Consider the following 53725-nt stretch of genomic DNA (forward strand, 5'->3'; position numbering starts at 1 on the left):
GAAGAAGGCGAAGAACACGATCAACAGGAAGTACGCCGTCATGTAGTACGGGTGCGTGCCCTTGGTCAGGTTGTCCTGGATCCAGATGGCCCAGCCCGCCTTGGAGTTGGAGAACTGGACGATCAGGGCCGGGATGTAGAGCAGCGAAGAAGCGAAGATGACGGGGATCACACCCGCCTGGTTCACCTTCAGCGGGATGTAGGTGGAGGTGCCGCCGTACGAACGGCGTCCGATCATGCGCTTCGCGTACTGCACCGGGATACGGCGCTGGGCCTGCTCGACGAAGACGACGAGGGCCACCATGACGAAGCCGACCAGGATGACGGTGAAGAACTCGATCCAGCCGTCCGCCAGCTTGCCGCTGGTCTTGATGGCCCACATGGCCGACGGGAAGGTCGCGGCGATCGAGATGAACATCAGGATCGACATGCCGTTGCCGATGCCGCGGTCGGTGATGAGCTCACCGAGCCACATGACGGCGGCGGTGCCGGCGGTCATCGTGATGACCATCGTGATCGTCGTGAACAGCGAGTCGTTCGGAACGATCTGGTCGGCGACCGGGCAGCCGCTGAACAGGGCGCCGCTGCGGGCGGTGGCCACCAGGCCGGTGCCCTGGAGGATGGCGAGCGCGACCGTCAGGTAACGCGTGTACTGCGTGATCTTGGCCTGGCCGGACTGCCCCTCCTTCTTGAGCGCCTCGAGTCGGGGGATGACCACGGTCAGCAGCTGGAGAATGATGCTGGCCGTGATGTACGGCATGATGCCGAGCGCGAAGATCGTGATCTGCAGCAGCGCACCACCGCTGAACATGTTCACCAGGCCGAAGAGGCTGTTGTTGCCCTTGCTGGCCTGATCAACACAGGTCTGGACGTTCTCGTAGCTCACGCCCGGTACCGGGATGTGGGCCCCGAGCCGGTAGAGCACGATGATGCCGAGAGTGAAGAGCAGCTTCTTGCGCAGGTCGGGCGTCTTGAACGCCCGGGCGAAGCCGGTGAGCACGGTGCCTCCTGCGACCCCCGCGCAGAGCGTAGAGGTGACGGTCTTGAGGATCGACGGATACGTAAAAGCCAAGGAGCCCCGAACGCGTGCGCCCAGGGGTTACCACAGCAACGGACGCCACCTTACCGGCGTACATGCCCCCCTAGGAACGACCAACCGGGGATGCCCCATTTGAGAGGGCATCCCCGGTCGGATGTTCAGGCCACCTAGGTGTCCGAGTTGTCTCAGACGAGCTCGGTGACGGTACCGCCGGCGGCGGTGATCTTCTCCTTGGCGGAGCCGGAGACGGCGTCAACCGAAACCTGCAGCGCCACGGAGATCTCGCCCTGTCCGAGGACCTTGACGAGGTGGTTGTTGCGCACGGCACCCTTGGCGACCAGGTCGGCCACCGTGACCTCTCCACCCTCGGGGTAGAGCGTCGCGAGCTTGTCCAGGTTCACGACCTGGTACTCCGTGCGGAACGGGTTCTTGAAGCCCTTGAGCTTCGGGAGGCGCATGTGGAGGGGCATCTGCCCACCCTCGAAGCGCTCCGGAACCTGGTAGCGGGCCTTGGTGCCCTTGGTGCCACGACCGGCGGTCTTACCCTTGGACGCCTCACCACGACCCACACGGGTCTTGGCGGTCTTGGCGCCCGGGGCAGGCCGGAGGTCATGGGCCTTCAGCGGCTTGTTCTCCGCCATGTCAGTCGACCTCCTCAACCGTCACGAGGTGGCGGACGGTGTGCACCATGCCGCGGAACTCGGGGCGGTCCTCCTTGACAACCGAGTCGTTCAGGCGCTTGAGCCCGAGCGAACGCAGGGTGTCGCGGTGGTTCTGCTTGCTGCCGATGTACGACTTCGTCTGCGTGATCTTGAGGCGAGCCATTACGCACCCGCTCCCGCACGCGCACGAAGCAGAGCCGCGGGGGCGACGTCCTCGAGGGGCAGACCGCGGCGGGCCGCGATCTCCTCGGGACGCTGCAGGCCCTGGAGGGCCGCCACGGTCGCGTGCACGATGTTGATCGGGTTCGAGGACCCGAGCGACTTCGACAGGATGTCGTGGACGCCGGCGCACTCCAGCACGGCGCGCACCGGACCACCGGCGATCACACCGGTACCCGGGGAAGCCGGCTTGAGCAGGACGACGCCCGCGGCCTTCTCACCCTGGATCGGGTGAGGGATGGTGCCCTGGATGCGCGGGACCTTGAAGAAGTTCTTCTTGGCCTCTTCCACGCCCTTGGCGATGGCCGCGGGAACTTCCTTGGCCTTGCCGTAACCGACACCGACGGTGCCGTCACCATCGCCCACCACGACCAGCGCGGTGAAGCTGAAGCGACGACCACCCTTCACAACCTTGGCGACTCGGTTGATCGCGACGACGCGCTCGACGTACGCGGTCTTCTCGGCGGCGGCAGCGCCGCCGTCACGGCCCTTCCGGTCCCGCCGCTCGCCGCCACCGGCACCGCTTCCGCGGCGCTGGGGTCCAGCCATTGGATTTACCTCTCTCTGTTACGTCCGCTGTGCGTAGGAACCGGGGCTAGAACTTCAGCCCGGCTTCACGGGCGGCGTCAGCCAGAGCGGCAATCCGCCCGGCGTACTGGTTACCACCGCGGTCAAACACGACGGCCTCGACGCCTGCGGCCTTGGCACGCTCGGCGACCAGGGCGCCGACCTGCTTGGCCTGGCTGCTCTTGTCGCCCTCGCCACCACGGATGGAGACGTCCAGGGTCGACGCCGACGCGAGCGTGTGGCCCGCGATGTCGTCGATGACCTGAGCCACCATGTGGCGGTTGGAGCGGGTCACGACCAGGCGCGGACGCTCCGGCGAACCGGAGATGTGCTTGCGGACGCGGATGTGGCGCCGCTTGCGAGCCGCGCGCTTGTACGCGTCGCCCTTGGCGATCTTCACGCCGTATGCCATGGCTACTTACCAGCCTTTCCGACCTTGCGGCGGATGACCTCGCCGGCGTACTTGACGCCCTTGGCCTTGTACGGGTCAGGCTTCCGCAGCTTGCGGATCTTGGCCGCGGTCTCGCCGACCTTCTGCTTGTCGATGCCCTCGACGGTGAACTTCGTGGGGGTCTCCACCTTGAAGGTGATGCCCTCCGGGGCCTCGATCAGGATCGGGTGGCTGTAGCCCAGGGCGAACTCCAGGTTGGAGCCCTTCGCCTGGACGCGGTAACCGACACCGCTGATCTCGAGCGCCTTGATGTACCCCTGGGTCACACCGGTGATCATGTTCGCCACCAGCGTGCGGGACAGGCCGTGCAGGGCCTTGTTCTGACGCTCGTCGTTCGGGCGGACGACGTTCAGGACGCCGTCCTCACCCTTGGTGACCTCGATGGGCGCCGCGACGGTGTGCGTGAGGGTGCCCTTGGGGCCCTTCACGTTGACCGTCCGGCCATCGATGGTGACGTCCACACCGGCGGGAACCTGGATGGGGAGCTTGCCGATTCGCGACATGAGCTATTCCTCCGTTCCCGACTACCAGACGTAGGCGAGGACTTCCCCACCTACGCCCTTCTTCTGAGCCTGCTGGCCGGTCAGGAGACCGTGGGACGTGGAGATGATCGCCACGCCCAGGCCGCCGAGGACCTTCGGCAGGTTGGTGGACTTTGCGTAGACACGCAGACCCGGCTTCGAGATGCGCTTGATGCCGGCGATCGAGCGCTCGCGGTTCGGGCCGAACTTCAGCTGGAGGACGAGGTTCTTGCCGACCTCGGCGTCCTCGACCTTCCAGCCGGTGATGAAGCCCTCCTGCTGGAGGATCTCCGCGATGTGCGACTTGATCTTGCTGTGCGGCATCACGACGTCGTCGTGATACGCCGAGTTCGCGTTGCGCAGACGCGTGAGCATGTCTGCGATGGGATCAGTCATGGTCATGAGTTGGCCTTCGGCCTCTCTCGCCGGGGTTTCCTGTATGCGCCATCCCTCTCCCCGCTCAGAGGCGGGACGGGTGCGGTGCGGGGACCTACGGCGTAGTAAGTCGGTCATGGGCGGCAGGCGCCCAACCCTGCAAGCCTACGGCATGCGGGGCCGGACTCCTGCCGACCAGATGCTTACCGAGAGTCTCCGGTGATTCCCAACGCCCAGAGGGCGAAGGAGAATTACCAGGAGCTCTTGGTCACGCCCGGCAGCTCGCCGCGGTGAGCCATCTCACGAAGGCACACGCGGCACAGGCCGAACTTGCGGTAGACGGAGTGGGGCCGGCCGCAGCGCTGGCAACGGGTGTAACCCCGGACGCCGAACTTCGGCTTGCGGGCGGCCTTAGCGATCAGAGCCTTCTTCGCCACGGTCAGTTCTCCTTGAACGGGAAGCCGAGGTGACGAAGGAGGGCACGACCCTCGTCGTCATTGGTCGCCGTGGTGACCACGGTGATGTCCATGCCCCGGACCCGGTCGATCTTGTCCTGGTCGATCTCGTGGAACATGACCTGCTCCGTGAGACCGAAGGTGTAGTTGCCACGGCCGTCGAACTGCTTGGGCGACAGGCCGCGGAAGTCACGGATACGCGGCAGCGCGAGCGACAGCGTACGGTCCAGGAACTCCCACATGCGGTCACCGCGGAGGGTGACGTGGCAGCCGATCGGCTGCCCCTCGCGCAGCTTGAACTGCGCGATCGACTTGCGGGCCTTGGTGACGGCCGGCTTCTGACCGGTGATCGTGGTGAGGTCCTTGACGGCACCGTCGATCAGCTTGGAGTCGCGGGCGGCGTCGCCCACACCCATGTTGACCACGATCTTGACCAGACCGGGGATCTGCATGACGTTCTCGTAGGAGAACTCCTCACGCAGCTTGCCGGCGATTTCCTCGCGGTAGCGCGTCTTCAGACGCGGCGCGGTGGTGGTAGTCATCAGATGTCCTCACCGGTGCGCTTGGCAACACGGATCTTGTTGCCCTCGTCGTCAAAGCGGTAGCCGACGCGAGTAACGACCTTCTTGCCGTCCTTCTCAACAACCAGCTGCACGTTGCTGACGTGGATCGGGGCCTCGGTCGTCACAATGCCACCGGTCTGCGAACCGCGAGCGGTCTGGCCGGCCTTGGTGTGCTTCTTGACCCGGTTGACACCCTCGACGAGGACGCGGTCCTGAGCGGGGTAGGCCACGATGACCTTGCCCTGCTTGCCCTTGTCCTTGCCGGTGATGACCTGTACCAGGTCGCCCTTCTTGATCTTCATGCTTACAGCACCTCCGGCGCGAGCGAGATGATCTTCATGAACTTCTTCTCGCGCAGCTCACGGCCCACCGGGCCGAAGATACGGGTGCCGCGGGGGTCGCCGTCGTTCTTCAGAATGACGGCGGCGTTCTCGTCGAAGCGGATGTACGAGCCATCCTGGCGACGACGCTCCTTGACGGTGCGAACGATGACCGCCTTGACGACGTCACCCTTCTTCACGTTGCCACCGGGGATCGCGTCCTTGACGGTGGCGACGATGACGTCACCGATGCCCGCGTAGCGGCGACCCGAGCCACCGAGAACACGGATGGTGAGAATTTCCTTCGCACCCGTGTTGTCGGCGACGCGCAGTCGCGACTCCTGCTGGATCACGTCTATCTCCTGATCGTCTGCCGGTTCCCGGCAGGGGCCCCGCTAACGGGTGCCCCTGCCGAGCCTGGCGGAACTGACCTGAGGGGAAGTCCCCTCAGGAATTACTTGGCCTTCTCGAGGATCTCGACGATGCGCCACCGCTTGGTGGCGGACAGCGGCCGGGTCTCCATCAGGAGGACGCGGTCGCCGACACCGGCGGAGTTCTGCTCGTCGTGGGCCTTGAGCTTGTTCGTACGGCGGATGACCTTGCCGTACAGCGCGTGCTTCACGCGGTCCTCGACGGCGACGACGACGGTCTTGTCCATCTTGTCGCTGACGACGAGGCCCTCGCGGGTCTTGCGGAAGCCGCGCTCGGTCTTGGTCTCAGTCACAGTGTTCTCGCTCATCAGACGCTCTCCACCGTTTCGATGCCCAGCTCGCGCTCGCGCATCAGGGTGTAGATCCGGGCGATGTCCTTACGGACGGACTTGAGCCGACCGTGGTTCTCGAGCTGGCCCGTCGCCGCCTGGAAGCGGAGGTTGAACAGCTCTTCCTTGGCCTCGCGGAGCTTGTTCAGGAGCTCCTCGTTGCCCAGCTCGCGCAGCTCGGACGCCTTGGTACCGGCCGACATCACGCTTCACCTGCCTCGCGCTTGACGATCCGGCACTTCATCGGCAGCTTGTGGGCCGCACGAGTCAGCGCCTCACGGGCGATCTTCTCGTTGGGGTACGACAGCTCGAACATGACGCGTCCGGGCTTGACGTTGGCGATCCACCACTCCGGGGAACCCTTACCGGAACCCATGCGGGTCTCGGCAGGCTTCTTGGTGAGGGGACGGTCCGGGTAGATGTTGATCCAGACCTTGCCGCCGCGCTTGATGTGACGGGTCATCGCGATACGAGCGGACTCGATCTGACGGTTCGTCACGTACGCCGGGGTCAGCGCCTGGATGCCGTACTCGCCGAACGCAACCTGCGTGCCACCCTTGGACATGCCGCTGCGCTTGGGGTGGTGCTGCTTGCGGTGCTTGACCCTACGGGGGATCAGCATTTCGGTCAGGCCTCCGTTCCGGTGCTCTCAGCAGCCGGAGCAGCGGCGGTCGCCTCGGCCTTGGGGGCCTCGGCGGCCGGAGCCGACTGCTGCGGCTTGCGGCCGCGGCCGCCACGCTCGCCACCGCGGCCACCGCGGCCGGCCGGGCGGTCAGCGCCGCCACGGGCCGGGCGGTTGCCCGCACGGGCAGCAGCGTTCTCGGCGCGGACCTCGGCGATGTTCTTGACGTCGCCCTTGTAGATCCAGACCTTCACGCCGATGCGGCCGAAGGTCGTCTTGGCCTCGAAGAAGCCGTAGTCGACGTTCGCGCGGAGCGTGTGCAGGGGCACACGGCCCTCGCGGTAGAACTCCGAGCGGGACATCTCGGCGCCGCCGAGGCGGCCGCCGCACTGGACCTTGATGCCCTTGGCGCCGGCCTTCATCGTGCTCTGCATGCTCTTGCGCATGGCACGACGGAAGGAGACGCGGGAGGAGAGCTGCTCGGCGACGGCCTGGGCCACCAGCTGAGCGTCCACCTCGGGGTTCTTGACCTCGAGGATGTTCAGCTGGACCTGCTTGCCGGTCAGCTTCTCCAGCTCGCCGCGGATGCGGTCGGCCTCGGCGCCGCGGCGGCCGATGACGATGCCCGGGCGAGCGGTGTGGATGTCGACGCGGACGCGGTCGCGGGTGCGCTCGATCTCAACCTTCGAGATGCCGGCGCGCTCCATGCCCTTCGTCATCATGCGACGAATGGCGACGTCTTCCTTGACGTAGTCCTTGTACAGCTTGTCGGCGTACCAGCGGGACTTGAAGTCCGTGGTGATGCCGAGCCGGAACCCGTGCGGGTTTACCTTCTGGCCCATTACCGGGTTCCTTCCTTGCTGCTGACGACCACGGTGATGTGGCTGGTCCGCTTACGGATCCGGTAGGCACGGCCCTGGGCGCGCGGACGGAACCGCTTCAGGGTCGGGCCCTCATCCACGTACGCCTCGCTGATGACCAGCGAAGAGGCGTCGGTGTGGTCGTAGTTGTGTGCGGCGTTGGCAATGGCGCTGTCCAGCACCTTGCCGACCGGCACGCTCGCGGCCTGCGGGGCGAAACGCAGGACCGCCTGAGCCTCCGTGGCGTCCATGCCACGGATGAGGTCCACCACGCGGCGGGCCTTCATGGGCGTGACGCGGATGTACCGCGCCTGGGCCCTGGCTTCCATGGTTGTCCCTTCGGTGTAAGTCATAGTCAGTCACCCCGCGTTAGCGGCGCTTCGACTTCCGGTCGTCCTTGACGTGGCCGCGGAAGGTGCGAGTCGGCGAGAACTCGCCGAGCTTGTGGCCGACCATCGACTCGGTGACGAACACCGGGACGTGGATCTTGCCGTTGTGCACCGCGATGGTGTGACCCAGCATGGCCGGGACGATCATCGAGCGACGGGACCAGGTCTTGATGACGTTCTTGGTGCCTGCCTCGTTCTGTGCGTCCACCTTCTTGGCGAGGTGGCCGTCGACGAAGGGCCCCTTCTTGAGACTGCGCGGCATCTAAACCCGCTCCTAGCGCTTCTTGTTCGTCTTGCGGCGGCGGACGATGTACTTGTTCGACGCCTTCTTGGGCGAACGAGTACGACCTTCCTTCTTACCCCACGGCGAAACCGGGTGACGGCCACCGGAGGTCTTGCCCTCACCACCACCGTGCGGGTGGTCGACCGGGTTCATGACGACACCACGGACGGTCGGGCGGACGCCCTTCCACCGCATGCGGCCGGCCTTGCCCCAGTTGATGTTCGACTGCTCGGCGTTGCCGACCTCGCCGATGGTGGCGCGGCAGCGGGCGTCGACCAGGCGGATCTCACCCGACGGCATACGAAGGTGGGCCATGGTGCCCTCCTTCGCCAGCAGCTGCACGGAGGCACCCGCGGAGCGGGCGAACTTCGCGCCGCCGCCGGGCCGCAGCTCGATGGCGTGGATGGTCGTACCGACCGGGATGTTGCGCAGCGCCAGGTTGTTGCCGGGCTTGATGTCGGCGGCCGGGCCGTTCTCGACACGGTCGCCCTGCGCCAGGCCACGCGGCGCGATGATGTAGCGCTTCTCGCCGTCCGCGTAGTGCAGGAGCGCGATGCGCGCGGTGCGGTTGGGGTCGTACTCGATGTGCGCGACCTTGGCCGGCACGCCGTCCTTGTCGTGACGACGGAAGTCGATCACGCGGTAGGCGCGCTTGTGGCCACCGCCCTGGTGGCGAACGGTCACACGACCGGTGTTGTTACGGCCGCCCTTGTTGTGCAGGGGGCGGACCAGCGACTTCTCCGGCGTGGACCGCGTGATCTCGACAAAGTCGGCGACGCTGGAGCCACGACGGCCCGGGGTCGTCGGCTTGTACTTGCGGATACCCATTTCTCAGTCCTCGTCCGATTCCGGACGACTCGGCCTCACTAGGAGGTCGGGCCGCCGAAGATGTCGATACGGTCGCCCTCAGCGAGGGTCACGATGGCGCGCTTGGTGTCGGCGCGCTTGCCGAAACCGGTGCGGGTGCGCTTGCGCTTGCCCTGGCGGTTGATCGTGTTGACCCCGGTGACCTTGACCGAGAAGACCGCCTCGACGGCCTGCTTGATCTGGGTCTTGTTGGAGCCCGGCGCGACGATGAACGTGTACTTGTTCTCGTCGAGCAGCGCGTAGCTCTTCTCCGAGACAACCGGCTTGACGAGAACGTCGCGCGGGTCGGAGTAGGTCTTGCTGGTAACGGTCGCCTCGCTCATCAGGCGTCGCTCCCTTCGGTCTCAGCGGTCTGGGGGCCAGACACGAAGGACTCGAAGGCGGCCTGGGTGAAGACCACGTCGTCAGAGACGATCACGTCGTACGTGTTCAGCTGGCCCGGCTCCAGGATGTGCACCTGGGGCAGGTTGCGTGCGGAGAGCCACGCGGCCTCGTCGTTGCGGTCGACGACCAGGAGCAGGTTCTTGCGCTCCGAGATCTTGCCGAGCAGCGTCTTGGCGGCCTTCGTAGAGATCCCACCCTCGACCACGCCGGTGACGACGTGGATGCGGGAGTGACGCGCCCGGTCGGAGAGGGCACCACGGAGGGCGGCGGCCTTCATCTTCTTCGGGGTGCGCTGCGAGTAGTCACGCGGCTGCGGGCCGTGGACGACGCCACCGCCGACGAACTGCGGCGCACGGGTCGAGCCCTGGCGCGCGCGGCCGGTGCCCTTCTGGCGGTAAGGCTTGCGCCCACCACCGCGGACCTCGCCACGGGACTTGGTCTTGTGCGTGCCCTGACGGGCAGCTGCCAGCTGTGCGACGACGACCTGGTGGATCAGCGGAACGCTGGTCTTCGCGTCGAAGATCTCCGCGGGGAGCTCGACGGTACCGGCCTTGTCGCCTGCCGGCGAAAGGATGTCAATGGTGCTCATTACCTCAAGCCCCCTTGGCCGCGGTACGGACCAGGACGAGGCCGCCGTTCGGACCGGGGACCGCGCCCTTGATGAGGAGCAGACCCTTCTCCGCGTCAACCGCGTGGATGGTCAGGTTCTGGGTGGTGACGCGCTCGTTACCCATGCGACCGGCCATGCGCATGCCCTTGAAGACACGCCCAGGGGTGGCGCAGCCACCGATCGAACCGGGGGAACGGTGCTTGCGCTGCACGCCGTGACCGGCGCCGAGGCCCCGGAAGTTGTGACGCTTCATGACACCGGCGAAGCCCTTGCCCTTGCTCTTGCCCGTGACGTCAACCTTGACGCCGGACTCGAACACCTGGGCGGTGATCTCCTGGCCGAGCGTGTACTCGCTCGCGTCAGGGGTGCGGATCTCCACCAGGTGGCGGCGCGGGGTGACGTCGGCCTTGGCGAAGTGGCCCTTGAGGGGCTTGTTCACCTTGCGCGGGTCGATCTCGCCGAAGGCGATCTGCACCGACTCGTAGCCGTCGCTGTCGTTCGTACGGACCTGCGTCACGACGCACGGACCGGCCTTGACGACGGTCACCGGGACGACCCGGTTGTTCTCGTCCCAGACCTGGGTCATGCCGAGCTTCTCGCCCAGGACGCCCTTGATGTTCTTGCTCATCTCGGCCGTCCCCTCAGAGCTTGATCTCGATGTCGACGCCCGCCGGCAGGTCGAGGCGCATCAGCGAGTCAACCGTCTTCGGCGTGGGGTCGAGGATGTCGATGAGGCGCTTGTGCGTGCGCATCTCGAAGTGCTCGCGAGAGTCCTTGTACTTGTGCGGCGACTTGATGACGCAGTACACGTTCTTCTCAGTGGGCAGCGGCACCGGGCCCGCGACCGACGCACCAGTGCGGGTCACCGTCTCGACGATCTTCTTCGCCGAGGAGTCGATGACCTCGTGGTCGTAGGCCTTGAGCCGGATGCGGATCTTCTGTCCCGCCATGGCTACTAGTAGTCCTGTCTCTCGTTTAACGCTCTGGAACCCGGGGTTCGGTAACTCCGTCTCCGACCCACGCGGTCGGGCGTGTCGCATCCCCTCTACGCAGAAGTCCCGAAGGATTTCCCAACCAAGGGGGTGCGGGCCGAAGACCACGCTGCCGGGGGACGAAACCCCACCGGGTGCCTGGCCGGTGCCCCACTTACGCTTCCCGGAAGATTCCCGTACGTCCGGCCCGCATGGGGCCGACGAGTACTGTGGGACTCGCTTCCGGTCCTCCCGGCGGGAGGCGCGCAGCATTGACACTCAACCGAGCAACCTGGCTAGTGTGCCATACGGGCTGTGAGCCTGGCCAATCGGGCCCGGGATCTTACCCCTACCGAGTGGCTGGTCAAACGCGGGCGCGCCCCGGACGGCCCCCGGACCCCGTCCTTCCCCCCATTATTCGGTCGTACGCGCGTGCTCCCGCCCCTACAGTTTCGGGCCGGATACGGCAACGGCACGGGGGCGGAAGATCATGCGGACGCACTATCCACGGACGCCTCATCTGCCCTGGTCGCCCGGGGCCACCTCCGACGACGTGCGGATGACGGATCTCGCGGCGCTGGCCGGGACCGAGGTCGTCGTCACCGAGAAGCTGGACGGCGAGAACACCACGCTGTACGCGGACGGGCTGCACGCCCGTTCGCTGGACTCGGCGCACCACCCGTCCCGGACCTGGGTGAAGGCCCTCCAGGCCCGCGTCGGTCCCCGCATCCCGCAGGGGTGGCGGATCTGCGGCGAGAACGTGTTCGCCCGGCACTCCCTCGCGTACGGCTCGCTGGAGAGCCACTTCTACGGGTTCTCCGTGTGGAACGGCGACCGCTGCCTGGGCTGGGACCGGACCGTGGAGTTCCTGCGCTCCCTGGGCATCCCGGTGCCGCCGGTGCTGTGGCGCGGGGTGTTCGACGAGAAGGCGCTGCGCGCGCTGAAGCCGGACACGGGGCGGCAGGAGGGGTACGTCGTGCGCCCGGCGGCGGGCTTCCCGGCGGCGTTGTTCGGGCGCGTCGTCGGGAAGTGGGTGCGGCCGGGGCACGTGGTGACCGGTACGCACTGGATGCACGCGGAGGTCGTGGAGAACGGGCTCGGGCCCGCGGCGGCGCTGTGGTCCGTACGGTCCGGAGCGCCGGTCGACCCGGCGGCGCTGGCGGCGGCGGTGGGTGCCGGTCCGGAAGGCGGGCCCGGCGCCGCGGCCATCGGGGAGCAGGCGGGCTCCCCGGTCCACGCCCTCGCCGCCGCCGACGCCCTGGACGCCCTCGGCCGCACCGGCGACGACCGGCTCGCCGGCGTCCTCGCCGCCCTGCTGCACGGCACCCGCCGCACGGCCCTCGCCCCGCTGCTGGCCCCCGCGCTCGGCATGCCGCTCGCCCGCCGCGTCGCGGATCTGGTCGGGCTGGCCCCCGGGCTGCACCGCCCCTACCCCGACGAGGAGCGGCGCGCCGGGCTGGCGCGGATGGCGCTCGCCGCCGACCTGTCCGTCCTGCACGCGGTGTCCGGGGTGCTGGCGGACACCGACGGGGCGCGGGAGCAGGTCGAGTGGTCGGCCCTGCACGCGGAGGAGGTGCGGGAGCCGGACGGGCTGGCCGGGGCGTTCGCCGCTCTTGAGCCGGAGGCCGCCGCGCGCTGCCTGGCACAGGCCCGCGAGGCGCACGCGGCGGGGCGCGTCGCCACCGCCGACGAGGCGGTCGCCGCGACCTGGCGGTGGCGGTCCGGGGACTTCCCGCGCCTGGTGCAGCTGGCCGGGCCCTCGGGCAGCGGCAAGAGCACCTTCGGCCGGGGCCTGCCGGGAGTCGCCACGTACATCTCGCTGGACGACCTGCGCCTGGCCCGGGGCTCGCGGGCCGACCAGAGCGCCAACGGGGACGTGCTGCGGGAGGGTCTGGACCGGCTGGACGCGGCCCTCGTCCCCGGCGCGACGGTGGTCTGGGACGCCACCTCGCTCAACCCGCACCAGCGCTCCCTGGTCCACGCGGTAGCCCGGCGCCGGGACGCCCTGGTCACGCACGCCGTGGCCTGGATCGGCGAGGCGGAGCTGGCCGCGCGCAACGGGCGCCGGGAGCACCCCGTACCACCGGGGGTGCTGGCCTCGCAGCTGCACCGGTTCGTCCCCCCGTATCCCGGCCAGGCGCACCGCACCTGGTACATCGGCACCAGCGGAACCGTGGAGGACCGGGCCTGATGCGTACGAGCGAGGAGATCTACCACCGCGTCCGCTGGGACGCCCGCTTCGACCCGGCGCGCTTCGTGCTGGGCGTGGCGCAGCGCGGCCGGGAGCCGAAGCGGGTGCCGCTGGACCGGTTCACGCCGGGCGGCGACATCCCGTGGCACCGGGTGCTGTTCTTCGAGGCGGACGGCGAGCTGGTCTGGGACCGGGCGACGGGCACGGACCGCGTCGACGCGACGGACGCCGGGCGGATACGGGAGGCGCGCCGCCTGCCTTCCCCGTACTTCACCGCCCGGACCCCGCACGCGTACTCCCCCGCGACGGGCACCTGGGAACCGGCGCCGACCGGCGCGAAGGGCCCGGCGGGCCCGCTGACGGTCCTCACCTGGAACACCCTGTGGGACCGTTACGACAGCGACCGCATCGACACCGCGCGCCGCCGCCCTCTGCTGGCCGAGGCGCTGCGTGCGGCGGACGCGGACGTGATCGCGCTCCAGGAGGTGGAGCCCGCGCTGCTGACGCTGCTCCTGGGCTACGAGTGGGTGAGCGCTCACTACACCCTCGCGACCGACCCGGCCGGGCACGACGTCCCCGACACCGGCCTGCTGCTGCTCAGCCGCCTGCCGGTGAGCGAGGCGGCGGTGCACGTACTGGGCCCGCACAAGGCGGTCGCGGCGGCGGTGGTGGAGACGGCGGACGGCCCGGTCACGGTGGCGGTCACGCACCTCAGCAGCGACCACTCCCCCGACGGCGCGGCCCGCCGGGACGCCGAACTGACGGACCTCTCAACGGGGTTGGCGGCGGTGGAGGGCGAGCTCGTCCTCGTCGGCGACTTCAACGACGGCGGCGACCACCCGCAGACCCGCCTGGCGATGACGGACGCGTGGACGGAGGTGCACGGCCCGGCCGACGACACCCCGACCTTCGACCCGTCGGCCAATCCGCTGGCCGCGATCTCGTCCCTGTCGGGGCGGGTGTCGCGTCTGGACCGGGTGCTGCTGCGCACGGACCGGCTGCGGGCGGGTACGGCTGGACTGACGGGGGAAGCGCCGGGGCCGGGTGGGCTGTACGCATCGGATCACTACGGGGTACGGGTGGCGCTCGGCGCGGCCTCCCTGCACGCCGAAGGGGTGGCCGAACGCGTCGCGGCCGCCCTCCCCGACGCGCACGTCCACCTCATCGGCTCGCGGCGCATGGGCTGCGCGCGCCCCGGCGCGGATCTGGACCTGGTGGCGGCGCTCCCGGCCGTCGCGGGCGTACGGGACCGGATCGCCGCCGCCTTCCCGGAGGCGCTGGGCCTGAGCGAGGTGAGCGGGGCCCGTGTCCCCGGGCTGCGGTGGTACGTGGACGGCCTGCGGGTGGACCTGGTCACCGTGGCGACGGGGACCGTACCCCCGGCCGAGGCGGTGGCGCGCCGCGTGGAGCTGGGCGAGGCGGCGGCGGTCGCGCTGAGCGCGGTGACCGACGCGGAGGCGTTCCCGCGCCAGGAGGCGTTCACCGCGCTGGCCCGGCAGGTCAAGGAGTGGGCGGCGGCCAGGGGCCTGGACTCCGCGCCGTGCGGCGGCCTCCCGGGCATCGCCTGGGCGACCCTCGCGGCCCGCACGGCACAGGAGGGCGGCGGCCTCCGGGACTTCTTCGCGACCTGGGCGGCCTGGGACTGGCGCGATCCGGTGGGCGACGGCCCGGGGACGGACGCACCGGTGACGGTGTACACCCCGACGGCCCCGGTCCGTTCCTGCACGAGCCAAGTGGGCCCCGCTGGGCGGGACTTGCTGACGGCGGAGCTGTTCCGCGCCTGGGAAGTCCTGGACGCGGAACCGGAAGCGCTCTGCGCCCCGCCCGCACTCACCGAGCACGCGGCCTGGGCCCTCGCGACGGCGGCGCCGTCCGAGGAGGGCCGCCTGCGACGCCGCCTCCTGGCCCTGGCAGCCGCCCTCGCGGAAGCGGGCGCCCCGGACTGCCGCGTGTGGCCGCGCCCGGTCACGGCGACCGGCACCACGGGCTACGCGATCGGCCTGGGCGCGACACCGCCGGACGGGGCCCGGCTGGCGGAGATCGGGGCGGAAGTGCTGCGCGGGATCAGGGGGGCGTCGCTGCGCCCCGGCCGGCGCCCACACGACGCCTGAGAGCACGCTCTACGGGGCCTCGTGCCGCGTCAGCCAGCTCGCGATCTCGTCCACCACCACGGGGTCCACATGGCCGGGCCGCGCGTAGTCGGCCGGGGTGGACGGGCCGCTCCCGGCGAAGAAGAGGTGGTCGAGGCGGTCGTGGACGCGGATCGACACCCCCGGGCGGCCCGCCAGGGCGCGCCGCCAGCCCGCGAGGTCGTCGGCGACGCTCACCTGGTAGTCCCGGCCGCCCTGGAGGATCAGCATCGGGCACTCCAGCCCGGCCGCCGTGGCCGCCGGGTCGTAGCCGCGCAGGTCGAGCCAGTAGGAGGCGGAGAACCCCAGTGGCAGCGACTCCGGGGGCGTGTCGGGCGTGAGTCCCGGGTCCGCCACGGCGGCGGCCTGCCGGACCAGGGCCGACACCATCGCGTCGGCGGCCGGACCCGGCTCCAGCTCCGCCAGATGGCGCGCCACCCGGACCGCCGCCTCGTGCATCGGCTGCGTGTCCGCGGCGAGCATCACCAGACCGGCGATCGAGGGGTCGGCCGCGGCGATCCGGGGCGCCGCCTTGCCGCCCATGCTGTGCCCCAGCAGGTGGATGCGGTCCGGGGCCACCTCGGGCCGCTCCCGCAGCAGCCGGACGGCGGCGAGCGCGTGGGGCACGTACTCGTCGGCCATCGTGAAGTCCGGCCGCAGACGGTCCGGGTGCGCGAAGGTCACCTTGTCGAAGCGCAGCACGGCCACCTGCCGGGAGGCGAGGCCCCACGCGAGGTCCTTCAGCGGCTTGTTCGCGCCGACGCTCCCGTCCCGGTCGAACGCGCCGCCACCGCTGAGCAGCACCACGGCGGGCCACGGCCCCTCGCCCACGGGCAGGGTGAGCGTTCCGGGAACCGCGAGCGTTCCGGTGCCCACGACGACTTCGCACTCGGTGAACCGGTCCTCGTCCACGTAATCCGGCACCTCCCAGGCGGCGTCGCCCTGCGTGTCGAACCGCAGCCCCTGCAACAGCCCGTCGTCACCGGCCGACGTGACCACGGTGAACCCGCCTTCGGCGCAGAGCACCGGTATGCGCACGCGTGCCGAGCCTGCCTCGGCCACCGGCTCCTCCACGACCGCACGCCCGCCGCGTCCGGCGACCTCGGTCGCCCATGCGAGCCGCAGCTGCTCGGCGGAGACCGCTGCGCGCAACGGAGGCGCGAACAGCTCCACCGACTCCTCGAACCGCTCGGACCGCAGCAGTGCGGCGAACCGCCGCGCCGATTCCGGCACCCCACCCTCAACCATTCTCATGAATGAGAAAGGTAGCAGCTGTGAGAAAGTAGAGCGTGGACTCCCTGGACCTGCTCGCCCATCCCATCCGGCTGCGGATCGTTCTCGCGATGGGTGGCGCAAGGACGCTGACCACCTCTCAGCTCTGCGCCCGCATCCCGGAAGCCTCCAAGGCCACCGTCTACCGGCACATCGACCTGCTGACGGCCGGGGGCATCCTCGAAGTGGCCGAGGAGCGCAGGGTGCGCGGCGCGGTGGAACGGCATTACCGGCTGCGCCAGGACCGGGCCGCGATCACTCCGGAGACGGTGTCCGCGCTCACTCCGGAGGACCACCGGCGCGCCTTCACCACGGCGATGACGGCTTTGCTGGCCGAGTTCACCGCGTACCTCGACCGTGACGGGGCCGATCCCGTGGCCGACCAAGTGGGCTACCGCCAGCACTCGCTGTGGCTGAGCCCGGCGGAGCTGGAGGAGCTGATCGCCGGCCTGCGCGCGGCCATCGCCCCGAAGCTCGCCAACGAACCGGGGGCGGAGCGGACTCAGTACCTGCTCAGCCCGATCCACTTCCCGATGGAAGCGCCTCCCTCGGAAACCGGGGCGCAGCGAACCTCAGAAGACGCGCACCCCATGTAACGCCCGTCCCGTCCGCTGCCAAGTACGGGTGACAGGCAGGCCGGAAGACTGGGAGGCACCCCCTTGACGAGCGACCCCTGCGACAAGGACGGGCCGGCGGCGGCAGCACGCGACCCGGACCTCTTCGAGGTGTTCTACCGGCGCCACTTCGACGCGATCACCCGCTTCGTCGCCCGGCGCGTCACCGATCCCCACACGGTCGCCGATCTGACGGCGGAGGTCTTCCTCGCCGCGATCGACTCCGCGGACTCCTACCGTCCGGGCCGGGGCAGCGAGACGGCGTGGCTGTTCGGCATAGCCCGCAACCTGGTCGGCGCCGAGGCCCGCCGCACCGCCCGCCAGTCCGCCCTGGGCGCCAGGATCGCGGGCCGCAGGCTGCTGTAGGCGGACGACATCGCGCGTCTGGAGGAGCAGTTGGACGCCGAGGCGGCCGGTCGCCGGGCGCTGACCGCGCTCGCCGTCCTCCCGCAGGGCGAACGCGCGCTGCTGGAGCTCATCACCGTCGACCAGCTCACGCTCCCCGAGGCCGCGTCGGCGCTCGGCCTCCGCCAGGTGACCGCCCGGGTGCGGCTGCACCGGGCGCGCAAGACGCTGCGCGGGGCGGTGCACGGCATCACGGAGCAACCGCCCCCGGAACCGGCCCTCGTCACGGACACACGCATCGCGGGAACAGGGGAGCGCGCATGAACGCGACATTCGAGGACCGGCTGCTCGAAGAGCTGAAGCGGGAGATCGCGGCGCGCGGACCGAAGCCCGCCCCGGTGCGCCCGCGCCGCGTGATCACAGCGCCGAGGCTCGCGCTCGCGGCCGGACTGGCCACGGCGGCGACGGTGGCAGCGGTGCTGCTGCCCGGGGCGCCCGCGACGCCCAAGGCGTACGCCGTGGACCGGAACGGAGACGGCAGCGTCACCGTCACCCTCTACGACCTCACCCCGGACCCCGAGGAACAGGACGCCCTCGTGGCGCGGGTGCGCGAGCTGGGAGTTCGGGTGAGCATCGACAGCCCGCCCGACGGAACCGCCTGCGCCCGGCCCAGGGGGGAGGTCATTCAGCCCCCGGCGGGCGTCGCGGACCCCGGGATGAAGATCGACATCGGGACTCCGACGGATGGCATGCCCGGAGTCACGCCCTCGCCCCCGCCGGACACGGAGGACAAGGCTCCTGCTCCCGATGCCGGCTGGCGGGCCACCCTCCACCCCGGCGACACCCTGGTGATCGAGCACGACCACGGCATCGCATGGTTCGCGGCGATCAAGGGCGCCGCCACCCCGTGCGACCCCCGGCCCGTCACCGAGGCCGTCCCGCCCCCGCCACCGGCGTCGCCCGGGCGGCCTTGAGCCGACGCGGAGTCTGACAATGACAGCGCGAGTGCCGCTGCCGCGGCTCGTGCACGAACCCCGGTGATCGGCACCCCGAAGGCAGTGTGCGATGCCCGTGCAGGTGCTCAACGACGACGATGTACGTGCCCGGCTCGACGCCCCGACGGCCGTGCGGGCCGTGCGCTCCTGGCGGCACATGAGGACGGGCTCCACGCGCCGCCCCGGGTGCACGCCGGTCTCGGGGCGTTGACCCGGTGTTCACGGCAGGCCATCTGCGTACGGAGAAGCTGTTCGGCTTCCGGACGTACGACACGCTCGTAGGGGCGGAGCAACTGGTGGCGACCAGGACGTCGTGGTCGTCGCGACGAACAACGCGGTGCCCGTGCTTGGACGCCGACTGGGTCTCGCCGGGCACCCATGTGACCACCCTCGGCCCCAAGACCGCGTCACGCCGCGAGGTGCCCCAGGCACTCGCGGACCGGGCCGACGTGCTCTTCACGGAATCCCTGGCCCAGGCCGCCGCCTACGGCGAACCGCACCTCTTCCCCACCGACCGGACGACCGCCTTGGGCGCCATTCTCTCCGGCACCGCACCGGGCCGGACGGGCCCCGGCCGGATCACCGTCTTCTGCTCGGTCTGGCTGGCGGGCACGGAGGTCGCGGTGGCAGCCGCGCTGTGCGACGCGCGACGCGGGTCAGCGCCAGGCGTACGAAGCGAAGCCGCTCAGGCGGGGCCGGGCGACGAGACGGTGTCAGCGGTCACGGCTAGAGTTCCCGGCCGTGGGGTTCTCGGGGTCTTTCATCGTGGCGCGCGCCGACCGGCCGTTGACACGGTCGGCGGCGATGCGTGCGGCGGACTGTGTGCCGTTGTGGTGGGCACGCGACGGCGAGTGGCAGGTCCTGCAAGTGAGTCCCTTTGCGGACCCGGACGCTTCGATCGTCGACGAGACGCACGCTGCCGTCCTGGTCTGTCATGTCGTTGACAGCGACTTTGTGACCGTCCAGGCAGCGAGTCCCGACGGCCTGTCATGGCGCTGCGCGTTGTCGCCGGAGATGGCGCGGGATTACGGCCTCCCGGGTGAGTGGATCGGCGACGCGGTCGACACGGGAAAGCGAGCCTGCGCGTGGGCCCGAAGCGCCGGACTCAAGCCGGACCCGGTGGCGCTCAGGACCGCCCTGATGGCTGAGTGCGATCCGCTGGCGGAGGACCTGGTCTTCGCGCTCGTTCGTGCCTTGGGGTTCCGGTTCCGTGACGGAACGCCCCTGGACCCGCCGAAGGCGTGACCAGGGGCGGGCGTGGTCAGCAGTCGCCTGCGTACGAGACGAACCCCGCCCATGCGGTCTCGCCGAAGGCGAGCGGCGGCACGGAGAGGTCCTTGGAGTCGCGGACGTGCACGGCGCCGGACGCCGTCGCGACCTCCACACAGTCGTGCCCGTCGCTGCTGTCGCTGTAGCTGCTCTTGAACCACTTCAACCGGGGCGCTTCCTCGGCATCGGTCTTGCGGATCATGTCTCTCCCAGCACTTGCTCGATGAAGGCCCTCGACTCCCCAGGCGAGAGAGCCCGAGCCTGGATGATGCCATGCCGCAGGTCCAGGATGCGGAGGTGCTTCGGATCGGACACAGGCCGACCACCGAACTCGTTGTCCGTGCGCCCCACAGCCGAGCCGTCTGCGAACTTCAACACCTGGATCCGCCCCCCTGTTCCCGGATGGTCGCCGCGACACGTCGGCATCACCTGGATCTCGACGTTCGGCAACTTCGCTACTTCCAGTAGGTGTTCGAGCTGCTCCCGCATCACGGCCGCACCCCCGATGGGACGGCGCAGCGTCACCTCTTCCTGGACGAAGCTGAACTCCGGAGCGGGGTCGCGCTGAAAGATCGACTGGCGAGCCATGCGCGCATCCACCAGTCGCCGAAGCTCCTCTTGTGAGTACGCGGGCCGACGCGTAGCGAGCAGCGCCTCCGTGTACGCCTTGGTCTGCAGGAGGCCGTGGATGTTGTGGTTGCCGTACGAGGACAATTCCACCGCCCGCGCCTCCAGCTTCGCCAAGTCCCGGACCTTCTTCGGATACCGCACCTCCGCGAGGTCCTTCTTCATCGCGGCGATCTTGCCGCCCGCCCCGCAGACCTCGTCCGCCATGTCCAGCAGCTCAGGCCGAGGAATGCGGCGGCCACCCTCCACCTTGTAGATCAGGTTCTCCCCGTACCCCAGCCGCGTACCGAACTCCGCCGCCGTCAGCCCCGCCGCCTCCCGCCACGCACGGAGCTGGCGCCCCACGGCGGCCACCACTGCGACGCCCGACTCGTCGTCCGGGTCGACGTCCCAGCCCGGCTCGTCGGCGCCCGCGTCGGGCTGCCAGTCCGTACCGATCTCGTCCACACTCATCCGTGCCCCGCTTCCGCGCGTGCCGTTCTTCCTCAACCGTGTACGTCCCCCGGGCGTCACCCCGTACAGCGGGGACAACGCTGGACAAGCTCGGGACAATGACCGTACGTAAGCACCGAGTCACTGTTCACGGTAGGGGCGCGCGGCCACCCTGAGTGACGTGAATCGAGAAATCACCCGAACCGAACCTTCCGCTCCCGCCCGGCAGTTCGCCGTACTGCTCTCCCCCACGCGCCGGGGCGCACGGCTCGCCCGGCTGCTGACCACGGCGCATTTGGGCGACTGGGGGCTCCCCACCGAGGCGGCCGCGCACATCGTGGCCGAGCTGGCCGCGAACGCGGCCACGCACGGGCGGGTGCAGGGCCGGGACTTCCGGCTGAGCCTCACCGTCGGCCCGGAGCACCGGCTGCGCATCGAGCTGACGGACACGCGGAGTGACCGCCTCCCCGTCCCCGAAATCCCCGGCCCATACGCCGAGAGCGGGCGCGGCCTGCTCATCGTGGCGGCGCTGGCGGACCGCTGGGGCGTCGAGGAGGGACCGGTGCCGCGCAAAACGGTCTGGGCCGAACTCGACCTCGCGCCGTGACACCCCCGACCGCGCCCCGGCCCACCGGGTCGCGGTCCACCGCGTCGCGGTCCTTCGCGACCCGGTCCTTCGCGACGTAAGAAAGGCTTTTAAAGAACCTGGGAAAGAACCGGACCAAACCCCACCCCACCCGTCTTGACCTGCATCACTCGCGCGAGTGAACTCGGGCAACTGGGCTGGATTCGGGACGGGTTGGCTGGCATATGCTCGCCGCGACAACACCACAGAACGTGACGGCCCCCGGCGAGACGGGAATCTCCACCAGGGGCCTGACCAACACGGAAGAAGCACACTTCCTGATGGCTACCCCGCAGGTTATCGCGGCCCCACGCGCCCCGTCCGGCGTCCCCGCCGCAGGCGTCCAGCACGTCAACGTCCGCCACACCAACGGCTTCACGGTGATCGGCAACCACCTCGCCCAGCACCCGCAGCTCTCGCTCCTCGCGATCGGGCTCGCCGCGCACATCCAGTCGCTGCCCGCCGGGGCCCGGGTCGGCATCAAGTTCCTCTCCGCGCGCTTCCCGGAGAGCGAGGCCCGAATCGCCGCCGCGCTGAGGGAGTTGGAGGCGGCCGGATACCTGCACCGCAGCCGCGTACGCCTCCCGGACGGCCAGGTGATCACCCGTACGACGTCGTACAACCAGCCGCACGCGCCCGCTGGGGCCGCGCCCACGCAAGCCGCGCACGCCCCCGCCGCCCCGCCCCGGCAGCCCGCGCCGCCGATCCCGGTCGAGACGCGGCACCGCGCCGCCGCGGACCTCCTCGCCGGACTCCGCCGCCACGCACCCCAACTCGCGCTGACCGAACGGGAGATCAGCGAACTCGCCCCCGCCGTCACCGCCTGGTTCGACCGCGACGTGCACCCCGCCACGGTGCGCCACGCGCTGACGAGCGACCTCCCGACCCCCGTCCGGCACCCGGCCGGGCTCGTCCGCAACCGCCTGACCGCCCACCTCCCGCCACCACTGCCCGACGCACCGGCACCGGCACCGGCCGTCCCCCTCCAGGACTGCGACCTCTGCGACCGCGTCTTCCGCGCCCCGGAACCGGGCCACTGCCGCGACTGCCGCGAGGCTGAACCGCACAGAGCAGCCTGACCAGGCGAAACCACCCGGGCGGCCGGGACGTCCTCCCCTGCATGGACACCGAACGGACGACCCCCCGGCGCGAAGCCCTCACCGGCACCGCAGGACTCCTCACGGCCGCACTCGGCGCCCTCGCGGGCCTCGCGGTCTGGCTGCCGTACGGCCGGAGCAGCCTCTCCGGAGCCTTCGAGAGCGAGCGCAACACGGACGTCCTGTTCCTGGGCCTCCCCCTGCTCCTGCTCGGCGGCATCCTCACGGGCCTGGCCGCCTTCACCGCCGTACGCGGCCGGTGGCGCACCGCGCTCGGCCTGGCGGCGGCCGTCGCGGGACTCGCGGCCCTCGGCTACGGCCTCGACGTCCTGGCGGAGCCGCAAGCGGCGAGGGACTGCGGCTCGCCCTGCTGAGCGACGGCGACGGGCGGCTACGCCGGATGCGCCTCCCGCCAGGCCCGCATGGACCGGTCCCACTCGTCCCCCGTCAACGCCGTGAGCGAGGCCGGGAACAGGCCGTCCTCCTCCTTCGCGATGTGGTGGTGCAGCTCGGCCACCGCCTCGCGCAGCCGGGCGACGTCCTCGTCGCGGCTCAGATCGATCCCGCGCAGGAACGCGCCCAGCTCGCGGTGTTCGCGTACGAGCGCGTCGATGTAGTCCGCGTACTCCGGGTCGGCGCGCATCACCGCGAAGAGGCCCTGCTCCTCGCCCCGCCAGTGCGCCACGAGCTCGCGCTCCATCCCGGCGACCAGCTCGCCGACGACACCGTGGTCCCCGTCGTCCAGGGCACGCAGGGCCGCACCCGCCGTATCCGTGACGGACTCGTGCTCCGCGATGAACTCCTTGATCAACGGAATCTCACGGCAGCCGCAGTAATGGCACATATCCGGCACTTTGCCAGAGGTGCCGGGCCGCCCGCGCTCTGACAGACTCCGGCCATGCATGTACGTACCACTCAAGCCTGGGACCTGCGTCCCGCCACCGCCTCCGACCTGGAGGACATAGTCGAGCTCCGGGCCGTCGTGATGCGCCCCGACCTGGTCCGCCTCGGCCGCTACGACGAGCACCGGGTGCGGCAGCGAATGCGCGACTCGTACGTCCCCGAGCACACCTCGATCGTCGTGGCGGACGGCCGGTTCGCGGGCAGCGTCACGCTGAAGCCGGTCGGGGACGGCTACTTCCTGGAGAGCTTCTACCTGGACGAGGCCGTCCAGGGCCGGGGCATCGGCTCCGGCGTGCTGCGGCGCCTGCTGGAACGTACGGACGCGGAGGGTGCGACCGTACGGCTGATCGTCCTCCAGGGCAGCGCGGCCCGGCGGCTGTACGAGCGGCACGGGTTCGTCATGGAGCACGAGGACCCGATCGACGTCACCCTGGTCCGGCACCCCCCGGCCGCCCCGTGACCCCGTACACACCGAAGGGCCCCGCCCCACCGCGTGAACGGTGGGACGGGGCCCTTCTTGGTGCTCTGTGCGGAGCTACCAGGTCAAGCCAACAAGCAATTACTTGTTGATCTTGGTGACCTGGCCGGCGCCCACGGTCCGGCCACCCTCACGGATGGCGAACTTCAGGCCCTCCTCCATGGCGACCGGCTGGATCAGCTGGACCGACATGACGGTGTTGTCGCCCGGCATGACCATCTCGGTGCCCTCGGGGAGGGTCACGACGCCGGTCACGTCCGTGGTACGGAAGTAGAACTGCGGGCGGTAGTTGTTGAAGAAGGGGGTGTGACGGCCACCCTCGTCCTTCGACAGGATGTAGGCCTGGGCCTCGAACTCGGTGTGCGGCGTGACCGAACCGGGCTTGATGATGACCTGGCCGCGCTCGACGTCCTCGCGCTTGATGCCACGGAGGAGCAGACCGACGTTCTCACCGGCCTGGCCCTCGTCGAGCAGCTTGCGGAACATCTCGATGCCGGTGACCGTGGTGGTGGTCTTCTCCTGCTTGATGCCCACGATGTCAACGGTCTCGTTGACCTTGAGGACACCACGCTCGATGCGGCCGGTGACGACGGTGCCACGACCGGTGATCGTGAAGACGTCCTCGATCGGCATCAGGAACGGCTTGTCGACGTCGCGCTCGGGCTGCGGGATGTTCTCGTCCACGGCCTTCATGAGCTCGAGGACGGTGTTGCCCCACTCCTTGTCGCCCTCGAGCGCCTTGAGCGCCGAGACCTTGACGACCGGCAGGTCGTCGCCCGGGAACTCGTACTCGGAGAGCAGCTCGCGGACCTCGAGCTCGACGAGCTCCAGGATCTCCTCGTCGTCCACCATGTCGGCCTTGTTCAGGGCGACGACGATGTACGGAACGCCGACCTGGCGGGCCAGGAGCACGTGCTCCTTGGTCTGCGGCATCGGGCCGTCGGTGGCGGCGACCACGAGGATGGCGCCGTCCATCTGCGCGGCACCGGTGATCATGTTCTTGATGTAGTCCGCGTGACCCGGGCAGTCGACGTGTGCGTAGTGACGCGACTCCGTCTGGTACTCGACGTGCGCGATCGAGATGGTGATACCGCGCTGGCGCTCCTCGGGAGCCTTGTCGATCTGGTCGAAGGCCGAGGCCTCGTTCAGGTCCGGGTACGCGTCGTGCAGCACCTTGGTAATGGCGGCCGTGAGGGTCGTCTTACCGTGGTCGATGTGACCGATGGTGCCGATGTTGACGTGCGGCTTAGTCCGCTCGAACTTCGCCTTCGCCACTGGGTCCTCCTGTGGAGTGGTTCTGTACGCCTTGCTTCATCGGCGCCAGGTGATCTTTGCTGGGATGCCGGCCCCCGGGGGCATTCTCCGCGAAGTGTGAACTGCGCGACGAATGCCCCACGGGCTCCGGTGACAAGCCTAAAGCGTGAGCTCGGGAGAGTTACTCGCCCTTGGCCTTCGCGATGATCTCCTCGGCGACGTTCCGCGGAACCTCGGCGTAGGAGTCGAACTGCATCGAGTAGCTTGCGCGACCCGAGGTCTTGCTGCGGAGGTCTCCGACGTAGCCGAACATCTCCGAGAGGGGCACGAGGCCCTTCACGACGCGAGCGCCGCTGCGCTCCTCCATGGCCTGGATCTGGCCACGGCGGGAGTTGAGGTCGCCGATGACATCGCCCATGTAGTCCTCGGGCGTGGTGACCTCGACGGCCATCATCGGCTCGAGGAGCACGGGGGACGCCTTGCGGGCACCCTCCTTGAACGCCTGCGAACCGGCGATCTTGAAGGCGAGCTCCGAGGAGTCGACCTCGTGGTAGCCACCGTCGATCAGGGTGACGCGGACGCCCACCATCTCGTAACCGGCCAGGACACCGAACTGCATGGCTTCCTGGGCACCCGCGTCCACCGAGGGGATGTACTCACGGGGGATGCGGCCACCGGTGACCTTGTTGACGAACTCGTACGACGCGTCGCCGCCCTCGAGGGGCTCGATGGCGATCTGCACCTTCGCGAACTGGCCGGTACCACCAGTCTGCTTCTTGTGCGTGTAGTCGATGCGCTCGACGGCCTTGCGGATCGTCTCGCGGTACGCGACCTGCGGCTTGCCGACGTTCGCCTCGACGCGGAACTCGCGCTTCATGCGGTCGACGAGCACCTCGAGGTGAAGCTCGCCCATACCACCGATGATGGTCTGGCCGGTCTCCTCGTCGGAGTGCACCTGGAAGGACGGGTCCTCCTCGGAGAGGCGCTGGATGGCGACACCCAGCTTCTCCTGGTCACCCTTGGACTTGGGCTCGATCGCGACCTGAATGACCGGCGCCGGGAAGTCCATGGACTCCAGGATGACCGGGTTCTTGTCGTCGCACAGCGTCTCACCGGTGGTGGTCTGCTTCAGGCCCATGACGGCGATGATGTCGCCGGCGCCCACCGAGTCGATCTCCTCACGCTTGTTCGCGTGCATGCGGTAGATCTTGCCGATGCGCTCCTTCTTGCCCTTGACGGAGTTCAGCACCGCGGTGCCGGCGTCCAGGCGACCGGAGTAGATCCGGACGAAGGTGAGCTTGCCGAGGTGCGGGTCGCTCGCGATCTTGAACGCCAGAGCCGACAGCGGCTCGTCGTCCGAGGGCTTGCGCTTCACGACGGTCTCGGGGTCCTTGGGGTCGTGGCCCTCGATGGCCTCGACGTCCAGGGGGGAAGGCAGGTAGCGGACGACCGCGTCGAGCAGGGGCTGGACGCCCTTGTTCTTGAACGCCGTGCCACAGAACACCGGGGTGACGGTGGTGGAGTCGGCGCCGCCCTTGGAGGCCAGGGTGATGCGACGGATCGCCTCGTGCAGCTGCTCCTGGGTGGGCTCGGTGCCCTCCAGGTACAGCTCCATCATGGCGTCGTCGTTCTCCGCGACCGCCTCGAGCAGCTTGCCGCGCCACTCCTCGGCCTGCTCCTGCAGCTCCGCCGGGATGTCGAGGATGTTGTACATCTCGCCCTTGGCGGCCTCTTCGGGGTACACGAAGGCCTTCATCGACACGAGGTCGACGACGCCCGTGAAGTCCGCCTCGGCACCGATCGGCAGCTGCATGACGATCGGGGTCGCGCCGAGGCGGTCCACGATCATGCTGACGCAGCGCAGGAAGTCGGCACCGGTGCGGTCGAGCTTGTTGACGAAGCAGATGCGCGGCACGCCGTAGCGGTCCGCCTGACGCCACACGGTCTCGGACTGCGGCTCGACGCCGGCCACACCGTCGAACACGGTGACGGCGCCGTCGAGGACGCGGAGCGAACGCTCCACCTCGACGGTGAAGTCGACGTGACCCGGGGTGTCGATGATGTTGATGGTGTGGTCAACATCGTTGAGCGGCCAGTGGCAGGTCGTCGCGGCGGACGTGATGGTGATGCCGCGCTCCTGCTCCTGCTCCATCCAGTCCATCGTGGCAGCGCCGTCGTGGACCTCACCGATCTTGTACGAAACGCCGGTGTAGAACAGGATCCGCTCAGTGGTGGTCGTCTTGCCCGCGTCGATGTGGGCCATGATCCCAATGTTGCGGACCTTGGCCAGGTCAAGCGAAGTGGTGGCCATAAGGCTCAGTCTTCTCTCGGTCTCGATGGGGGTAGCGACTACCAGCGGTAGTGCGCGAAGGCCTTGTTGGACTCGGCCATCTTGTGGGTGTCCTCACGCTTCTTGACGGCAGCGCCAAGACCGTTCGAGGCGTCGAGCAGCTCGTTCATGAGCCGCTCGGTCATCGTCTTCTCGCGGCGGGCGCGGGAGTAACCCACGACCCAGCGGAGCGCCAGGGTGGCGGCACGACCGGGCTTGACCTCGATCGGCACCTGGTAGGTGGCGCCACCGACACGGCGGGACTTGACCTCGAGCGAGGGCTTGACGTTCTCCAGCGCGCGCTTCAGCGTGATGACCGGGTCGGCGCCGGTCTTCTCACGAAGACCCTCCATGGCGCCGTACACGATCCGCTCGGCGGTGGAACGCTTGCCGTCGAGCAGGATCTTGTTGATCAGCGACGTGACAAGAGGAGAGTTGTAGACCGGGTCGATGATGACCGGGCGCTTCGGGGCGGGGCCCTTACGAGGCATTCTTACTTCTCCTTCTTGGCGCCGTAGCGGCTGCGGGCCTGCTTGCGGTTCTTGACACCCTGGGTGTCGAGCGAGCCGCGGATGATCTTGTAACGAACACCCGGCAGGTCCTTCACACGGCCACCACGCACGAGCACGATGGAGTGCTCCTGCAGGTTGTGTCCCTCACCCGGGATGTAGGCCGTGACCTCGATGCCCGAGGTCAGACGCACACGTGCGACCTTCCGGAGCGCGGAGTTCGGCTTCTTCGGGGTGGTCGTGAACACACGCGTGCAGACGCCGCGGCGCTGGGGCGAACCCTCGAGTGCGGGCGTCTTGTTCTTCTCGACCTTGTCCTGCCGGCCCTTCCGGACCAGCTGCTGGATCGTAGGCACTACTTCTCCGGTTTCTGTGTGCCGTCGGTGAAACTAACCTGGAACGTCGCCGACCCACGCGGTCGGGTGTGTCGAATCCTGCGAGCCCGTACCGGAACGGCATGAGGAGCACGGATCACGGTGGCCGAAGACAGGCTCGCCATGCGGTTGAGGACACGCACACGAACCCAGGCACACCCCAGGCACAAGGTCTGAGCGTACCTACCTCACGGACCTGGGTCAAAACAAATGCTGTCCAGGCCGGACGGCCGGACCTCGCGCCCGGCTTGTCCCGACCCGTACGGATGCCCCACAGCCCTCTGAGGGCGCCTCTGGGGCCGTAACAGCCCCGCGCCAGCCCCCGCAGCCGCGATGTCCGCGGCCCCGCCCTGTGGCGCATCACACGCCGGAGGGCGGCCACCCCACGCATGGGGTGACCGCCCTCCGGACGTATCAAGCGACTCGCTTACTGGTTGTACGGACCGTAGTCGTAGTCCTCCAGCGGAACGGCCTGGCCGGAGCCCGTGCCGAACGGCGAGTAGTCGATGTCGTCGTAGCCGACGGCCGAGTACATCGCGGCCTTGGCCTCCTCGGTCGGCTCGACCCGGATGTTGCGGTAGCGGGACAGGCCCGTACCGGCCGGGATGAGCTTACCGATGATGACGTTCTCCTTGAGGCCGATCAGGGAGTCGGACTTGGCGTTGATCGCCGCGTCCGTCAGGACCCTGGTCGTCTCCTGGAAGGAGGCCGCGGACAGCCACGACTCCGTCGCCAGCGAGGCCTTGGTGATACCCATCAGCTGCGGACGGCCGGAGGCGGGGTGACCGCCCTCGGTGACCACACGACGGTTCTCGGTCTCGAACTTCGAGCGCTCGACGAGCTCGCCCGGCAGCAGCTCCGCGTCGCCGGACTCGATGATCGTCACGCGGCGCAGCATCTGCCGGATGATGATCTCGATGTGCTTGTCGTGGATCGACACACCCTGCGAGTTGTAGACCTTCTGGACCTCGCCGACCAGGTGGACCTGGACCGCGCGCTGGCCGAGGATGCGCAGCACGTCGTGCGGGTTGGTGGCACCCACGGTGAGCTTCTGGCCCACCTCGACGTGGTCGCCCTCGCCCACCAGGAGACGGGCGCGCTTCGAGATCGGGAAGGCGATCTCGTCGCTGCCGTCGTCCGGGGTGACGACGATCTTCTTGGTCTTCTCGGTCTCCTCGATGCGGACACGGCCCGCGGACTCGGAGATCGGGGCGACACCCTTGGGCGTACGCGCCTCGAAGAGCTCGACGACACGCGGCAGACCCTGGGTGATGTCGTCACCGGCCACACCACCGGTGTGGAAGGTACGCATCGTCAGCTGGGTACCGGGCTCACCGATGGACTGGGCGGCGATGATGCCGACCGCCTCACCGATGTCGACCAGCTTGCCGGTGGCGAGCGAGCGCCCGTAGCAGAAGGCACAGGTGCCGACCGCGGACTCACAGGTCAGGACCGAGCGGGTCTTGACCTCCTCGACGCCGGCGCCCACCAGGGCGTCGATCAGGACGTCACCGAGGTCGACGTTGGCAGGCGCGATGACCTTGCCGTCCACCACGACGTCCTCGGCGAGCATGCGGGCGTAGACCGAGGTCTCGACGTCGTCCGTCTTGCGGAGGACACCGTCGGCGCCCTTGACGGCGATCTTCAGCTTGAGGCCGCGGTCGGTGCCGCAGTCCTCCTCGCGAATGATCACGTCCTGCGAGACGTCCACCAGACGACGGGTCAGGTAACCCGAGTCGGCGGTACGCAGGGCGGTGTCCGCCAGACCCTTACGGGCACCGTGCGTGGAGATGAAGTACTCCAGAACGGTGAGGCCCTCACGGAAGGACGCCTTGATGGGACGCGGGATCGTCTCGTTCTTGGCGTTGGACACCAGACCACGCATACCGGCGATCTGACGCATCTGCATCATGTTTCCTCGGGCACCCGAGTCAACCATCATGAAGATGGGGTTCGTCTTGGGGAAGTTCTCGTTCATGGCCTCGGCAACCTCGTTGGTCGCCTTGGTCCAGATCGCGATGAGCTCCTGCGTGCGCTCGTCCTTGGTGATCAGACCGCGCTCGTACTGCTTCTGGACCTTCTCGTCCTGCTCCTCGTAGCCCTTGACGATGGCCTTCTTGGCCTCGGGCACGACGACGTCGGAGATGGCCACGGTGACGCCCGAACGGGTCGCCCAGTGGAAGCCGGCCGCCTTCAGGTTGTCGAGCGTCGCCGCCACGATGACCTTGGGGTAGCGCTCGGCGAGGTCGTTGACGATCTCGGAGAGCTGCTTCTTGCCGACCGAGTAGTCGACGAACGGGTAGTCCTCGGGCAGCAGCTCGTTGAAGAGCGCGCGGCCCAGGCTCGTCCGCAGCCGGAAGGTGTCACCCGGCTGGTACTCGGGCTCGCCCTCCTCGGCGACCGGCGGCACCCAGCCACGCGGCGGGATGGTGCCCACCGGGAAGCGGATGTCGACGGACGACTGGAGCGCCAGCTCGCCGGCGTCGAACGCCATGATCGCCTCGGCCGTGGAGCCGAACGCGCGGCCCTCGCCCTTGGTGTCACGGAGGTCGCCGTCGGTGGTCAGGAAGAACAGACCCAGCACCATGTCCTGGGTCGGCATCGTGACCGGACGGCCGTCGGCCGGCTTCAGGATGTTGTTCGAGGACAGCATCAGGATGCGGGCCTCGGCCTGCGCCTCCGCGGAGAGCGGCAGGTGCACGGCCATCTGGTCACCGTCGAAGTCCGCGTTGAACGCGGTGCAGACGAGCGGGTGGATCTGGATGGCCTTGCCCTCGACCAGCTGCGGCTCGAAGGCCTGGATGCCGAGGCGGTGCAGCGTGGGCGCACGGTTCAGCAGCACCGGGTGCTCGGCGATGACCTCTTCGAGGACGTCGTACACCACGGTGCGGCCGCGCTCGACCATGCGCTTGGCCGACTTGATGTTCTGCGCGTGGTTCAGGTCGACCAGGCGCTTCATCACGAACGGCTTGAACAGCTCCAGCGCCATCGCCTTCGGCAGACCGCACTGGTGCAGCTTGAGCTGCGGGCCGACGACGATCACGGAACGCGCGGAGTAGTCCACGCGCTTACCGAGCAGGTTCTGACGGAAGCGACCCTGCTTGCCCTTCAGCATGTCGCTGAGGGACTTCAGCGGGCGGTTGCCCGGTCCGGTGACCGGACGGCCACGACGACCGTTGTCGAAGAGGGCGTCCACGGCCTCCTGGAGCATGCGCTTCTCGTTGTTCACGATGATCTCGGGCGCGCCGAGGTCGAGAAGCCGCTTCAGGCGGTTGTTGCGGTTGATCACGCGGCGGTACAGGTCGTTCAGGTCGGAGGTCGCGAAGCGGCCACCGTCCAGCTGCACCATCGGACGCAGGTCCGGCGGGATGACCGGCACGCAGTCGAGCACCATGCCCTTGGGCTTGTTGCTGGTCTGCAGGAACGCGGAGACGACCTTGAGGCGCTTGAGCGCACGGGTCTTCTTCTGGCCCTTGCCGGTACGGATGATCTCGCGGAGGCGCTCGGCCTCTTCGTCCAGGTCGAACGACTCCAGGCGCTTCTGCAGCGCGGCGGCGCCCATGCAGCCGTCGAAGTACGTGCCGAAGCGGTCACGCAGCTCGCGGTAGAGCAGCTCGTCGCCCTCCAGGTCCTGGACCTTGAGGTTCTTGAAGCGGCTCCACACCTCGTCGAGGCGGTCGATCTCGCGCTGCGCACGGTCGCGCAGCTGCTTCATCTCGCGCTCGGCACCTTCGCGCACCTTGCGGCGCACGTCGGCCTTGGCGCCCTCGGCCTCCAGCTCGGCCAGGTCGGACTCGAGCTTCTTGGCGCGGTTCTCCAGGTCGGAGTCGCGGCGGTTCTCGATCTGCTGGCGCTCGACGGAGACGTGGGCCTCCAGGGAGGGGAGGTCGCGGGTGCGGCGCTCCTCGTCCACGAACGTGATCATGTACGCGGCGAAGTAGATGACCTTCTCGAGGTCCTTCGGCGCGAGGTCCAGCAGGTAGCCCAGGCGCGACGGGACGCCCTTGAAGTACCAGATGTGGGTGACGGGAGCGGCGAGCTCGATGTGGCCCATGCGCTCACGGCGCACCTTGGCGCGCGTGACCTCGACGCCACAGCGCTCACAGATGATGCCCTTGAAGCGGACACGCTTGTACTTGCCGCAGTAGCACTCCCAGTCCCGGGTCGGACCGAAGATCTTCTCGCAGAAGAGTCCGTCCTTTTCGGGCTTGAGGGTGCGGTAGTTGATGGTCTCCGGCTTCTTGACCTCGCCGTGGGACCAGGTCCGGATGTCGTCCGCGGTGGCAAGGCCGATCCGCAGCTCGTCGAAGAAGTTGACGTCGAGCACTTGTCGTCAATCCCTCTTTCGGGGGTTCGAGCCCCCTCGCGTCACGCGAGTGAATCGGGGCACTTCAGCAATGGTCTGAACGGGTCCGGGGAGAGCCGGCCGGATCACGGAGATCCGGCCGGCCAACCCGTCAGACCTCTTCGACGCTGCTCGGCTCGCGCCGGGACAGGTCGATACCGAGCTCCTCCGCCGCGCGGAAGACGTCCTCGTCCGTGTCGCGCATCTCGATGGACATGCCGTCCGAGGACAGCACCTCCACGTTGAGGCAGAGCGACTGCATTTCCTTGATGAGCACCTTGAAGGACTCGGGAATGCCCGGCTCGGGGATGTTCTCGCCCTTGACGATCGCCTCGTAGACCTTCACACGGCCGGTGACGTCGTCGGACTTGATCGTCAGCAGTTCCTGGAGGGCGTAAGCGGCGCCGTAAGCCTCAAGGGCCCACACCTCCATCTCACCGAATCGCTGCCCACCGAACTGCGCCTTACCACCCAGCGGCTGCTGCGTGATCATGGAGTACGGGCCGGTCGAACGGGCGTGGAGCTTGTCGTCGACCAGGTGGTGCAGCTTGAGGATGTACATGTAGCCGACCGAGACCGGGTCCGGGAACGGCTCGCCGGAGCGGCCGTCGAACAGCTTGGCCTTGCCGGAGGGCTGCACCAGACGCATGCCGTCGCGGTTCGGGATCGTGGCCTCGAAGAGACCGGAGATCTCGTCCTCGCGCGCACCGTCGAAGACGGGCGTGGCGACGTTGGTGCCGGGGGCGACCTGGTCGGCGCCGATGGCCTGCAGGCGCTTGGCCCACTCGTCACCGAGGCCGGAGACGTCCCAGCCGCGGCTGGCGAGCCAGCCGAGGTGGATCTCCAGGACCTGTCCCGGGTTCATTCGGGACGGGACACCCAGCGGGTTGAGGATGATGTCGACCGGGGTGCCGTCCTCCAGGAACGGCATGTCCTCGATCGGCAGGATCTTCGAGATGACGCCCTTGTTGCCGTGGCGGCCGGCGAGCTTGTCACCGTCGGTGATCTTGCGCTTCTGCGCGACGTAGACGCGGACCAGCTGGTTCACGCCCGGCGGCAGCTCGTCGCCCTCTTCGCGGTCGAAGACGCGGACGCCGATGACCTTGCCGATCTCACCGTGCGGCACCTTCAGCGAGGTGTCGCGGACCTCGCGCGCCTTCTCACCGAAGATCGCGCGGAGCAGGCGCTCCTCGGGGGTCAGCTCGGTCTCACCCTTGGGCGTGACCTTGCCGACGAGGATGTCGCCGGCGACGACCTCGGCACCGATGCGGATGATGCCGCGCTCGTCCAGGTCGGCGAGGACCTCCTCGGAGACGTTCGGGATGTCCCGGGTGATCTCCTCGGGGCCGAGCTTGGTGTCACGGGCGTCGACCTCGTGCTCCTCGATGTGGATCGAGGAGAGGACGTCGTCCTGCACGAGGCGCTGCGACAGGATGATCGCGTCCTCGTAGTTGTGACCCTCCCACGGCATGAACGCCACGAGCAGGTTCTTGCCGAGCGCCATCTCACCGAGCTCGGTGGCCGGGCCGTCGGCGAGGACCTGGCCCTCGATGACGCGGTCGCCCTCGGAGACGACGACCTTCTGGTTGACCGAGGTGCCCTGGTTGGAGCGCATGAACTTGGCGATGCGGTACGTGGTGTACGTACCGTCGTCGTTCGTGACGGTGATGTAGTCCGCGGAGACCTCCTGGACCACACCGTCCTTCTCGGCCTTCAGCACGTCACCGGCGTCGGTGGCGCAGCGGTACTCCATGCCGGTGCCGACGAGCGGCGCCTCGCTCTTGATGAGCGGAACGGCCTGGCGCATCATGTTCGCGCCCATGAGGGCACGGTTGGCGTCGTCGTGCTCCAGGAAGGGGATCATCGCGGTCGCGACGGACACCATCTGGCGCGGCGAGACGTCCATGTAGTCGACCTCGCCACCGGGGACGTAGTCGACCTCGCCGCCACGACGGCGGACCAGGACGCGGGGCTCGGTGAAGCGCAGGTCGTCGGAGAGCGTCGCGTTCGCCTGGGCGATGACGAAACGGTCTTCCTCGTCGGCGGTGACGTAGTCGACCTCGTCGGTGACCTGGCCGTCGACGACCTTGCGGTACGGCGTCTCGATGAAGCCGAACGCGTTGACGCGGCCGTACGAGGCGAGCGAACCGATCAGACCGATGTTCGGGCCTTCGGGGGTCTCGATCGGGCACATGCGTCCGTAGTGGGACGGGTGCACGTCTCGGACCTCGAAGCCGGCCCGCTCACGGGAGAGACCACCCGGGCCAAGAGCCGACAGACGGCGCTTGTGGGTGAGACCCGACAGCGGGTTGTTCTGGTCCATGAACTGCGACAGCTGGCTGGTGCCGAAGAACTCCTTGATGGAGGCGACGACCGGCCGGATGTTGATCAGGGTCTGCGGCGTGATCGCCTCGACGTCCTGAGTCGTCATGCGCTCGCGCACGACACGCTCCATACGGGCGAGACCCGTACGGACCTGGTTCTGGATGAGCTCGCCGACGTTGCGCAGGCGGCGGTTGCCGAAGTGGTCGATGTCGTCGGTCTCGACGACGATCGTACGACCGGACTCGCCGACCGTCTCGGTCTCACCGGCGTGCAGCTTGACCAGGTACTTGATGGTCGCGATGACGTCGTCGGTGGTGAGCACGCCGGCGTCCAGCGGCTCGTCCGCGCCGAGCTTCTTGTTCACCTTGTAGCGGCCGACCTTCGCGAGGTCGTAGCGCTTCGGGTTGAAGTAGAGGTTCTCGAGCAGCGTCTGAGCGGCCTCGCGGGTGGGCGGCTCGCCCGGACGGAGCTTGCGGTAGATGTCGAGCAGCGCGTCGTCCTGGCCCTGGGTGTGGTCCTTCTCCAGGGTGGCGCGCATGGACTCGTACTCGCCGAACTCCTCCAGGATCTGCTCGGTGCTCCAGCCGAGCGCCTTCAGGAGGACGGTGACCGACTGCTTGCGCTTGCGGTCGATGCGGACACCGACCATGTCGCGCTTGTCGATCTCCATCTCCAGCCAGGCACCCCGGGAGGGGATGATCTTGGCCGAGAAGATGTCCTTGTCGGACGTCTTGTCGATCGAGGAGTCGAAGTAGACACCCGGCGAGCGGACCAGCTGCGACACCACGACACGCTCGGTGCCGTTGATGACGAAGGTGCCCTTGTTGGTCATGAGCGGGAAGTCGCCCATGAAGACCGTCTGGGACTTGATCTCGCCGGTCTCGTTGTTGGTGAACTCGGCCGTGACGAAGAGCGGGGCGGCGTACGTGAAGTCGCGCTCCTTGCACTCGTCGATCGAGTTCTTCGGGGGCTCGAAGCGGTGGTCGCGGAACGTGAGCGACATCGACCCGGAGAAGTCCTCGATCGGGGAGATCTCCTCGAAGATCTCCTCGAGGCCGGACTTGGTGGGGACGTCTTGTCCACTGTCCAGAGCAGCCTCGACGCGAGCCTTCCAGGCGGCGTTGCCGAGGAGCCAGTCAAAGCTCTCGGTCTGCAGCGCGAGGAGGTTCGGAACCTCGAGGGGCTCCTTGATCTTTGCAAAAGAGATGCGCAGCGGGGCGGTGCTGGCGCCGTTGTTCGTATTCGCGGTCGAGGCGTTGCGCGAGGCGGCCAAGAGGGGGTCCTTCCGAGGGCTCGGACTCACTACGCGCGTACCGGTCCCAAATTGGACATGAGGGCAGAAAATCCCAGGTCAGGGATGCTCGGTCCACGATGCTCAAGATGGGTATGCCCCTGGTGACGGGCAGGAGGCAGCTAACAGGCAGCGCAAAGGGTCAGTGTAGCCAAGTGCCACACTGATGTCCAGTCGGGGTTTTCAGAGACCCACGTTGCTCTCAACAGCTCTTCTCAACACCTATGTCCAGCCCTGCGCGGGGTGCGCCCTTCTTTACTGCCCGCTCCGCCGTCGATCCATGCCTCGGATTCGGATCGATTCGGCGACGCGCCTTGAGAATTGCGCGCCGCGTGCGGTTCGTCAAGGGCCCCCTCGGCCCCGGCCGCCCTCGGACCCCGCGAGAGGCGCACGGCGAAGATCACCATACTCGTCAACGCGGGAAGGGCAAGGCACCTGCCTCCGGTACGCCGAAAGGCGACCACCCGGACGGGTGATCGCCTTTCGCGATGTGACTCCGCGCCTCACGGCACGGTGGTCCTGAGGAGTCGGAAGACTCCTCGGGTCACTTGACCTCGACGGAGGCGCCGGCGCCCTTGAGGGACTCGGCAGCCTTGTCCGCGGCGTCCTTCGCGACCTTCTCGAGGACGGGCTTCGGGGCGCCGTCGACGAGGTCCTTGGCCTCCTTCAGGCCGAGGGAGGTCAGCTCGCGCACGACCTTGATGACCTGGATCTTCTTGTCACCGGCGGCGGTGAGAATGACGTCGAACTCGTCCTTCTCGTCCTCGACCGGGGCGGCCGGGCCGGCCTGGCCCGGGCCCGCGACGGCGACGGCCGCGGCGGCGGTGACGTCGAACTTCTCCTCGAAGGCCTTCACGAACTCGGCGAGCTCGATGAGGGTGAGCTCCTCGAACTGAGCGAGCAGGTCTTCCTGGGACAGCTTCGCCATGACAGGCGTCCTTCCACTATTCGGCAGGTGCCGGATGTATGTGTCGGCGGGCGTACACGGTGCCCGCTGGACCGCTGAGCGTGATTACTCGGCGGCCTCGGCGGGAGCCGGCGTACCGGCACCGCCCTGCTCCTCCAGCTTGACGCGAAGCGCTTCCGCGGTGCGGACGAACTTCGACGGCAGCGCCTGGAAGAGCTGCGCAGCCTGAGTCTGCTTGCCCTTCATGGCACCGGCCAGCTTGGCGAGCAGAACCTCGCGGGACTCGAGGTCCGCGAGCTGCTTGATGTCATCGGCGGACAGCGCCTTGCCGTCAAGGACACCGCCCTTGATGATCAGGTTCGGGTTGTCCTTGGCGAAGTCACGAAGACCCTTCGCCGACTCCACCGGGTCACCGGTGACGAAGGCAACCGCCGTCGGACCTGCGAACAGGTCGTCCAGCGTGTCGATCCCGGCCTCGTTGGCCGCAATCTTGGTCAGCGTGTTCTTCACCACGGCGTACTGGGCGTTCTCACCGAGCGAACGGCGCAGCTGCTTGAGCTGAGCCACGGTGAGACCCCGGTACTCGGTCAGCACGGCGGCGTTCGAGCTGCGGAACTGGTCCGCGAGCTCGGCTACCGCAGCAGCCTTGTCGGGCCTAGCCATAGCGTCGGCCTCCTTCCGGGTGATGAGGACCGCTCGAAAGGGACCGGAAAGACGAAACGCCCCGGCGCAGGCGCCAGGGCGTAGCTCGACCGGAACGAAGTCCGGGAGCTCTCCACAGTCACCTGCGCAGGTCGTCCGCATCAACGGAGCCTTCGGTTGCCCGAACCCGGATGGATTCAGAACAACGACCAGCGGTCTTTGGCTTCCAAAGGAGAGTACGCGACTCGGGTCGCGCCGGGCAAATCCGTCCCGCTTCGGGTGGTGCCGGGAGGTTTGAACTCACCGGAACCGGGTCAGGACGCGGCTCCCTGCTGCTGCTTCATCAGCTCCGTGAAGTCGACGGTCTGGGCGGCCGGCGGGGCCTCGACGGACACCTTCACGCCGTAGTCGCTGTAGTACACCGTGGAGTTGAGCTCGCCGGTCTGCATGTCGCCGCGCTCGGTCTTCTTCACCAGCAGGTCGTTCTCGTCCACCCAGATGTCGATCTTCTCGGTGGTGATCCCGGACGCGGCCAGCTGCTCCTTGAGCTGCGCGGTCTCCTCGGCGTCCAGCTTGCTGTTCTTGGCGGTCAGCTCGGCGACGTCGACCGTGCCCGAGTAGTGCGTGGCGCTGACGCCGCGCACGTCCTCCTGGCCGACCTTCTTCACGTCGCCGGAGGCCAGCAGGGACTTCACCCCCTGCTCCGGGGTGCTGTTCTGCATCTGGTCCTTCATCGCGGCGCCCGCGGCGCCGGAGAGCTTGGCCATGTCGTCGTAGCTGTAGCTGATCCAGCGCTTGCCGCCGGTCTGCTGGGCCATGGCGTCGCCCATGTCCACCACGTACCCGTCCTTGAGGTAACGGGCCTCCATCGAGCCGTCGCTGCCGAGCTGCTTCATGCTGTCGGCCATCGCGCCGCCGGTGGAGGTGATCTTCAGCGTGCCGGTGATGCCGTCGGACCAGTCGATGGCGCCCTGCTGCTTGGCGGACATCGCGCTGCCCATGGTCGTCGTGCCGTCGATCCGGGCCGAGTGCGCCTGGCCGGTCTTCTTCTGTACGGCGACCAGCGCCGCGATCGGGTCGACCTTGACCACGGAACCGCCGCGGCTCTCGGTCCTTCCCGAGCCCTTGCCCGTGCCCCCGTCGTCCGATCCGCCACAGGCCGCGACCGAGGTCAGGGCCGCCGCCACAGCGACGGACAGACCCACGCGCCGTACGGTATTGGTCAACATCTGAGATTCCACCCCTCGTCCGACTCTCGGTCACCCACGCTAACGCAGGGCTCCGACAGTCATGTCCACGTACGAATGAGGACGAGCCCCGCACCTCGAAAGGTTGCGGGGCCCGTCCCATGTCACACGTGACGCGACGGTCGTACGAGCGCGGAGGCTCAGACGGCGGCCGGGTCCTCCTCGACGAGGAGGTTACGGGTGCGGTTGGGGTCCAGCGGGATGCCGGGGCCCATCGTGGTCGCCAGGGCGGCCTTCTTGATGTAACGGCCCTTCGCCGCGGACGGCTTCAGACGGAGGACCTCCTCCAGCGCCGCTGCGTAGTTCTCCACCAGCTTGGTGTCGTCGAAGGACACCTTGCCGATGATGAAGTGCAGGTTGGAGTGCTTGTCGACGCGGAACTCGATCTTGCCGCCCTTGATGTCGTTGACAGCCTTCGCGACATCGGGGGTGACCGTACCGGTCTTCGGGTTCGGCATCAGACCACGCGGACCGAGCACGCGGCCGAGGCGGCCGACCTTGCCCATGAGGTCCGGGGTCGCGACGACGGCGTCGAAGTCCAGACGGCCCTTCGCCACCTCGTCGATGAGCTCGTCGGAGCCGACGATGTCGGCGCCGGCGGCTTCCGCGGCCGCAGCACGGTCACCGGTCGCGAAGACCAGGACCCGGGCGGTCTTGCCGGTGCCGTGCGGGAGGTTCACGGTGCCGCGGACCATCTGGTCGGCCTTGCGCGGGTCAACACCCAGGCGGAAGGCGACCTCGACGGTGCCGTCGAACTTCGTGGTGGCGGTGTCCTTGGCGAGACGGACGGCCTCGAGCGGGGCGTACAGGCGCTCCCGGTCGATCTTGGCGTCCGCAGCGCGGAGGTTCTTGCTGCGCTTCACTTCTACTCCTGATGGTTTTCAGAGTGTGGAGTCGTGGTGCGGACCAGCGCCGGTCCTACCACTGAGGGCGTGGGGCTGAATCAGCCTTCGACCGTGATGCCCATGGAACGGGCGGTGCCAGCGATGATCTTCGACGCGGCGTCGAGGTCGTTGGCGTTCAGGTCGGGGAGCTTCGTCGTGGCGATCTCGCGGACCTGGGCAGCCGTCAGCTTGGCGACCTTGGTCTTGTGCGGCTCGCCGGAGCCCTTCTCCACACCCGCGGCCTTGAGGATCAGCTTGGCGGCCGGCGGAGTCTTCGTGATGAAGGTGAAGGAGCGGTCCTCGTAGACCGTGATCTCCACCGGCACGACCATGCCACGCTGCGACTCGGTCGCGGCGTTGTAGGCCTTGCAGAACTCCATGATGTTGACGCCGTGCTGACCCAGTGCGGGGCCGACCGGCGGGGCCGGGTTGGCCGCACCGGCGTTGATCTGGAGCTTGATAAGCCCCGTGACCTTCTTCTTCTTGGGAGGCATGTGCTCTCTCCGGGTCCTAGTGAGAGTTTTCGCCGTCATCCGGTCATCCGGATGCAGGCATACCGCACAACGATAACGGGTATAGCCGTGCGTCCAAAAACCAAGCAGGTCAGACCGGCTGCGAGAGCCTGTCTGACCTGCTCGGTAGGCATGTGTCCAGAAGCGGGCGGAAAGCTCAGTTCTTCTGGATCTGGTCGAAGCTCAGCTCGACCGGGGTCTCGCGGCCGAAGATCTCGACGAGGCCCTTGACCTTCTTCGAGTCGGCGTTGATCTCGTTGATCGTCGCCTGCAGCGTCGCGAACGGGCCGTCGGTGACGGTGACCGAGTCGCCGACCTCGAAGTCCAGCACCTGGACCTCGACCTTGCGGGCCGGAGCCGGCTTGCCCTCGGCCTCGGCGGCCTCACGGGCGGCCTTCTCCTCGGCCTCCGGAGCGAGCATCTTGACGATCTCGTCCAGCGTCAGCGGGTACGGGTCGTAGGCGTTGCCCACGAAGCCGGTGACACCGGGGGTGTTGCGGACGACGCCCCAGGACTCGTTCGTCAGGTCCATGCGCACCAGGACGTAACCCGGGAGCTTGTTCTGACGGACGTTCTTGCGCTCGCCGTTCTTGATCTGGACGATTTCCTCCTCAGGCACCTCGGCCTGATAGATGAACTCCTCCACGTTCAGCGAGACGGCGCGCTGCTCCAGGTTGGCCTTCACACGCTTCTCGTAACCGGCGTACGTGTGGATGACGTACCACTCGCCCGGCAGCCCGCGGAGCTCCTCGCGCAGGGCCGTGACGGGGTCGACGGGCTCGGCCGGCTCGGCCTCCTCCTCGTCGGCCGCGTCCGCGGTCTCCTCGGCGGTGTCCTCGGACGCCTCGTCGGCGTCGGCGGCTTCGGCCCGGTCCGACTCCTCGGCGTCCGCCGCCTCGACGATGTCGAGCTCGTCCTCGGCGGACTCGAAGGCGCCCGCCGTCGGCTCGACGGCGTCGTTCAGGTTCGGGTCAGACACGGTGGCTTCTTCCTGGATACATATGGGTGGAACATGCGAAAGGGGCGCCCATCAGGCGCCCTTCGCGTGGATCAGCCGAAGACGTACTTGACGACCCGCGCGAAACCGAAGTCAATCACGGTTACGAGGCCGATCATGACGACGACGAACGCAATCACCACAGTGGTGTACGTCGTCAGCTGGTTTCGCGTCGGCCAGACGACCTTGCGGAGCTCCGCGACGATCTGGCGGTAGAAGAGCGCGAGACGGCCCAGAGGGCCCTTCTTGCCGCGCTTGCCGCCCTTCCGAGTCTTCTTCTTCGACTCGGGGGCCTCGTCCTCGGCATCAGGCTTGTCGATGGAGCCCACGGCGTCCGTCACGCTTCTCACCTGATTCCGGGTCGTGGCCGTGCCGCGCCCGGTGGAGCCGCACGGCGGTGCATTGAAGTACGTACATGCGCACACTCCTGGCGAAGGAGTGTGTAGCAGGGCCGGAGGGACTTGAACCCCCAACCGCTGGTTTTGGAGACCAGTGCTCTACCAATTGAGCTACGACCCTTTGTGGATTCCACCAACCTACCGCATGTCCCCGGCTGAGCCGAGTGCAGGAACGGTGCGGCTGGTGAAGGCCAACGACAGGAGAGTGTACGTGCTCAGCGGCCCCGCGTCGAACAGAAAGCTGCTGATCGCTCCTGGTCGCTTCGTGTCCGCATGCTGTCCGAGTGCTGTCCGGTCCCTGAAACCCCCGTGCCGACGCGGAAAACGGTCTGCGAGCATGGGGGCCATGAGCGCTGCTACTTCTCCGTCCGAGAGCCGGGTATCCGCCCGCATCGGTGCCATCTCCGAGTCCGCCACCCTCGCCGTCGACGCCAAGGCCAAGGCCCTCAAGGCCGCCGGCCGCCCGGTGATCGGCTTCGGTGCCGGTGAGCCCGACTTCCCGACCCCCGGCTACATCGTGGACGCCGCCGTGGAGGCGTGCCGTACCCCGAAGTACCACCGCTACACCCCGGCGGGCGGGCTCCCCGAGCTCAAGGCCGCCATCGCGGAGAAGACGCTGCGCGACTCCGGTTACGAGGTCGACGCGTCCCAGATCCTGGTGACCAACGGCGGCAAGCAGGCGATCTACGAGGCGTTCGCCGCGATCCTCGACCCGGGCGACGAGGTCATCGTCCCGGCCCCGTACTGGACCACCTACCCCGAGTCGATCCGGCTGGCCGGCGGCGTCCCGGTGGAGGTCGTGGCCGACGAGACCACCGGCTACCGGGTCTCCGTGGAACAGCTGGAGGCGGCCCGCACCGAGCGCACGAAGGTCGTCCTGTTCGTCTCCCCGTCGAACCCGACCGGCGCGGTCTACAGCGAGGCCGACACCGAGGCGATCGGCCGCTGGGCCGTCGAGCACGGCCTGTGGGTGCTGACCGACGAGATCTACGAGCACCTGGTCTACGGCGACGCGAAGTTCACCTCGATGCCGGCGGTCGTGCCGGAGCTGCGCGACAAGTGCATCGTGGTCAACGGCGTCGCCAAGACGTACGCGATGACCGGCTGGCGCGTCGGGTGGATCATCGGCCCCAAGGACGTCGTGAAGGCCGCGACCAACCTGCAGTCGCACGCCACGTCCAACGTCGCCAACGTCTCGCAGGCCGCCGCGCTGGCCGCCGTCTCCGGGGACCTCGAGGCGGTCGCCGAGATGCGCACCGCCTTCGACCGGCGCCGCCGGACCATCGTGCGGATGCTCAACGACATCGACGGCGTGTTCTGCCCGGAGCCCGAGGGCGCGTTCTACGCGTACCCGTCGGTCAAGGAGCTGCTCGGCAAGGAGATCCGCGGCAAGCGCCCGCAGACCTCGGTCGAGCTGGCCGCGCTGATCCTGGACGAGGCCGAGGTGGCGGTCGTCCCGGGCGAGGCGTTCGGCACGCCGGGCTACCTGCGCCTGTCGTACGCGCTGGGCGACGACGACCTGGTGGAGGGCGTCTCGCGGCTCCAGAAGCTGCTGGGCGAGGCGAAGGCGTAATCCCGCCCCCTTCCCGTAAAAGCGGCCCCCGATGTCCGAACCGGGGGTCGCTTTCGCGTTCGAGGGGCACCCGATGGGGAAAGCGGCTACCGCGCCGCCCCCTCCGTGCGGCAGGATCTTGCAATGGAACGTGATGTACGGCTGTTGCCCAAGGCCCACCTGCACCTGCACTTCACCGGGTCGATGCGGCCCACGACGCTGCTGGAGCTCGCCGACAAGTACGGGGTGCGGCTGCCCGAGGCCCTGACCGGCGGCGAGCCGCCCAAGCTGCGCGCCACGGACGAGCGGGGCTGGTTCCGCTTCCAGCGGCTGTACGACATCGCGCGGTCCTGCCTGCGGGCCCCCGAGGACATCCAGCGGCTGGTGCGCGAGGCCGCCCAGGAGGACGTGGCGGACGGCTCCGGCTGGCTGGAGATCCAGGTCGACCCCACCTCCTACGCACCCCTGCTCGGCGGGCTGATTCCGGCGATCGAGATCATCCTGGACGCCGTGGACGCGGCCTCGCGCGAGACCGGGCTGCCGATCCGGGTGGTCATCGCGGCGAACCGGATGAAGCACCCCCTGGACGCGCGGACCCTCGCGCGGCTCGCCGTGCGGTACGCGGACCGGGGCGTCGTCGGCTTCGGCCTCTCCAACGACGAACGGCGCGGGATGGCCCGCGACTTCGACCGGGCGTTCGCCATCGCCCGGGAAGGCGGTCTGCTGGCCGCTCCGCACGGCGGCGAGCTGTCGGGCCCGTCGAGCGTCCGGGACTGCCTGGACGACCTCGACGCGGCCCGGGTGGGGCACGGCGTGCGCGCCGCCGAGGACCCCCGGCTGCTGCGACGGCTCGCGGAGTCGGGGATCACCTGCGAGGTGTGCCCCGCGTCCAATGTGGCGCTCGGCGTCTACGAGAAGCCCGCCGATGTCCCCCTGCGCACTCTGTTCGAGGCGGGGGTGCCGATGGCCCTGGGCGCGGACGACCCGCTGCTCTTCGGCTCACGGCTGGCCGCGCAGTACGACCTGGTGCGCCGCCACCACGCGTTCACCGACGAGGAGCTGGCCGAGCTGGCGCGCCAGTCGGTGCGCGGTTCGACGGCTCCGGAGCCGGTGCGGGCCGAGCTGCTGGCGGGGGTCGACGCGTGGCTCGCGGGGCCGGTGGGCTGAGCTTCAGCCGGCGAGCCCGGTGAGCAGGGTGCGGGCCAGGGACGCGGCGAAGTCGTCCAGCGGCTGGGGCGGCTCGCCGGTGACCGTGGCGTCATAGGCGAACGCCCGCTGGGCGCAGGCGCCGAGGAGCAGTGAGGCGGCCGCGTAGGTGTCGGCGTCGGGCCGGACGCGGCCGGCGGTCTGTTCGGCCCGCAGATACGTGTCGACGCCGCGGATGGGCAGGTGGGGGCCGGTGCCGAGCTCGCGCATGGCCGCGTCGTGGCGCTCCTTGAGCCTCGGCTCGGCGTAGAGGGAGGCGGCGATCGGGAAGCTCTGCTCGTAGAACAGGGCGGCCTGGCGGGCGATGTCGGTGAGGTTCTCCTCGACCGACCGCTCCCCCGCGCCCGGATCGGCGATGAGTTGGCGCAGGTCGACCTTGGGCAGCCGTTCCTGGAGGACCACCACGAACAGCTCCTCCTTGCTGAGGAAGTTCTTGTAGAGCGCGGCCTCCGAGCAGCCGGCCGCCCTGGCGATCTCCTTGGTGGTGGTCCGGGCCAGGCCCTTGGTGAGCATGAGCTCGTGGGCGGCGTCGACGAGTCGGACGCGTGCCGGTTTCTGCTCCATGAGCACTCCGATAAGGCTTGACGGGTGAGTGATTACCCACCCACTCTAGAGGTGAGTGAACACTTACCCACCTCGAAGGGGTGTGCCATGAAGCTCACGGTTTTTGGTGCGACCGGCGGTATCGGCCAGGAGATCGTCCGCCAGGCGGTGGCGGCGGGGCACGAGGTGACGGCGGTGGTCCGCGATCCCGCCCGGCTCGCGGTCCCGCTCCCGGACGTCACGGTGCACACCGCCGCCCGGGTGGACGACCCCGAGGCACTGCGGGAGGCGGTGGCGGGCCGGGACGCGGTCCTCTCCGGCCTCGGGTCCAGGGGCCGGAAGGCCGACGGGATCGCCGAACGGCTGACCCGTGCCGTGCTGGCGGCCATGGAGGCGGAGGGCACGCGGCGGCTGCTGGTGGTCAGCGCCGCCCCGGTCGCCCCCACGCCCGCCGACGAGCCGCTGCTCGACCGGATGATGCTCTCGATGATCGGCGCGGTCCTCAAGGAGGTGTACGCGGACCTCACCGCGATGGAGGCGGCGCTGGCGGCCTCGGCCACGGACTGGACGTCGGTCCGGCCGCCCAAGCTGACGAACGGGCCCCTGACGGGCACGTACCGCACGGTCGTCGGCGGCAACCCGCGCAGCGGCCGTTCCATCTCCCGGGCCGACGTGGCCCACGCGATGCTGGCGCTGATCAATGACCCGGCGACGGTGAAGCAGGGCGTGGGCGTGGCCTACTGAAGGCCGGGACCGCGCGGGGCACGGGGCCCGGGCGCTCTACAGGCCGACGCCCACCGTCACCGGTTCGTTGACCAGGGTGACGCCGAAGGCCGCGTGCACCCCGGACACGACCTCGCGGGCCAGGGCGAGCAGGTCCTCCGTGGTCGCCTCGCCCCGGTTGGTGAGGGCGAGCGTGTGCTTGGTCGAGATGCGGGCGGGTCCGGTGCCGTAGCCCTTGGTGAACCCGGCCCGGTCGATGAGCCAGGCGGCGGAGGTCTTGGTGCGGCCCTCACCGGCGGGGAAGGCGGGGGGCGTCACCTCGGGGCCGAGCCGGTCGGCGACCCGGGCCAGGAACGCGTCGAACTCGGCCTGCTCCAGGACCGGGTTGGTGAAGAAGGACCCGGCCGACCAGGTGTCGTGGTCCTCGGGGTCGAGGACCATGCCCTTGCCCGCGCGCAGCCGGAGCACCGTTTCGCGGGCCTCGGCGGCGGGAACGCGGTCGCCCTCCCGGACGCCCATGGCCCGCGCGGTCTCCGGGTACTTCAGGGGCGCCGAGAGCCCGCCGGCCTCCTCCAGGCCGAAGCGGACGCGCAGCACCACGTACCGGTCGGGTTCGGCCTTGAAGCGGCTGTGCCGGTAGGAGAACGCGCACTCGGAGTTGGGCAGGACGACCGTTTCCCGGGTGCGCCGGTCATAGGCGACGACCTCGGTGATGGTGGCGGACACCTCCTGGCCGTACGCCCCGACGTTCTGGATGGGCGTCGCACCCGCCGAGCCGGGGATGCCCGCCAGGCATTCGAGGCCCGCGAGGCCGGCCTCCACGGTGCGGGTGACGGCGTCGGTCCAGACCTCGCCCGCGGCCAGTTCCAGGGAGCCGCCGTCCAGGACGAAGCCCTTGGTGGCGATCCGCAGGGCGGTGCCCTCGAAGCCCTTGTCGCCGATGACGAGATTGCTGCCGCCGCCGATGATCAGGAGCGGGGTGCCGCTGTCGTCGGCCTCGCGCACGGCGTCGATCACCTCGGTGTCCGTGGTGGCCGTGAGGAGCCGGGTGGCGGGGCCGCCGAGCCGGAAGGTGGTCAGGGGGGCGAGGGGCGCGTCGTGGAGTTCCTGCACGGGACAAGGGTACGGTCCGTGGCCCCGCCGTCTGGGCGGGGCCACGGACCGTGTGGTGTGCGCGGGGTGCGTCAGGCGGGTACGGCGACCGGCTCGTCGGCGTGGGCCTCGGCCGCCCCACCCGCGGCCTCCTGCATACCGGCGGCGCGGCGGCTGGGGATCATCAGGGCGACGAGCGCGGCCAGGGCGACGGCTCCCGACCCGATCCAGACGGCGGGCACGGTGCCGTCGGTGAAGGCCCGCGCGGACTCCAGGCCCCCCTGCGAGGCGAAGACGGTGGTGAGCACGGCGACCCCGAGGGCACCGCCGACCTCGCGGAGGGCGTTGTTGGCGCCGGACGCGATGCCCCGGTCACCGGGGCGGACGGTGGACATCACCAGGCCGGCGGCCGGCGCGAAGTACAGGGCCATTCCGATACCGCCGACGACCAGGGCAGGAAGCAGCGAGGTGTAGGAGGCGTCCGGGGCGAGGACCAAGGCGAAGAGGGCGAGCCCGGTGGCCTGGAAGGCCAGCCCGGCCACGACCACCGGACGGCCGCCGAAGCGGTCGGAGAGCATCCCGGCGATGGGGGCGACGAGCATCGGCATGCCGGTCCAGGGCAGCATCCGCAGCCCGGCCTCGGTCGGCGAGTAGCCCAGGACGCCCTGGAGGTACTGGCTGAGCAGGAAGATCGCGCCGAACATTCCGAGGTACATCAGCATGCCGGCGACGTTGATGCCGAAGAAGCCGCGGTCCCGGAAGAGGCGCATGGGGAGCATCGGCTTGCGGCCCCCGAAGCCGTGGCGGACGAAGGCGCCCATGAGCACGATGCCGACGGCGAGGGAGGTCAGGACGGTCGGGCTGGTCCAGCCGTCGGCGTTGGCGTTGACGAGGCCGTAGACGATGCCGAAGAGGCCGCCGCTGACGAGGAGGGTGCCGGGGACGTCGAGCCGCGCGCCGGGGGCGTACGACTCCGCGAGGCGGAGGCGGGCGAGCGGCAGCAGGAGCAGGCCGATGGGCACGTTGAGCCAGAAGATCCACTGCCAGGAGATGTGCTCGGTGAGGCTGCCGCCGATCAGGGGCCCGCTGGCCACGGCGAGGCCGGTCACGGCGCTGAAGATGCCGAGCGCCATGCCCCGGCGGGCGGGTTCCACGGCGGCCGTGAGCAGGGTGAGCGTGAGCGGCATCATGATCGCGGCGCCGACGCCCTGGACGGCGCGGAAAGCAATGAGTTCGTTGATGCCGGGCGAGAGGGCGGCCGCCGCGGAGGCGCCGGTGAAGACGGTGAGGCCGGTGAGGAAGAGCCGGCGGCGGCCGAAGCGGTCACCGAGGGCCGCGCCGAACATCAGCAGGACGGCGAAGGTGAGCGTGTAGGCGTTGACCGTCCATTCCAGCTCCTCCATCTCCCCGCCGAGGCTTTCGCGGATGGAGGGCAGGGCGGTGGTGACGACGAGGTTGTCGAGGGCCGCCATGAAGCCGGCGACGCTGGTGATGACGAGGGCCCAGGCCGCTCCCGCGCGGCCTGTCGTTTGCTGGTTCACTGCTCCCCCTGAGGGTTAGTTATTGATTACTAACTTTTCCGGGCAGAAAACCGGGCCGAACCCGGGTCGCGCACATTCAGAGGACGGGCTGGGCGGAGTCGTAGAAGCCGGACCAGATCCGATGACCGGCCGGAAAGCCGAGCGAGATGAGCGTGTTGGCGAGCATGCCGTACGCGAGGAAGGTGGTGGTGTCGCTCTCGTCGGCACCGAGCGCGAGGCGGACGGAGTCGAACAGCTCCAGCCAGCCGGCCCGCACCGCTTCGCCGAACTCGTGATCCCCGGCCGCCTCCGCCGCCGCGACGGCCGCGTAGACCTGCATCTGCATGAGCAGCTTCTCGGGGTCGTCGGCGATCAGCTGCTGGTAGGCGCGGGCCATGGCATGGAGTGCTTCCTCGCCGTCCAGCCCGTCGGCGGCGTCGACGAAGACCTGCCGGGTCTCCTGGAGGCAGCGCTCGGCCGCCGCCAGGAACATCGCCTCCTTGTTGGGAAAGAGACGGAACAGGTACGGCTGCGAGACACCCACCCGCTGGGCGATCACCGCGGTGGAGGTCGCGCTGTACCCGCCGCGGGCGAACTCGGCGATCGCCGCCCGGATGACGCTCTCGCGCCGCTCATCTGCACTCATCCTTGCCATGCCCATAAGTTAGTGCTCAATCACTAACTTCGTCAACCGGGAGGGGGACGAAGTTCCGAGCGGCATACGCGTAAGGGGCACGGCCCCATGGACCGTGCCCCTTACATCGCGTCGCGTCGCCCTAGGCGAGCTGCACCACGGCCCGGGACATGCCCAGGACCTTCTTGCCGTCGCTCATGACGGTCAGGTCCACGCGCACCCGCCGGTCGTCCAGCAGCGCACCCACCTTGGCGCTGACCTCGATCTGCGCGCCCTTGTCGTCGTCCGGGACCACGACGGGCTTGGTGAAGCGCACGCCGTACTCGACCACCGCGCCCGGGTCGCCGGCCCAGTCCGTGACCACGCGGATCGCCTCGGCCATGGTGAACATGCCGTGCGCGATCACATCGGGCAGCCCGACCTCGCGCGCGAAGCGCTCGTTCCAGTGGATCGGGTTGAAGTCGCCCGAGGCACCCGCGTACTGCACGAGCGTCGCCCGGGTGACCGGGAAGATCCGCGCCGGCAGCTCCGTACCGACCTCGACGGACTCGTAACTCACCTTCGCCGTCATCACGCCTCCTCGGCGGCGCGCGCCACCAGCTTCGTCCAGGCGGTCACGACCAGCTCGCCCGACTCGTCGTGGACGTCACCGCGGACGTCCAGGATGTCGTTGCCCGCCATCGACTTCACGGCCTCGATGGTCGAGACGACCGACAGCCGGTCACCGGCGCGCACGGGGCGGACGTAGACGAACTTCTGGTCGCCGTGCACGACCCGGCTGTAGTCCAGGCCGAGCTGCGGGTCCTCGATGACCTGGCCGGCGGCCTTGAAGGTGATCGAGAACACGAAGGTCGGCGGTGCGATCACATCGGCGTGGCCGAGGGCCTTCGCGGCCTCGGGATCGGTGTACGCGGGGTGGGCGTCGCCCACGGCCTCGGCGAACTCGCGGATCTTCTCCCGTCCGACCTCGTACGGCGCGGTGGGCGGATAGGTCCGTCCCACGAAGGACTGGTCGAGCGCCATGAACTCGCAACCTCCTGATGAAAGAACGACTGGCCGGCCTGTGACGGCGTCCGGCCCCATTCAACGCCAAACCCGCCGCACAACGACACGAGGCCGCCCCCCGAAGGGGACGGCCTCGTGTACGAGCCTGATTCAGCGCGTTTCGCGGTGCGCGGTGTGCGAGTTGCAGCGCGGGCAGTGCTTCTTCATCTCAAGACGGTCCGGGTTGTTACGCCGGTTCTTCTTGGTGATGTAGTTCCGCTCCTTGCACTCCACGCAGGCCAGCGTGATCTTCGGGCGGACGTCGGTGGCAGCCACGTGAGTGCTCCTTGGACGGACGATGGACGGATGAACGCAGAAAAGAGTAGCCGATCGAAGGACCGACCCCACAATCGGCTACTTTTAGTAGCGGTGACCGGACTTGAACCGGTGACACAGCGATTATGAGCCGCTTGCTCTACCGACTGAGCTACACCGCTTTGATGACTGGGCCCCCCGCCGAAGCGGGGTTTCCGATCACCAGAGCCCCAATGCGGAATCGAACCGCAGACCTTCTCCTTACCATGGAGACGCTCTACCGACTGAGCTATTGGGGCGAGCGATGAAGACATTACACGCTCGGTCGCCGATCGCCCAAATCCGTTTCCCGGCGCCCGGCCGACCTGGTCCCGTACCCCGCTCCGGGCGCCCCCACACCGCTGATCAGCAAGGCCGCACCAGTACGACTATTGCGCTCCTCCTCCGGGCGGGCCGGGCCCGCCCCTAGGCTCTACTCACTCTGCGTGATCTTGACCCCTTCCCAGGAGCACGATGCCCGACAGCCAGCCGCGGCGGCCCGACGACCACACGGCCGACCCCACCGGCGGCCCGGAGACCTCAGCCCTGACGCTCTGCGGCGCCCGCCTCACCGACGGCCGCGTCGTGGATGTACGGGTCTGCGGCGGGCGCATCGAGGCCGTCGGGACCGCCGGCAGCCTCACCGCGGCGCCCGGCGCCCGCCTGGACCTGCGCGGCCACCTCATGCTCCCCGCGCCCGCCGAGCCGCACGCCCACAGCGACACCGCGCTCACCGCGGACGGCTCCGGCCCCGCGTCCGAGCGCACCGAGGACATCCGGCGGCGTGCCACGGAGGCCGCCCTGCTCCAGCTGGGCCACGGCGCGACGGCCCTGCGCACGCACGTGGGCATCGGCGATCTCCAGGGCCTGGCGGCGCTCGAAGCCGTCCTCCAGGCCCAACGCTCGCTGCGCGGCCTGGCCGACCTGGCCCCGGTCGCCGTCCCCCGGCTGCTCACCGGTGTCGCCGGGGCGGGCAACCTGGCGATGCTCCGAGATGCGGTGAAGATGGGCGCCTCCGCGGTCGGCGGCCGCCCGGACCTCGACCCGGACCCGGCGGGATACGTCGAGGCCGTCCTCGAAGTCGCCGCGGAGCACGGCTGCCCCGTGGACCTGCACCTGGACGGTGACGACCCCGCCCGGCTGGCCCGGTTCGCCGCGCTGGCGGGCGGCCTGCGCCAGGAGGTCACCATCGGCCCCTGCGCCGGTCTCACCCGCCTCCCGTCCGACGTCGCCGCACGGGCGGCCGGACAGCTGGCGGCGGCCGGGGTGAGCGTCGTCTGCCTCCCCCAGGGCGGCTGTTGCGGCACGGAACACCGGGGCGCCGCCCCCGTACGGCTGCTGCGCGACGCCGGGGTGCGGGTCGCCGCGGGCAGCGGGGCCCTGCGCGATCCGGCCAACCCGGTGGGGCGCGGCGACCCGCTGGAGGCGGCGTTCCTGCTGGCCTCGCAGGGCGGCCTGAGCCCCGGGCACGCCTACGCGGCGGTGTCCGCCGAGGCCCGGCGCGTCATGGGGCTCGCCGAGGTCCGCGTCGAGGCGGGCTTCCCGGCGGAACTGCTCGCCGTACGCGGTGAGGGGCTGGCCGAGGCGCTGTCGCTGGCGTACAGCCGGATCGTGGTGCACCGGGGGCGGGTGGTGGCCCGGACCAGCGCGGTGCGCGAGTACTGCGACTCGGAGGCCGGCGGCGGGCCCGGTCTTCCCCGTCAGGGACGGCCGGAATCCACCGGCGGGCCGTGAGCGTCGCGGCGCGCTCCGGCGTACCGTCGGTCGTATGCGCATTGTCATCGCAGGTGGACATGGTCAGATCGCGCTGCGGCTGGAGCGGTTGCTCGCCGCGCGCGGGGACGAGGCGGCCGGCATCATCCGCAACCCCGGTCAGAGCGACGACCTCAGGGCGGTGGGCGCCGAGCCCGTGGTGCTGGATCTGGAATCGGCCACGGTCGAGGAGGTCGCCGAGGTGCTGCGCGGCGCCGACGCGGCGGTCTTCGCGGCCGGCGCGGGCCCCAACAGCGGCACGGCCCGCAAGGACACCGTGGACCGGGGCGCGGCGGTGCTCTTCGCGGACGCGGCGGAGCGGGCGGGGGTGCGGCGTTACGTCGTGGTGTCGTCCATGGGCGCGGACCCGGACCACGCCGGGGACGAGGTGTTCGACGTGTACCTGCGGGCCAAGGGCGAGGCGGACGCGGACGTACGCTCCCGCGCCGCCCTGGACTGGACGATCCTGCGCCCCGGGATGCTCACCAACGACGCCGGCACCGGCCAGGTCCTCCTGGCCGCGTCCACGGGCCGGGGCCCGGTCCCCCGCGACGACGTGGCGGCGGCCCTGGTCGAGCTCCTGGACACCCCGGCCACGGCGGGCCTGACCCTGGAGCTGATCTCGGGCAACGTGCCGCTGGCGGTCGCGGTGAAGGACATCGCGGGCAACTGACCCGCACGCACGAAGAAGGCCCCCGTTCGAAGAACGGGGGCCTTGCTTGTGGCGGCGCCAGGGTTCGAACCTGGGTAGGCTGAGCCGGCAGATTTACAGTCTGCTCCCTTTGGCCACTCGGGCACACCGCCAAGGGATGCCGCCTTCGAGTCCCGGTTTCCCGTGGTGCTCTCTGGCAACGACGTAAACAATACCTGATGACCGAGGGTGCTACGCCACCGGATTGTTCGGAGGCCCGTGCGGTCTCGGGTGGCTAGGCTTTACGCGGCCGCTGCGCCAGGTACGTACTTCCAGCACCCCCGATCCAAGGAGCCACACGTCATGGCCGACTCCAGTTTCGACATCGTCTCGAAGGTCGAGCGGCAGGAGGTCGACAACGCCCTCAACCAGGCCGCCAAGGAGATCTCCACCCGTTACGACTTCAAGGGCACGGACGCGTCGATCGCGTGGTCCGGCGAGAAGATCCTGATGCAGGCGAACGGCGAGGAGCGGGTCAAGGCCATCCTCGACATCTTCCAGTCCAAGCTGATCAAGCGGGGGATCTCGCTGAAGTCGCTGGACGCCGGTGAGCCGCAGCTCTCCGGCAAGGAGTACAAGCTGTTCGCCTCGATCCAGGAGGGCATCTCCCAGGAGAACGCCAAGAAGGTCGCGAAGATCATCCGCGACGAGGGACCCAAGGGCGTCAAGGCCCAGGTCCAGGGCGAGGAGCTGCGGGTCACCTCGAAGAGCCGGGACGACCTGCAGGCCGTGCAGGCGCTGCTGAAGGCCCAGGACTTCGACTTCG

General features: G+C 69.1%; 61 protein-coding genes, 4 tRNA genes and 2 pseudogenes (2 of these 67 cut by a window edge). 17 read left to right on the forward strand and 50 right to left on the reverse strand.

The window, feature by feature from the left end:
- The 22 genes from secY to rpsJ all read right to left on the reverse strand — a co-directional run.
- Window positions 1-999, reverse strand: the 5' portion of a protein-coding gene (secY, locus tag AB0L33_RS07345; RefSeq protein WP_365678556.1) for a preprotein translocase subunit SecY. 321 nt of this gene lie to the left of the window's left edge; the window shows 999 of its 1320 coding nt (coding positions 1-999); it begins with the start codon at window positions 997-999; the stop codon falls past the left edge of the window.
- 224 nt (window positions 1000-1223) lie between these two features.
- Window positions 1224-1679 (reverse strand): 50S ribosomal protein L15, encoded by a 456-nt coding sequence (gene rplO / locus AB0L33_RS07350; RefSeq protein ID WP_018519290.1) that lies wholly within the window; start codon window positions 1677-1679, stop codon window positions 1224-1226.
- A 1-nt stretch (window position 1680) separates the two neighbouring features.
- On the reverse strand, window positions 1681-1863 hold the full coding sequence (gene rpmD / locus AB0L33_RS07355) for a 50S ribosomal protein L30 (RefSeq protein ID WP_003966943.1): 183 nt from the start codon (window positions 1861-1863) through the stop codon (window positions 1681-1683).
- The gene (gene rpsE / locus AB0L33_RS07360) at window positions 1863-2468 is read right to left on the reverse strand and encodes a 30S ribosomal protein S5 (protein WP_018101216.1); all 606 of its coding nucleotides are present in this window, start codon (window positions 2466-2468) and stop codon (window positions 1863-1865) included. The genes rpmD and rpsE overlap by 1 nt, the downstream gene beginning before the upstream one ends.
- Window positions 2469-2514: 46 nt before the next feature.
- The gene (gene rplR, locus AB0L33_RS07365) at window positions 2515-2898 is read right to left on the reverse strand and encodes a 50S ribosomal protein L18 (protein ID WP_111337428.1); all 384 of its coding nucleotides are present in this window, start codon (window positions 2896-2898) and stop codon (window positions 2515-2517) included.
- Between the two features lie 2 nt (window positions 2899-2900).
- Window positions 2901-3440 (reverse strand): 50S ribosomal protein L6, encoded by a 540-nt coding sequence (rplF, locus tag AB0L33_RS07370; protein WP_143621230.1) that lies wholly within the window; start codon window positions 3438-3440, stop codon window positions 2901-2903.
- A gap of 21 nt (window positions 3441-3461) precedes the next feature.
- The gene (gene rpsH, locus AB0L33_RS07375) at window positions 3462-3860 is read right to left on the reverse strand and encodes a 30S ribosomal protein S8 (RefSeq protein WP_018101219.1); all 399 of its coding nucleotides are present in this window, start codon (window positions 3858-3860) and stop codon (window positions 3462-3464) included.
- A gap of 224 nt (window positions 3861-4084) precedes the next feature.
- Window positions 4085-4270 carry a type Z 30S ribosomal protein S14 gene (locus AB0L33_RS07380; protein ID WP_003948630.1) on the reverse strand — a complete coding sequence of 62 codons (186 nt, stop codon included), beginning with the start codon at window positions 4268-4270 and terminating at the stop codon, window positions 4085-4087.
- A gap of 2 nt (window positions 4271-4272) precedes the next feature.
- On the reverse strand, window positions 4273-4830 hold the full coding sequence (rplE, locus tag AB0L33_RS07385; RefSeq protein ID WP_018101220.1) for a 50S ribosomal protein L5: 558 nt from the start codon (window positions 4828-4830) through the stop codon (window positions 4273-4275).
- The gene (gene rplX, locus AB0L33_RS07390; protein ID WP_073786786.1) at window positions 4830-5153 is read right to left on the reverse strand and encodes a 50S ribosomal protein L24; all 324 of its coding nucleotides are present in this window, start codon (window positions 5151-5153) and stop codon (window positions 4830-4832) included. The genes rplE and rplX overlap by 1 nt, the downstream gene beginning before the upstream one ends.
- Before the next feature lie 2 nt (window positions 5154-5155).
- A complete protein-coding gene (gene rplN, locus AB0L33_RS07395; protein WP_003966950.1) occupies window positions 5156-5524 on the reverse strand; it encodes a 50S ribosomal protein L14 in 369 nt (122 codons plus the stop codon).
- A gap of 101 nt (window positions 5525-5625) precedes the next feature.
- The gene (gene rpsQ, locus AB0L33_RS07400; RefSeq protein ID WP_136317111.1) at window positions 5626-5910 is read right to left on the reverse strand and encodes a 30S ribosomal protein S17; all 285 of its coding nucleotides are present in this window, start codon (window positions 5908-5910) and stop codon (window positions 5626-5628) included.
- Window positions 5910-6134 (reverse strand): 50S ribosomal protein L29, encoded by a 225-nt coding sequence (gene rpmC, locus AB0L33_RS07405; protein ID WP_014047786.1) that lies wholly within the window; start codon window positions 6132-6134, stop codon window positions 5910-5912. The genes rpsQ and rpmC overlap by 1 nt, the downstream gene beginning before the upstream one ends.
- On the reverse strand, window positions 6134-6553 hold the full coding sequence (rplP, locus tag AB0L33_RS07410) for a 50S ribosomal protein L16 (RefSeq protein WP_018101222.1): 420 nt from the start codon (window positions 6551-6553) through the stop codon (window positions 6134-6136). The genes rpmC and rplP overlap by 1 nt, the downstream gene beginning before the upstream one ends.
- Before the next feature lie 5 nt (window positions 6554-6558).
- Window positions 6559-7395, reverse strand: a complete 837-nt coding sequence (gene rpsC, locus AB0L33_RS07415) for a 30S ribosomal protein S3 (protein ID WP_018101223.1) — start codon at window positions 7393-7395, stop codon at window positions 6559-6561.
- Window positions 7395-7742 (reverse strand): 50S ribosomal protein L22, encoded by a 348-nt coding sequence (gene rplV, locus AB0L33_RS07420; protein WP_004571827.1) that lies wholly within the window; start codon window positions 7740-7742, stop codon window positions 7395-7397. The genes rpsC and rplV overlap by 1 nt, the downstream gene beginning before the upstream one ends.
- Before the next feature lie 40 nt (window positions 7743-7782).
- Window positions 7783-8064, reverse strand: coding sequence for a 30S ribosomal protein S19 (gene rpsS / locus AB0L33_RS07425; protein WP_073964433.1), 282 nt, complete (start codon window positions 8062-8064; stop codon window positions 7783-7785).
- A gap of 12 nt (window positions 8065-8076) precedes the next feature.
- Window positions 8077-8913, reverse strand: coding sequence for a 50S ribosomal protein L2 (gene rplB / locus AB0L33_RS07430; RefSeq protein WP_111337415.1), 837 nt, complete (start codon window positions 8911-8913; stop codon window positions 8077-8079).
- 38 nt (window positions 8914-8951) lie between these two features.
- Window positions 8952-9275, reverse strand: a complete 324-nt coding sequence (gene rplW / locus AB0L33_RS07435) for a 50S ribosomal protein L23 (RefSeq protein ID WP_003966958.1) — start codon at window positions 9273-9275, stop codon at window positions 8952-8954.
- Window positions 9275-9925, reverse strand: coding sequence for a 50S ribosomal protein L4 (rplD, locus tag AB0L33_RS07440; protein WP_365678562.1), 651 nt, complete (start codon window positions 9923-9925; stop codon window positions 9275-9277). The genes rplW and rplD overlap by 1 nt, the downstream gene beginning before the upstream one ends.
- Before the next feature lie 4 nt (window positions 9926-9929).
- Window positions 9930-10574, reverse strand: a complete 645-nt coding sequence (rplC, locus tag AB0L33_RS07445; RefSeq protein ID WP_365678564.1) for a 50S ribosomal protein L3 — start codon at window positions 10572-10574, stop codon at window positions 9930-9932.
- Between the two features lie 13 nt (window positions 10575-10587).
- Window positions 10588-10896 (reverse strand): 30S ribosomal protein S10, encoded by a 309-nt coding sequence (gene rpsJ / locus AB0L33_RS07450; RefSeq protein ID WP_003948644.1) that lies wholly within the window; start codon window positions 10894-10896, stop codon window positions 10588-10590.
- Window positions 10897-11407: 511 nt separating this feature from the next.
- Here rpsJ and AB0L33_RS07455 point away from each other — a divergent pair.
- On the forward strand, window positions 11408-13108 hold the full coding sequence (locus AB0L33_RS07455) for an RNA ligase family protein (RefSeq protein WP_365678566.1): 1701 nt from the start codon (window positions 11408-11410) through the stop codon (window positions 13106-13108).
- Window positions 13108-15219: an RNA repair domain-containing protein gene (locus tag AB0L33_RS07460; RefSeq protein WP_365678568.1), complete on the forward strand. Its 2112-nt coding sequence runs from the start codon at window positions 13108-13110 to the stop codon at window positions 15217-15219. The genes AB0L33_RS07455 and AB0L33_RS07460 overlap by 1 nt, the downstream gene beginning before the upstream one ends.
- 9 nt (window positions 15220-15228) lie before the next feature.
- Here AB0L33_RS07460 and AB0L33_RS07465 read toward each other — a convergent pair whose 3' ends face one another.
- Window positions 15229-16491, reverse strand: coding sequence for an alpha/beta hydrolase (locus AB0L33_RS07465; protein ID WP_365678570.1), 1263 nt, complete (start codon window positions 16489-16491; stop codon window positions 15229-15231).
- Window positions 16492-16526: 35 nt separating this feature from the next.
- On the opposite strand from AB0L33_RS07465, the gene AB0L33_RS07470 reads away from it, so the two are divergent.
- The 5 genes and pseudogenes from AB0L33_RS07470 to AB0L33_RS07490 all read left to right on the forward strand — a co-directional run bounded on the left by AB0L33_RS07470 (window position 16527) and on the right by AB0L33_RS07490 (window position 19708).
- Window positions 16527-17105: a helix-turn-helix domain-containing protein gene (locus AB0L33_RS07470; protein ID WP_365678572.1), complete on the forward strand. Its 579-nt coding sequence runs from the start codon at window positions 16527-16529 to the stop codon at window positions 17103-17105.
- Window positions 17106-17168: 63 nt separating this feature from the next.
- Window positions 17169-17792 (forward strand): annotated as a pseudogene (locus AB0L33_RS07475) (sigma-70 family RNA polymerase sigma factor).
- A complete protein-coding gene (locus tag AB0L33_RS07480) occupies window positions 17789-18442 on the forward strand; it encodes a hypothetical protein (protein WP_365678574.1) in 654 nt (217 codons plus the stop codon). The pseudogene AB0L33_RS07475 and the gene AB0L33_RS07480 overlap by 4 nt, the downstream one beginning before the upstream one ends.
- Before the next feature lie 401 nt (window positions 18443-18843).
- Window positions 18844-19047: pseudogene (locus AB0L33_RS07485) on the forward strand (ornithine cyclodeaminase family protein); the annotation flags it as partial.
- A 157-nt stretch (window positions 19048-19204) separates the two neighbouring features.
- The gene (locus AB0L33_RS07490; protein ID WP_365678697.1) at window positions 19205-19708 is read left to right on the forward strand and encodes a hypothetical protein; all 504 of its coding nucleotides are present in this window, start codon (window positions 19205-19207) and stop codon (window positions 19706-19708) included.
- A 16-nt stretch (window positions 19709-19724) separates the two neighbouring features.
- Here AB0L33_RS07490 and AB0L33_RS07495 read toward each other — a convergent pair whose 3' ends face one another.
- On the reverse strand, window positions 19725-19934 hold the full coding sequence (locus AB0L33_RS07495) for a DUF397 domain-containing protein (protein ID WP_365678576.1): 210 nt from the start codon (window positions 19932-19934) through the stop codon (window positions 19725-19727).
- A complete protein-coding gene (locus AB0L33_RS07500; RefSeq protein ID WP_365678578.1) occupies window positions 19931-20812 on the reverse strand; it encodes a helix-turn-helix transcriptional regulator in 882 nt (293 codons plus the stop codon). Before AB0L33_RS07500 ends, AB0L33_RS07495 begins: the two co-directional genes overlap by 4 nt.
- Before the next feature lie 160 nt (window positions 20813-20972).
- Here AB0L33_RS07500 and AB0L33_RS07505 point away from each other — a divergent pair, with 160 nt between their 5' ends.
- The 3 genes from AB0L33_RS07505 (at window position 20973) to AB0L33_RS07515 (ending at window position 22887) form a co-directional block, all read left to right on the forward strand.
- A complete protein-coding gene (locus AB0L33_RS07505; protein WP_365678579.1) occupies window positions 20973-21398 on the forward strand; it encodes an ATP-binding protein in 426 nt (141 codons plus the stop codon).
- Window positions 21399-21697: 299 nt separating this feature from the next.
- Window positions 21698-22495, forward strand: a complete 798-nt coding sequence (locus AB0L33_RS07510; protein ID WP_365678581.1) for a helix-turn-helix domain-containing protein — start codon at window positions 21698-21700, stop codon at window positions 22493-22495.
- Between the two features lie 41 nt (window positions 22496-22536).
- Entirely contained in the window at window positions 22537-22887 is a 351-nt protein-coding gene (locus AB0L33_RS07515) for a hypothetical protein (RefSeq protein ID WP_365678583.1), read from the forward strand.
- A 17-nt stretch (window positions 22888-22904) separates the two neighbouring features.
- Here AB0L33_RS07515 and AB0L33_RS07520 read toward each other — a convergent pair whose 3' ends face one another.
- A complete protein-coding gene (locus AB0L33_RS07520; RefSeq protein WP_365678585.1) occupies window positions 22905-23357 on the reverse strand; it encodes a hemerythrin domain-containing protein in 453 nt (150 codons plus the stop codon).
- A gap of 54 nt (window positions 23358-23411) precedes the next feature.
- On the opposite strand from AB0L33_RS07520, the gene AB0L33_RS07525 reads away from it, so the two are divergent.
- Entirely contained in the window at window positions 23412-23876 is a 465-nt protein-coding gene (locus AB0L33_RS07525; protein ID WP_365678587.1) for a GNAT family N-acetyltransferase, read from the forward strand.
- Between the two features lie 99 nt (window positions 23877-23975).
- Here the strand turns inward: AB0L33_RS07525 and tuf are convergent, their stop codons facing one another.
- The 14 genes from tuf to AB0L33_RS07595 form a co-directional block, all read right to left on the reverse strand.
- Window positions 23976-25169 carry an elongation factor Tu gene (gene tuf / locus AB0L33_RS07530; RefSeq protein WP_018101246.1) on the reverse strand — a complete coding sequence of 398 codons (1194 nt, stop codon included), beginning with the start codon at window positions 25167-25169 and terminating at the stop codon, window positions 23976-23978.
- 160 nt (window positions 25170-25329) lie between these two features.
- The gene (gene fusA, locus AB0L33_RS07535) at window positions 25330-27459 is read right to left on the reverse strand and encodes an elongation factor G (protein WP_365678590.1); all 2130 of its coding nucleotides are present in this window, start codon (window positions 27457-27459) and stop codon (window positions 25330-25332) included.
- Between the two features lie 38 nt (window positions 27460-27497).
- Complete coding sequence (rpsG, locus tag AB0L33_RS07540) at window positions 27498-27968, reverse strand: 30S ribosomal protein S7 (RefSeq protein WP_073964452.1); 471 nt, start codon at window positions 27966-27968, stop codon at window positions 27498-27500.
- Window positions 27969-27970: 2 nt separating this feature from the next.
- Window positions 27971-28342: a 30S ribosomal protein S12 gene (gene rpsL, locus AB0L33_RS07545; RefSeq protein ID WP_003948652.1), complete on the reverse strand. Its 372-nt coding sequence runs from the start codon at window positions 28340-28342 to the stop codon at window positions 27971-27973.
- Between the two features lie 445 nt (window positions 28343-28787).
- On the reverse strand, window positions 28788-32687 hold the full coding sequence (locus tag AB0L33_RS07550) for a DNA-directed RNA polymerase subunit beta' (protein WP_073964459.1): 3900 nt from the start codon (window positions 32685-32687) through the stop codon (window positions 28788-28790).
- Between the two features lie 130 nt (window positions 32688-32817).
- On the reverse strand, window positions 32818-36303 hold the full coding sequence (rpoB, locus tag AB0L33_RS07555) for a DNA-directed RNA polymerase subunit beta (RefSeq protein WP_365678592.1): 3486 nt from the start codon (window positions 36301-36303) through the stop codon (window positions 32818-32820).
- A 562-nt stretch (window positions 36304-36865) separates the two neighbouring features.
- A complete protein-coding gene (rplL, locus tag AB0L33_RS07560; protein WP_164640338.1) occupies window positions 36866-37249 on the reverse strand; it encodes a 50S ribosomal protein L7/L12 in 384 nt (127 codons plus the stop codon).
- 84 nt (window positions 37250-37333) lie between these two features.
- The gene (gene rplJ / locus AB0L33_RS07565; protein ID WP_018101258.1) at window positions 37334-37891 is read right to left on the reverse strand and encodes a 50S ribosomal protein L10; all 558 of its coding nucleotides are present in this window, start codon (window positions 37889-37891) and stop codon (window positions 37334-37336) included.
- Window positions 37892-38184: 293 nt separating this feature from the next.
- A complete protein-coding gene (locus AB0L33_RS07570) occupies window positions 38185-39099 on the reverse strand; it encodes a hypothetical protein (RefSeq protein WP_365678595.1) in 915 nt (304 codons plus the stop codon).
- Window positions 39100-39257: 158 nt separating this feature from the next.
- Entirely contained in the window at window positions 39258-39980 is a 723-nt protein-coding gene (rplA, locus tag AB0L33_RS07575; protein WP_073964463.1) for a 50S ribosomal protein L1, read from the reverse strand.
- Window positions 39981-40060: 80 nt separating this feature from the next.
- Window positions 40061-40495 (reverse strand): 50S ribosomal protein L11, encoded by a 435-nt coding sequence (gene rplK, locus AB0L33_RS07580; RefSeq protein ID WP_018101261.1) that lies wholly within the window; start codon window positions 40493-40495, stop codon window positions 40061-40063.
- A gap of 175 nt (window positions 40496-40670) precedes the next feature.
- The gene (gene nusG / locus AB0L33_RS07585) at window positions 40671-41492 is read right to left on the reverse strand and encodes a transcription termination/antitermination protein NusG (RefSeq protein ID WP_365678597.1); all 822 of its coding nucleotides are present in this window, start codon (window positions 41490-41492) and stop codon (window positions 40671-40673) included.
- 71 nt (window positions 41493-41563) lie between these two features.
- Window positions 41564-41851 (reverse strand): preprotein translocase subunit SecE, encoded by a 288-nt coding sequence (secE, locus tag AB0L33_RS07590; RefSeq protein WP_361023506.1) that lies wholly within the window; start codon window positions 41849-41851, stop codon window positions 41564-41566.
- A 105-nt stretch (window positions 41852-41956) separates the two neighbouring features.
- A tRNA-Trp gene (locus AB0L33_RS07595) sits at window positions 41957-42029 on the reverse strand.
- A 225-nt stretch (window positions 42030-42254) separates the two neighbouring features.
- Here AB0L33_RS07595 and AB0L33_RS07600 point away from each other — a divergent pair.
- Together AB0L33_RS07600 and AB0L33_RS07605 are read left to right on the forward strand one after the other, a co-directional pair.
- Complete coding sequence (locus AB0L33_RS07600) at window positions 42255-43481, forward strand: pyridoxal phosphate-dependent aminotransferase (protein ID WP_365678599.1); 1227 nt, start codon at window positions 42255-42257, stop codon at window positions 43479-43481.
- A 123-nt stretch (window positions 43482-43604) separates the two neighbouring features.
- The gene (locus tag AB0L33_RS07605) at window positions 43605-44627 is read left to right on the forward strand and encodes an adenosine deaminase (RefSeq protein ID WP_365678601.1); all 1023 of its coding nucleotides are present in this window, start codon (window positions 43605-43607) and stop codon (window positions 44625-44627) included.
- Window positions 44628-44630: 3 nt separating this feature from the next.
- Here AB0L33_RS07605 and AB0L33_RS07610 read toward each other — a convergent pair whose 3' ends face one another.
- Complete coding sequence (locus tag AB0L33_RS07610; RefSeq protein ID WP_365678603.1) at window positions 44631-45230, reverse strand: helix-turn-helix domain-containing protein; 600 nt, start codon at window positions 45228-45230, stop codon at window positions 44631-44633.
- 87 nt (window positions 45231-45317) lie between these two features.
- Here AB0L33_RS07610 and AB0L33_RS07615 point away from each other — a divergent pair, with 87 nt between their 5' ends.
- On the forward strand, window positions 45318-45953 hold the full coding sequence (locus AB0L33_RS07615) for an NAD(P)H-binding protein (RefSeq protein WP_365678605.1): 636 nt from the start codon (window positions 45318-45320) through the stop codon (window positions 45951-45953).
- Window positions 45954-45989: 36 nt separating this feature from the next.
- Here the strand turns inward: AB0L33_RS07615 and AB0L33_RS07620 are convergent, their stop codons facing one another.
- The 8 genes from AB0L33_RS07620 to AB0L33_RS07655 all read right to left on the reverse strand — a co-directional run bounded on the left by AB0L33_RS07620 (window position 45990) and on the right by AB0L33_RS07655 (window position 50776).
- The gene (locus AB0L33_RS07620) at window positions 45990-47045 is read right to left on the reverse strand and encodes a UDP-N-acetylmuramate dehydrogenase (protein WP_365678607.1); all 1056 of its coding nucleotides are present in this window, start codon (window positions 47043-47045) and stop codon (window positions 45990-45992) included.
- Window positions 47046-47116: 71 nt separating this feature from the next.
- Window positions 47117-48565, reverse strand: a complete 1449-nt coding sequence (locus tag AB0L33_RS07625) for an MFS transporter (protein WP_365678609.1) — start codon at window positions 48563-48565, stop codon at window positions 47117-47119.
- A gap of 76 nt (window positions 48566-48641) precedes the next feature.
- Entirely contained in the window at window positions 48642-49190 is a 549-nt protein-coding gene (locus AB0L33_RS07630; RefSeq protein ID WP_365678691.1) for a TetR/AcrR family transcriptional regulator, read from the reverse strand.
- 130 nt (window positions 49191-49320) lie between these two features.
- Window positions 49321-49749, reverse strand: coding sequence for a MaoC family dehydratase (locus AB0L33_RS07635; RefSeq protein ID WP_365678611.1), 429 nt, complete (start codon window positions 49747-49749; stop codon window positions 49321-49323).
- Window positions 49749-50201: a MaoC family dehydratase N-terminal domain-containing protein gene (locus tag AB0L33_RS07640; protein WP_018101272.1), complete on the reverse strand. Its 453-nt coding sequence runs from the start codon at window positions 50199-50201 to the stop codon at window positions 49749-49751. The genes AB0L33_RS07635 and AB0L33_RS07640 overlap by 1 nt, the downstream gene beginning before the upstream one ends.
- Window positions 50202-50333: 132 nt before the next feature.
- Entirely contained in the window at window positions 50334-50498 is a 165-nt protein-coding gene (rpmG, locus tag AB0L33_RS07645; RefSeq protein WP_003956487.1) for a 50S ribosomal protein L33, read from the reverse strand.
- Between the two features lie 88 nt (window positions 50499-50586).
- A tRNA-Met gene (locus AB0L33_RS07650) sits at window positions 50587-50659 on the reverse strand.
- Between the two features lie 44 nt (window positions 50660-50703).
- A tRNA-Thr gene (locus tag AB0L33_RS07655) sits at window positions 50704-50776 on the reverse strand.
- Window positions 50777-50990: 214 nt separating this feature from the next.
- Between AB0L33_RS07655 and AB0L33_RS07660 the strand changes: the two genes are divergently transcribed.
- Window positions 50991-52250, forward strand: coding sequence for an amidohydrolase family protein (locus AB0L33_RS07660; RefSeq protein ID WP_365678613.1), 1260 nt, complete (start codon window positions 50991-50993; stop codon window positions 52248-52250).
- A 34-nt stretch (window positions 52251-52284) separates the two neighbouring features.
- Window positions 52285-52941, forward strand: a complete 657-nt coding sequence (locus AB0L33_RS07665; RefSeq protein ID WP_365678615.1) for an SDR family oxidoreductase — start codon at window positions 52285-52287, stop codon at window positions 52939-52941.
- A 49-nt stretch (window positions 52942-52990) separates the two neighbouring features.
- On the opposite strand, the gene AB0L33_RS07670 is transcribed toward AB0L33_RS07665, so the two are convergent.
- Window positions 52991-53072 (reverse strand) — tRNA-Tyr (locus tag AB0L33_RS07670).
- A gap of 190 nt (window positions 53073-53262) precedes the next feature.
- On the opposite strand from AB0L33_RS07670, the gene AB0L33_RS07675 reads away from it, so the two are divergent.
- Window positions 53263-53725 carry the 5' portion of a YajQ family cyclic di-GMP-binding protein gene (locus tag AB0L33_RS07675; protein ID WP_018519335.1) on the forward strand. The gene runs 26 nt beyond the window's last position, so 463 of the gene's 489 nt are visible here — the first part of the coding sequence; the start codon lies at window positions 53263-53265; its stop codon lies off the right edge, out of view.

This window comes from Streptomyces sp. NPDC052299 (genome assembly GCF_040679335.1).
Classification (GTDB): Bacteria; Actinomycetota; Actinomycetes; order Streptomycetales; family Streptomycetaceae; genus Streptomyces.

Excerpts from the sequence above, each read along its gene's own strand:
- rpmD (WP_003966943.1), bottom strand. The coding sequence starts at position 1,863 with ATGGCTCGCCTCAAGATCACGCAGACGAAGTCGTACATCGGCAGCAAG.
- AB0L33_RS07510 (WP_365678581.1), top strand. The coding sequence starts at position 21,698 with ATGGCTACCCCGCAGGTTATCGCGGCCCCACGCGCCCCGTCCGGCGTC.
- AB0L33_RS07480 (WP_365678574.1), top strand. The coding sequence starts at position 17,789 with ATGAACGCGACATTCGAGGACCGGCTGCTCGAAGAGCTGAAGCGGGAG.
- rplE (WP_018101220.1), bottom strand. The coding sequence starts at position 4,830 with ATGACTACCACCACCGCGCCGCGTCTGAAGACGCGCTACCGCGAGGAA.
- AB0L33_RS07495 (WP_365678576.1), bottom strand. The coding sequence starts at position 19,934 with ATGATCCGCAAGACCGATGCCGAGGAAGCGCCCCGGTTGAAGTGGTTC.
- rplF (WP_143621230.1), bottom strand. The coding sequence starts at position 3,440 with ATGTCGCGAATCGGCAAGCTCCCCATCCAGGTTCCCGCCGGTGTGGAC.
- rplX (WP_073786786.1), bottom strand. The coding sequence starts at position 5,153 with ATGAAGATCAAGAAGGGCGACCTGGTACAGGTCATCACCGGCAAGGAC.
- rplK (WP_018101261.1), bottom strand. The coding sequence starts at position 40,495 with ATGCCTCCCAAGAAGAAGAAGGTCACGGGGCTTATCAAGCTCCAGATC.
- rplC (WP_365678564.1), bottom strand. The coding sequence starts at position 10,574 with ATGAGCAAGAACATCAAGGGCGTCCTGGGCGAGAAGCTCGGCATGACC.
- rpsG (WP_073964452.1), bottom strand. The coding sequence starts at position 27,968 with ATGCCTCGTAAGGGCCCCGCCCCGAAGCGCCCGGTCATCATCGACCCG.
- rplP (WP_018101222.1), bottom strand. The coding sequence starts at position 6,553 with ATGCTGATCCCCCGTAGGGTCAAGCACCGCAAGCAGCACCACCCCAAG.
- AB0L33_RS07500 (WP_365678578.1), bottom strand. The coding sequence starts at position 20,812 with ATGAGTGTGGACGAGATCGGTACGGACTGGCAGCCCGACGCGGGCGCC.
- AB0L33_RS07570 (WP_365678595.1), bottom strand. The coding sequence starts at position 39,099 with ATGTTGACCAATACCGTACGGCGCGTGGGTCTGTCCGTCGCTGTGGCG.
- AB0L33_RS07640 (WP_018101272.1), bottom strand. The coding sequence starts at position 50,201 with ATGGCGCTCGACCAGTCCTTCGTGGGACGGACCTATCCGCCCACCGCG.
- rpsC (WP_018101223.1), bottom strand. The coding sequence starts at position 7,395 with ATGGGCCAGAAGGTAAACCCGCACGGGTTCCGGCTCGGCATCACCACG.
- rpsH (WP_018101219.1), bottom strand. The coding sequence starts at position 3,860 with ATGACCATGACTGATCCCATCGCAGACATGCTCACGCGTCTGCGCAAC.
- rplW (WP_003966958.1), bottom strand. The coding sequence starts at position 9,275 with ATGAGCGAGGCGACCGTTACCAGCAAGACCTACTCCGACCCGCGCGAC.
- rplR (WP_111337428.1), bottom strand. The coding sequence starts at position 2,898 with ATGGCATACGGCGTGAAGATCGCCAAGGGCGACGCGTACAAGCGCGCG.
- AB0L33_RS07525 (WP_365678587.1), top strand. The coding sequence starts at position 23,412 with ATGCATGTACGTACCACTCAAGCCTGGGACCTGCGTCCCGCCACCGCC.
- AB0L33_RS07515 (WP_365678583.1), top strand. The coding sequence starts at position 22,537 with ATGGACACCGAACGGACGACCCCCCGGCGCGAAGCCCTCACCGGCACC.
- AB0L33_RS07665 (WP_365678615.1), top strand. The coding sequence starts at position 52,285 with ATGCGCATTGTCATCGCAGGTGGACATGGTCAGATCGCGCTGCGGCTG.
- AB0L33_RS07600 (WP_365678599.1), top strand. The coding sequence starts at position 42,255 with ATGAGCGCTGCTACTTCTCCGTCCGAGAGCCGGGTATCCGCCCGCATC.
- AB0L33_RS07630 (WP_365678691.1), bottom strand. The coding sequence starts at position 49,190 with ATGAGTGCAGATGAGCGGCGCGAGAGCGTCATCCGGGCGGCGATCGCC.
- fusA (WP_365678590.1), bottom strand. The coding sequence starts at position 27,459 with ATGGCCACCACTTCGCTTGACCTGGCCAAGGTCCGCAACATTGGGATC.
- AB0L33_RS07460 (WP_365678568.1), top strand. The coding sequence starts at position 13,108 with ATGCGTACGAGCGAGGAGATCTACCACCGCGTCCGCTGGGACGCCCGC.
- rpsS (WP_073964433.1), bottom strand. The coding sequence starts at position 8,064 with ATGCCGCGCAGTCTCAAGAAGGGGCCCTTCGTCGACGGCCACCTCGCC.
- AB0L33_RS07520 (WP_365678585.1), bottom strand. The coding sequence starts at position 23,357 with ATGTGCCATTACTGCGGCTGCCGTGAGATTCCGTTGATCAAGGAGTTC.
- AB0L33_RS07605 (WP_365678601.1), top strand. The coding sequence starts at position 43,605 with ATGGAACGTGATGTACGGCTGTTGCCCAAGGCCCACCTGCACCTGCAC.
- rplD (WP_365678562.1), bottom strand. The coding sequence starts at position 9,925 with ATGAGCACCATTGACATCCTTTCGCCGGCAGGCGACAAGGCCGGTACC.
- rplB (WP_111337415.1), bottom strand. The coding sequence starts at position 8,913 with ATGGGTATCCGCAAGTACAAGCCGACGACCCCGGGCCGTCGTGGCTCC.
- rplL (WP_164640338.1), bottom strand. The coding sequence starts at position 37,249 with ATGGCGAAGCTGTCCCAGGAAGACCTGCTCGCTCAGTTCGAGGAGCTC.
- rpmC (WP_014047786.1), bottom strand. The coding sequence starts at position 6,134 with ATGTCGGCCGGTACCAAGGCGTCCGAGCTGCGCGAGCTGGGCAACGAG.
- AB0L33_RS07465 (WP_365678570.1), bottom strand. The coding sequence starts at position 16,491 with ATGAGAATGGTTGAGGGTGGGGTGCCGGAATCGGCGCGGCGGTTCGCC.
- AB0L33_RS07615 (WP_365678605.1), top strand. The coding sequence starts at position 45,318 with ATGAAGCTCACGGTTTTTGGTGCGACCGGCGGTATCGGCCAGGAGATC.
- AB0L33_RS07660 (WP_365678613.1), top strand. The coding sequence starts at position 50,991 with ATGCCCGACAGCCAGCCGCGGCGGCCCGACGACCACACGGCCGACCCC.
- rplO (WP_018519290.1), bottom strand. The coding sequence starts at position 1,679 with ATGGCGGAGAACAAGCCGCTGAAGGCCCATGACCTCCGGCCTGCCCCG.
- rpsE (WP_018101216.1), bottom strand. The coding sequence starts at position 2,468 with ATGGCTGGACCCCAGCGCCGCGGAAGCGGTGCCGGTGGCGGCGAGCGG.
- rplV (WP_004571827.1), bottom strand. The coding sequence starts at position 7,742 with ATGGAAGCCAGGGCCCAGGCGCGGTACATCCGCGTCACGCCCATGAAG.
- rpsJ (WP_003948644.1), bottom strand. The coding sequence starts at position 10,896 with ATGGCGGGACAGAAGATCCGCATCCGGCTCAAGGCCTACGACCACGAG.
- AB0L33_RS07610 (WP_365678603.1), bottom strand. The coding sequence starts at position 45,230 with ATGGAGCAGAAACCGGCACGCGTCCGACTCGTCGACGCCGCCCACGAG.
- rpsQ (WP_136317111.1), bottom strand. The coding sequence starts at position 5,910 with ATGAGCGAGAACACTGTGACTGAGACCAAGACCGAGCGCGGCTTCCGC.
- rplJ (WP_018101258.1), bottom strand. The coding sequence starts at position 37,891 with ATGGCTAGGCCCGACAAGGCTGCTGCGGTAGCCGAGCTCGCGGACCAG.
- AB0L33_RS07455 (WP_365678566.1), top strand. The coding sequence starts at position 11,408 with ATGCGGACGCACTATCCACGGACGCCTCATCTGCCCTGGTCGCCCGGG.
- AB0L33_RS07635 (WP_365678611.1), bottom strand. The coding sequence starts at position 49,749 with ATGACGGCGAAGGTGAGTTACGAGTCCGTCGAGGTCGGTACGGAGCTG.